Annotated in this window: 55 protein-coding genes and 4 pseudogenes (1 of these 59 running past the window's edge); 23 read left to right on the forward strand and 36 right to left on the reverse strand. The window is 47.0% G+C overall.

Translation table 11 applies throughout. The annotated features are described in order from the left end of the window. A partial coding sequence (locus ACIQZ3_RS05115) for a hypothetical protein (protein WP_397390970.1) occupies positions 1-230 on the forward strand: 230 nt, incomplete at its 5' end. Positions 231-237: 7 nt separating this feature from the next. Here the strand turns inward: ACIQZ3_RS05115 and arsB are convergent. The 14 genes from arsB to scpB form a co-directional block, all read right to left on the reverse strand. Next, complete coding sequence (gene arsB, locus ACIQZ3_RS05120) at positions 238-1,281, reverse strand: ACR3 family arsenite efflux transporter (protein WP_397390972.1); 1,044 nt, start codon at positions 1,279-1,281, stop codon at positions 238-240. 8 nt (positions 1,282-1,289) lie between these two features. Then, positions 1,290-1,769 carry an arsenate reductase ArsC gene (locus ACIQZ3_RS05125; protein WP_397390974.1) on the reverse strand — a complete coding sequence of 160 codons (480 nt, stop codon included), beginning with the start codon at positions 1,767-1,769 and terminating at the stop codon, positions 1,290-1,292. Beyond that, positions 1,766-2,095, reverse strand: a complete 330-nt coding sequence (locus tag ACIQZ3_RS05130; protein WP_397390976.1) for an ArsR/SmtB family transcription factor — start codon at positions 2,093-2,095, stop codon at positions 1,766-1,768. The genes ACIQZ3_RS05125 and ACIQZ3_RS05130 overlap by 4 nt, the downstream gene beginning before the upstream one ends. Before the next feature lie 61 nt (positions 2,096-2,156). Continuing rightward, positions 2,157-2,573, reverse strand: a complete 417-nt coding sequence (locus tag ACIQZ3_RS05135; RefSeq protein WP_397390978.1) for a type II toxin-antitoxin system VapC family toxin — start codon at positions 2,571-2,573, stop codon at positions 2,157-2,159. Continuing rightward, complete coding sequence (locus ACIQZ3_RS05140; RefSeq protein ID WP_397390980.1) at positions 2,573-2,827, reverse strand: type II toxin-antitoxin system Phd/YefM family antitoxin; 255 nt, start codon at positions 2,825-2,827, stop codon at positions 2,573-2,575. Before ACIQZ3_RS05140 ends, ACIQZ3_RS05135 begins: the two co-directional genes overlap by 1 nt. Before the next feature lie 82 nt (positions 2,828-2,909). Beyond that, on the reverse strand, positions 2,910-5,273 hold the full coding sequence (locus tag ACIQZ3_RS05145) for a Tex family protein (RefSeq protein ID WP_397390982.1): 2,364 nt from the start codon (positions 5,271-5,273) through the stop codon (positions 2,910-2,912). Between the two features lie 99 nt (positions 5,274-5,372). Further along, entirely contained in the window at positions 5,373-7,190 is a 1,818-nt protein-coding gene (gene typA / locus ACIQZ3_RS05150) for a translational GTPase TypA (protein WP_397390984.1), read from the reverse strand. A 53-nt stretch (positions 7,191-7,243) separates the two neighbouring features. Next, positions 7,244-8,155 (reverse strand): tRNA pseudouridine(55) synthase TruB, encoded by a 912-nt coding sequence (truB, locus tag ACIQZ3_RS05155; RefSeq protein ID WP_397390986.1) that lies wholly within the window; start codon positions 8,153-8,155, stop codon positions 7,244-7,246. A gap of 6 nt (positions 8,156-8,161) precedes the next feature. Beyond that, on the reverse strand, positions 8,162-8,530 hold the full coding sequence (rbfA, locus tag ACIQZ3_RS05160) for a 30S ribosome-binding factor RbfA (protein WP_015420788.1): 369 nt from the start codon (positions 8,528-8,530) through the stop codon (positions 8,162-8,164). Between the two features lie 14 nt (positions 8,531-8,544). Next, entirely contained in the window at positions 8,545-11,337 is a 2,793-nt protein-coding gene (gene infB, locus ACIQZ3_RS05165; protein ID WP_397390988.1) for a translation initiation factor IF-2, read from the reverse strand. A gap of 13 nt (positions 11,338-11,350) precedes the next feature. Continuing rightward, positions 11,351-12,832 (reverse strand): transcription termination factor NusA, encoded by a 1,482-nt coding sequence (gene nusA / locus ACIQZ3_RS05170; RefSeq protein WP_397390990.1) that lies wholly within the window; start codon positions 12,830-12,832, stop codon positions 11,351-11,353. Beyond that, positions 12,829-13,320: a ribosome maturation factor RimP gene (rimP, locus tag ACIQZ3_RS05175; protein WP_216226224.1), complete on the reverse strand. Its 492-nt coding sequence runs from the start codon at positions 13,318-13,320 to the stop codon at positions 12,829-12,831. Before rimP ends, nusA begins: the two co-directional genes overlap by 4 nt. Positions 13,321-13,493: 173 nt before the next feature. Further along, complete coding sequence (gene rluB / locus ACIQZ3_RS05180) at positions 13,494-15,224, reverse strand: 23S rRNA pseudouridine(2605) synthase RluB (RefSeq protein ID WP_397390992.1); 1,731 nt, start codon at positions 15,222-15,224, stop codon at positions 13,494-13,496. A gap of 6 nt (positions 15,225-15,230) precedes the next feature. Further along, positions 15,231-15,986 carry an SMC-Scp complex subunit ScpB gene (gene scpB, locus ACIQZ3_RS05185; RefSeq protein ID WP_397390994.1) on the reverse strand — a complete coding sequence of 252 codons (756 nt, stop codon included), beginning with the start codon at positions 15,984-15,986 and terminating at the stop codon, positions 15,231-15,233. Between the two features lie 203 nt (positions 15,987-16,189). Between scpB and ACIQZ3_RS05190 the strand changes: the two genes are divergently transcribed. Both ACIQZ3_RS05190 and ACIQZ3_RS05195 read left to right on the forward strand, forming a co-directional pair. After that, entirely contained in the window at positions 16,190-17,104 is a 915-nt protein-coding gene (locus tag ACIQZ3_RS05190; RefSeq protein ID WP_397390996.1) for a patatin-like phospholipase family protein, read from the forward strand. 57 nt (positions 17,105-17,161) lie between these two features. Beyond that, positions 17,162-18,118 carry a hypothetical protein gene (locus tag ACIQZ3_RS05195; protein WP_397390998.1) on the forward strand — a complete coding sequence of 319 codons (957 nt, stop codon included), beginning with the start codon at positions 17,162-17,164 and terminating at the stop codon, positions 18,116-18,118. A 1-nt stretch (position 18,119) separates the two neighbouring features. Here the strand turns inward: ACIQZ3_RS05195 and ACIQZ3_RS05200 are convergent, their stop codons facing one another. The 5 genes from ACIQZ3_RS05200 to ACIQZ3_RS05220 form a co-directional block, all read right to left on the reverse strand. After that, on the reverse strand, positions 18,120-18,803 hold the full coding sequence (locus ACIQZ3_RS05200; protein WP_397391000.1) for a C40 family peptidase: 684 nt from the start codon (positions 18,801-18,803) through the stop codon (positions 18,120-18,122). 136 nt (positions 18,804-18,939) lie between these two features. Further along, positions 18,940-20,619, reverse strand: a complete 1,680-nt coding sequence (locus ACIQZ3_RS05205; RefSeq protein ID WP_397391002.1) for an ABC transporter ATP-binding protein — start codon at positions 20,617-20,619, stop codon at positions 18,940-18,942. Next, positions 20,616-21,641 carry an ABC transporter permease gene (locus ACIQZ3_RS05210; RefSeq protein ID WP_397391004.1) on the reverse strand — a complete coding sequence of 342 codons (1,026 nt, stop codon included), beginning with the start codon at positions 21,639-21,641 and terminating at the stop codon, positions 20,616-20,618. The genes ACIQZ3_RS05205 and ACIQZ3_RS05210 overlap by 4 nt, the downstream gene beginning before the upstream one ends. Then, on the reverse strand, positions 21,638-22,702 hold the full coding sequence (locus tag ACIQZ3_RS05215; protein WP_397391006.1) for a microcin C ABC transporter permease YejB: 1,065 nt from the start codon (positions 22,700-22,702) through the stop codon (positions 21,638-21,640). The genes ACIQZ3_RS05210 and ACIQZ3_RS05215 overlap by 4 nt, the downstream gene beginning before the upstream one ends. Positions 22,703-22,713: 11 nt before the next feature. Continuing rightward, a complete protein-coding gene (locus tag ACIQZ3_RS05220) occupies positions 22,714-24,585 on the reverse strand; it encodes an extracellular solute-binding protein (protein WP_397391008.1) in 1,872 nt (623 codons plus the stop codon). Positions 24,586-24,635: 50 nt separating this feature from the next. Between ACIQZ3_RS05220 and fabI the strand changes: the two genes are divergently transcribed. The 6 genes and pseudogenes from fabI (at position 24,636) to ACIQZ3_RS05250 (ending at position 30,994) form a co-directional block, all read left to right on the forward strand. Continuing rightward, positions 24,636-25,421, forward strand: coding sequence for an enoyl-ACP reductase FabI (gene fabI / locus ACIQZ3_RS05225; RefSeq protein ID WP_215334701.1), 786 nt, complete (start codon positions 24,636-24,638; stop codon positions 25,419-25,421). Continuing rightward, complete coding sequence (chrA, locus tag ACIQZ3_RS05230; protein ID WP_397391010.1) at positions 25,418-26,743, forward strand: chromate efflux transporter; 1,326 nt, start codon at positions 25,418-25,420, stop codon at positions 26,741-26,743. Before fabI ends, chrA begins: the two co-directional genes overlap by 4 nt. Before the next feature lie 31 nt (positions 26,744-26,774). Continuing rightward, positions 26,775-27,659, forward strand: coding sequence for a MaoC family dehydratase N-terminal domain-containing protein (locus ACIQZ3_RS05235; RefSeq protein ID WP_397391012.1), 885 nt, complete (start codon positions 26,775-26,777; stop codon positions 27,657-27,659). A 14-nt stretch (positions 27,660-27,673) separates the two neighbouring features. Beyond that, positions 27,674-29,044, forward strand: a pseudogene (locus tag ACIQZ3_RS05240) (MmgE/PrpD family protein). Positions 29,045-29,096: 52 nt separating this feature from the next. Continuing rightward, entirely contained in the window at positions 29,097-29,942 is an 846-nt protein-coding gene (locus tag ACIQZ3_RS05245) for an HpcH/HpaI aldolase/citrate lyase family protein (RefSeq protein ID WP_397391014.1), read from the forward strand. Positions 29,943-30,001: 59 nt separating this feature from the next. After that, positions 30,002-30,994: a Bug family tripartite tricarboxylate transporter substrate binding protein gene (locus tag ACIQZ3_RS05250; RefSeq protein WP_397391016.1), complete on the forward strand. Its 993-nt coding sequence runs from the start codon at positions 30,002-30,004 to the stop codon at positions 30,992-30,994. Between the two features lie 87 nt (positions 30,995-31,081). On the opposite strand, the gene ACIQZ3_RS05255 is transcribed toward ACIQZ3_RS05250, so the two are convergent. Genes ACIQZ3_RS05255 through ACIQZ3_RS05265 form a run of 3 tightly spaced genes read right to left on the reverse strand, consistent with a single transcriptional unit; the run spans position 31,082 to position 34,667 of the window. Continuing rightward, positions 31,082-31,705, reverse strand: coding sequence for a hypothetical protein (locus tag ACIQZ3_RS05255; protein WP_397391018.1), 624 nt, complete (start codon positions 31,703-31,705; stop codon positions 31,082-31,084). Next, on the reverse strand, positions 31,702-32,949 hold the full coding sequence (locus ACIQZ3_RS05260; RefSeq protein WP_397391020.1) for an exo-alpha-sialidase: 1,248 nt from the start codon (positions 32,947-32,949) through the stop codon (positions 31,702-31,704). Before ACIQZ3_RS05260 ends, ACIQZ3_RS05255 begins: the two co-directional genes overlap by 4 nt. Next, positions 32,946-34,667 (reverse strand): ArnT family glycosyltransferase, encoded by a 1,722-nt coding sequence (locus ACIQZ3_RS05265; protein ID WP_397391022.1) that lies wholly within the window; start codon positions 34,665-34,667, stop codon positions 32,946-32,948. The genes ACIQZ3_RS05260 and ACIQZ3_RS05265 overlap by 4 nt, the downstream gene beginning before the upstream one ends. 166 nt (positions 34,668-34,833) lie before the next feature. On the opposite strand from ACIQZ3_RS05265, the gene ACIQZ3_RS05270 reads away from it, so the two are divergent. Continuing rightward, a complete protein-coding gene (locus tag ACIQZ3_RS05270; RefSeq protein WP_397391024.1) occupies positions 34,834-35,181 on the forward strand; it encodes a c-type cytochrome in 348 nt (115 codons plus the stop codon). Positions 35,182-35,190: 9 nt separating this feature from the next. Then, positions 35,191-36,468, forward strand: coding sequence for an FCSD flavin-binding domain-containing protein (locus ACIQZ3_RS05275; protein WP_397391026.1), 1,278 nt, complete (start codon positions 35,191-35,193; stop codon positions 36,466-36,468). Positions 36,469-36,518: 50 nt separating this feature from the next. On the opposite strand, the gene ACIQZ3_RS05280 is transcribed toward ACIQZ3_RS05275, so the two are convergent. Continuing rightward, positions 36,519-37,175, reverse strand: a complete 657-nt coding sequence (locus ACIQZ3_RS05280; protein ID WP_397391028.1) for a DUF3422 family protein — start codon at positions 37,173-37,175, stop codon at positions 36,519-36,521. Here ACIQZ3_RS05280 and ACIQZ3_RS05285 point away from each other — a divergent pair. From ACIQZ3_RS05285 to ACIQZ3_RS05300, 4 genes and pseudogenes are all read left to right on the forward strand, one after another. Next, a pseudogene (locus tag ACIQZ3_RS05285) lies at positions 37,171-38,190 on the forward strand (UxaA family hydrolase); the annotation flags it as partial. The gene ACIQZ3_RS05280 and the pseudogene ACIQZ3_RS05285 overlap by 5 nt on opposite strands. A 132-nt stretch (positions 38,191-38,322) precedes the next feature. Beyond that, positions 38,323-39,282 (forward strand): DnaJ C-terminal domain-containing protein, encoded by a 960-nt coding sequence (locus ACIQZ3_RS05290; protein ID WP_397391030.1) that lies wholly within the window; start codon positions 38,323-38,325, stop codon positions 39,280-39,282. A 5-nt stretch (positions 39,283-39,287) separates the two neighbouring features. Beyond that, the gene (locus ACIQZ3_RS05295; RefSeq protein ID WP_397391032.1) at positions 39,288-39,605 is read left to right on the forward strand and encodes a chaperone modulator CbpM; all 318 of its coding nucleotides are present in this window, start codon (positions 39,288-39,290) and stop codon (positions 39,603-39,605) included. A gap of 67 nt (positions 39,606-39,672) precedes the next feature. Beyond that, positions 39,673-40,920: pseudogene (locus ACIQZ3_RS05300) on the forward strand (APC family permease); the annotation flags it as partial. Here the strand turns inward: ACIQZ3_RS05300 and ACIQZ3_RS05305 are convergent. Then, positions 40,917-42,836 carry an ATP-binding cassette domain-containing protein gene (locus ACIQZ3_RS05305; RefSeq protein WP_397391034.1) on the reverse strand — a complete coding sequence of 640 codons (1,920 nt, stop codon included), beginning with the start codon at positions 42,834-42,836 and terminating at the stop codon, positions 40,917-40,919. The pseudogene ACIQZ3_RS05300 and the gene ACIQZ3_RS05305 overlap by 4 nt on opposite strands. 101 nt (positions 42,837-42,937) lie before the next feature. On the opposite strand from ACIQZ3_RS05305, the gene ACIQZ3_RS05310 reads away from it, so the two are divergent. Beyond that, positions 42,938-43,534, forward strand: a complete 597-nt coding sequence (locus ACIQZ3_RS05310) for an AAA family ATPase (protein WP_397391036.1) — start codon at positions 42,938-42,940, stop codon at positions 43,532-43,534. Between the two features lie 62 nt (positions 43,535-43,596). On the opposite strand, the gene ACIQZ3_RS05315 is transcribed toward ACIQZ3_RS05310, so the two are convergent. The 3 genes from ACIQZ3_RS05315 to ACIQZ3_RS05325 form a co-directional block, all read right to left on the reverse strand. Further along, on the reverse strand, positions 43,597-44,226 hold the full coding sequence (locus ACIQZ3_RS05315) for an OmpW family protein (RefSeq protein ID WP_397391038.1): 630 nt from the start codon (positions 44,224-44,226) through the stop codon (positions 43,597-43,599). 176 nt (positions 44,227-44,402) lie between these two features. Then, positions 44,403-45,818 (reverse strand): oxygen-independent coproporphyrinogen III oxidase, encoded by a 1,416-nt coding sequence (hemN, locus tag ACIQZ3_RS05320; RefSeq protein ID WP_397391040.1) that lies wholly within the window; start codon positions 45,816-45,818, stop codon positions 44,403-44,405. 19 nt (positions 45,819-45,837) lie between these two features. Further along, entirely contained in the window at positions 45,838-47,448 is a 1,611-nt protein-coding gene (locus ACIQZ3_RS05325) for an NAD(P)/FAD-dependent oxidoreductase (protein ID WP_397391042.1), read from the reverse strand. Between the two features lie 89 nt (positions 47,449-47,537). Here ACIQZ3_RS05325 and ACIQZ3_RS05330 point away from each other — a divergent pair, with 89 nt between their 5' ends. Both ACIQZ3_RS05330 and ACIQZ3_RS05335 read left to right on the forward strand, forming a co-directional pair. Further along, positions 47,538-48,086, forward strand: coding sequence for a YaeQ family protein (locus ACIQZ3_RS05330; protein WP_397391044.1), 549 nt, complete (start codon positions 47,538-47,540; stop codon positions 48,084-48,086). Continuing rightward, on the forward strand, positions 48,083-48,499 hold the full coding sequence (locus ACIQZ3_RS05335; protein ID WP_397391046.1) for a putative toxin-antitoxin system toxin component, PIN family: 417 nt from the start codon (positions 48,083-48,085) through the stop codon (positions 48,497-48,499). The genes ACIQZ3_RS05330 and ACIQZ3_RS05335 overlap by 4 nt, the downstream gene beginning before the upstream one ends. Here ACIQZ3_RS05335 and ACIQZ3_RS05340 read toward each other — a convergent pair. Next, entirely contained in the window at positions 48,489-49,505 is a 1,017-nt protein-coding gene (locus ACIQZ3_RS05340) for an LLM class flavin-dependent oxidoreductase (RefSeq protein ID WP_397391048.1), read from the reverse strand. The genes ACIQZ3_RS05335 and ACIQZ3_RS05340 overlap by 11 nt on opposite strands. A 33-nt stretch (positions 49,506-49,538) precedes the next feature. Between ACIQZ3_RS05340 and ACIQZ3_RS05345 the strand changes: the two genes are divergently transcribed. The 3 genes from ACIQZ3_RS05345 to ACIQZ3_RS05355 are packed head-to-tail and all read left to right on the forward strand — an operon-like array spanning position 49,539 to position 50,389. After that, positions 49,539-49,760 (forward strand): hypothetical protein, encoded by a 222-nt coding sequence (locus ACIQZ3_RS05345; protein WP_397391050.1) that lies wholly within the window; start codon positions 49,539-49,541, stop codon positions 49,758-49,760. A 21-nt stretch (positions 49,761-49,781) separates the two neighbouring features. Beyond that, positions 49,782-49,985, forward strand: a complete 204-nt coding sequence (locus ACIQZ3_RS05350) for a SlyX family protein (RefSeq protein ID WP_216274213.1) — start codon at positions 49,782-49,784, stop codon at positions 49,983-49,985. Positions 49,986-50,041: 56 nt separating this feature from the next. Then, positions 50,042-50,389 carry a phage holin family protein gene (locus ACIQZ3_RS05355; protein ID WP_397391052.1) on the forward strand — a complete coding sequence of 116 codons (348 nt, stop codon included), beginning with the start codon at positions 50,042-50,044 and terminating at the stop codon, positions 50,387-50,389. Between the two features lie 3 nt (positions 50,390-50,392). Here the strand turns inward: ACIQZ3_RS05355 and ACIQZ3_RS05360 are convergent, their stop codons facing one another. After that, entirely contained in the window at positions 50,393-52,189 is a 1,797-nt protein-coding gene (locus tag ACIQZ3_RS05360; protein ID WP_397391054.1) for an AsmA family protein, read from the reverse strand. A 77-nt stretch (positions 52,190-52,266) separates the two neighbouring features. On the opposite strand from ACIQZ3_RS05360, the gene ACIQZ3_RS05365 reads away from it, so the two are divergent. Then, positions 52,267-52,614: a zinc ribbon domain-containing protein YjdM gene (locus ACIQZ3_RS05365; protein WP_397391056.1), complete on the forward strand. Its 348-nt coding sequence runs from the start codon at positions 52,267-52,269 to the stop codon at positions 52,612-52,614. A gap of 53 nt (positions 52,615-52,667) precedes the next feature. On the opposite strand, the gene ACIQZ3_RS05370 is transcribed toward ACIQZ3_RS05365, so the two are convergent. Next, entirely contained in the window at positions 52,668-52,886 is a 219-nt protein-coding gene (locus tag ACIQZ3_RS05370) for a YdcH family protein (RefSeq protein ID WP_397391058.1), read from the reverse strand. A gap of 231 nt (positions 52,887-53,117) precedes the next feature. Here ACIQZ3_RS05370 and ACIQZ3_RS05375 point away from each other — a divergent pair, with 231 nt between their 5' ends. Further along, positions 53,118-54,008 carry a hypothetical protein gene (locus tag ACIQZ3_RS05375; RefSeq protein WP_397391060.1) on the forward strand — a complete coding sequence of 297 codons (891 nt, stop codon included), beginning with the start codon at positions 53,118-53,120 and terminating at the stop codon, positions 54,006-54,008. A gap of 11 nt (positions 54,009-54,019) precedes the next feature. On the opposite strand, the gene ACIQZ3_RS05380 is transcribed toward ACIQZ3_RS05375, so the two are convergent. The 6 genes and pseudogenes from ACIQZ3_RS05380 to ACIQZ3_RS05405 form a co-directional block, all read right to left on the reverse strand. Next, on the reverse strand, positions 54,020-54,289 hold the full coding sequence (locus tag ACIQZ3_RS05380; protein WP_397391062.1) for a hypothetical protein: 270 nt from the start codon (positions 54,287-54,289) through the stop codon (positions 54,020-54,022). A 282-nt stretch (positions 54,290-54,571) separates the two neighbouring features. Next, on the reverse strand, positions 54,572-54,832 hold the full coding sequence (locus ACIQZ3_RS05385; RefSeq protein ID WP_397391064.1) for an IS30 family transposase: 261 nt from the start codon (positions 54,830-54,832) through the stop codon (positions 54,572-54,574). Continuing rightward, positions 54,813-55,082 carry a hypothetical protein gene (locus ACIQZ3_RS05390; RefSeq protein WP_397391087.1) on the reverse strand — a complete coding sequence of 90 codons (270 nt, stop codon included), beginning with the start codon at positions 55,080-55,082 and terminating at the stop codon, positions 54,813-54,815. The genes ACIQZ3_RS05385 and ACIQZ3_RS05390 overlap by 20 nt, the downstream gene beginning before the upstream one ends. Before the next feature lie 15 nt (positions 55,083-55,097). Then, positions 55,098-55,172: pseudogene (locus tag ACIQZ3_RS05395) on the reverse strand (hypothetical protein); the annotation flags it as partial. 314 nt (positions 55,173-55,486) lie between these two features. Then, entirely contained in the window at positions 55,487-56,482 is a 996-nt protein-coding gene (locus ACIQZ3_RS05400) for an extracellular solute-binding protein (protein WP_397391083.1), read from the reverse strand. A gap of 122 nt (positions 56,483-56,604) precedes the next feature. Next, on the reverse strand, positions 56,605-57,242 hold the final stretch of the coding sequence (locus tag ACIQZ3_RS05405; protein WP_397391066.1) for an ABC transporter permease. Its footprint extends 919 nt past the window's final position; only the last 638 of its 1,557 coding nucleotides appear in the window; the start codon falls outside the window, past its right edge; its stop codon occupies positions 56,605-56,607.

The following is a 57,242-nucleotide window of genomic DNA, read 5'->3' on the forward strand; positions in this document are numbered from 1 at the left end:
TTTTGCTTCTCTTATTTGCCCCTGGAATTTTTGCCGTGTACTGGCTGATTCGTCTGCAGATATGCCTATCTAGAGCTCGTTATCTAGTGGATACCTATGGCATGGATCGCAAAAAATTACGCAAGTTATCTTGCGGGGAGCTCAAGAAGCTGAGAACATCCATTGATGAACTCAGGCATACGAGTGACGCCTTTGGCTTAGAGGCACTGGTTAGACCTTATAGGGCGTAAGCAAGGCTTATTTTGTGTAATAACGCTCTTTAAACCAGAGCGCCACAGTTACCAAGCCAATCATGATAGGCACCTCTACTAGAGGACCTATAACTGCAGCAAAGGCAGCGCCTGAATTGATCCCAAATACCGCAATAGCGACAGCAATAGCTAGCTCAAAGTTATTGCTAGAGGCTGTAAATGAGAGTGTGCAGCAGCGCTTGTAGTCAATACCCACTCTGCCTGTCACAAAGAATGTCAGCAAGAACATGATGAGGAAAAATACTAGCAGTGGAATGGCAATAGTGAGCACATCCATTGGCAAACTCAGAATGAATTTTCCCTTTAAGCTAAACATCACCACGATAGTGAATAGCAAAGCAATCAAAGTGAGCTTACCAATACGCGGTACAAACTGCTCGTGATACCGATCTTTGGAGATGAATTTCAACATCACCACCCGAGTCAAGATACCTGCAATGCAAGGTACACCTAGGTAGATAAAAACACTCTCCGCAATCTGCCCCATGCTCACATTGACATTAGAGGCAGCTAGGCCAAAGTAAGGTGGCAGAACAGTGAGAAAGAAATACGCATAGACACTAAAGAACAGAACCTGAAAGATGGCATTAAATGCCACTATGCCAGCCGCATACTCTGTTGAGCCTTTTGCTAAATCATTCCAAACAATTACCATCGCGATACAAGGCGCTATACCAATCAGAATCAAACCTGCCATATATTCAGGTTGATCTGGGACAAAGGTAATCGCCAAAAAGAACATTAATGTTGGGGCAACAATCCAGTTCATCAACAAAGAAATAAGGAAAATACGCTTGTCCTTAAAAACATCTGGCAAATCCTCGTAACGCACTTTGGCAAACGGCGGGTACATCATTAAGATTAGGCCAATAGCGATTGGAATATTTGTTGTTCCTACCTGAAAGGAGTTAATAAACCCCTCAATGCCAGGCATGAAGTGGCCCAGTCCAATGCCAAAGGCCATTGCAGCAAAGATCCATACCGTGAGATAACGATCTAGAAAGGAGAGTTTTTTAGTTAAGGTGTTCATGCTTTGACCTAGATTGATGTATGGATTGCTTTAAGGGTCATTGAGTCTAATTTCTCTAGAGGCATGCTAGCCAAGATATCGATCCGCTTCTTGAGACCATTCATCACGGTATTAAAGGCTGCTCGTTTTTCTAGATTATTGCCCTGCACTTGAGAGGGATCAGGAAAGCCCCAATGTGCCGTAGCCGGTTGACCTGGCCAGAATGGGCAAACCTCACCAGCGGCATTGTCACAAACCGTGATGATGAAATCCATTTTCGGCGCATTAGATTCGCCAAATACGTCCCAACTTTTTGACTTCAGTAGAGTGCGATCCATTCCTAACTCCACTGCAATGTCTGCAGCGATCGGATTGACACTCGCACCTGGAGTAGATCCAGCTGAATAACCTACAAACTTGCCACTCGGGTGAGTGGATGCCAAAGCCTCACCCAAGATAGAACGTGCGGAATTATGAGTACACAGAAAAAGGATGTTGTAGGTTTTCATAGGGCTTTGGATTTCTTGGGAGATTTGGTAGGGGTGCAGGGTCGACCACCGCAACAGTTATCCAACAGAAATGCGCTTAAGTCTTGTACTAAAGATGCATTGGGACGGTAGATTAGATTACGACTTTGGCGCTCGACAAGCAGCAGATTAGCTAGAACCAACTCCTTTAAGTGGAAGCTCAGAGTCGCATTAGGAATGCCTAGCTTTTCAATGATGTCGCCCGGAGTTAAACCAAGCTCACCGCGCTGAACGATTAACCGAAAGATATTGAGACGGGACTCCTGCCCCAAGGCTAAAAAGGCGGAAATAGCATTAGCATTTTTCATATTTCCAATTATATGGAAATATATGACAAATTAATGACAAAGCAAACATCAAATTAAGGGCTTACCGCCAAGGATTAAACATCTTCACACCAGAGTGACTGAAATCAGAAATATTTCTCGTCACAATTGTCATGCGATGCTCAATTGCAGTGGCAGCAATCATGGCATCCCTTTCGGATTTAGGGTTTGGGACGTGAAGGCTTGCACATCGTTGTGCAACTGGCAAATCAACGGGCAATATCCTTTCTGAGAAAGCTGGCAGAACATGTTTACTCAGCCACTTTCTTAGGACTTGCCCCTGTTTTTTATCCCTTCTTTCGACTTGCAAGACTCCAATCTCTAACTCTAGGATTGATATAGCCGAAAGAAACATGAGCTCAGGGTCAGTTTCCTCAGCCCACTCTTGAACATTTGAATTAATTTGACCGCTTCCCAGTTTTCTAAATTCTGAAACTACGTTTGTATCAAGCAAATACATTAAAGAAGATCCGAAATTGGCCTTGTCAGGCTAGATATTTTCGCAGGTTCAAAATCAATTTCTCCAGCGCCCTTCATACCCACAAGATCTAAGATGTTTTTCTTTTTTCCAGTCACGCGTTGATACTCTGTGAATGTCATCAAGACATGCGCAGGCCTACCCCGATCGGTGATAAAAACAGGGCCCGCTTCTGTAGCTTTTTTTACCCGACCAGTATCCTGATTAAATTCTCGGCTCGAAAAGGTAGTAATCATCTAACCCTCCAATAAAATATTGCTAATGTATAAATGTTACTACATTATTGATGGGAGGCCAAATAACCACCCTAGGTATGAGTTAACCCTTTAATTTACGCAAAGCTTCAGCCATCGCATTGTTCATTGGGGGTACAGATCTTCTATCTTCCTGAGGCTTTCTGGCTTCTGGATTTCTTGGAGCGCCTGGGCGATTTGCCCTTTGTTCTGGCTTTGCGCCTGGAGTTGATTTAGGCGCCTCATCTGATAGTCGCATGGTCAACGCAATACGCTTGCGCTTCTCATCCACCTCTAGCACTTTGACCTTAACAACCTGCCCTGCTTTGACTACAGTGTGCGGATCTTTAACAAAGGTATTGGCTAGCGCGGAAATATGAACCAGGCCATCTTGATGGACGCCAATATCTACGAATGCGCCGAAGGCTGCAACGTTAGTCACAACACCTTCCAAAATCATATCGGCCTTAAGGTCGCTGATTTTTTCTACACCATCTTTAAAGGTTGCCGTTGTGAACTCAGGACGTGGATCACGGCCTGGCTTTTCTAATTCTTTGATGATGTCGGTAACCGTAGGAACGCCAAACTTCGCATCGGCATACTTTTCTGGGATGAGGCCTTTCAAAATAGTTACATCACCAATAACTTCTTTGACGCCCTTCTTAATGTCTTTCAGAATCTTCTCTACCAAAGGATAGGATTCTGGATGGACTGCTGATGCATCTAAAGGATCTTTGCCGTTCATGATGCGCAAGAATCCAGCGGCCTGCTCAAAGGTCTTATCGCCTAAGCGTGGCACGCTACGTAAATCCGCCCGCGTCTGAAAGGCACCATTGCTATCTCGGTAAGTCACAATGCCTTCTGCAACGGTGCTGCTCAGACCTGAAACCCTTGCCAGCAAAGGCGCTGAAGCCGTGTTGACGTCTACACCAACCGCATTAACGCAATCTTCAACGACTGCCACCAATGATTTAGCAAGCTGGGTCTGCATCACATCATGCTGATACTGACCGACACCAATCGACTTCGGGTCAATCTTCACCAATTCCGCTAAAGGATCTTGCAATCTTCTGGCAATCGATACTGCTCCGCGTAAAGATACATCCATGCCGGGTAATTCTTTTGAGGCGTACTCAGAAGCTGAATAAACCGATGCGCCTGCTTCTGAGACTACGATCTTGGTGAGCTTGAGCTCAGGCTTGGCTTTAATTAAATCTTGCGCCAACTTATCCGTCTCACGTGAGGCTGTACCGTTACCGATTGAAATTAAGGTCGCCTGGTGTTTCTCGGCCAATTTCGCAAGGGTATGCAATGAACCGTCCCAATCATTCTTTGGCTGGTGGGGGTAAATCACATCCGTATCTACTACCTTGCCAGTAGCATCCACAACAGCAACCTTCACACCTGTTCTCATGCCAGGGTCTAGGCCAATGGTGACCTTTGGTCCTGCTGGTGCGGCTAGTAAAAGGGCCTTTAAATTACGAGCGAAGACATTAATTGCCTCAGTCTCAGAACGCTCACGCAAAGCGCTCATCAACTCTGACTCCAAATGCATGGAGCACTTAATGCGCCAAGTCCAACGCACTGTCTCTGCTAACCATTGGTCTGCAGGGCGACCTTCATTCTTAATCTTGAATTGGTTAGCAATGCGGGATTCACAGGGATTGTGGGGTGCATCCCATTTCGGCTTTTCTGCTTCAGTATCGAGACGTAAATTAACCATCAACATTTGTTCACGGCGACCTCTAAATAATGCCAAGGCACGATGTGACGGAATTGCGGAGACGGGCTCCGAGTAGTCAAAGTAGTCGGCGAACTTCTCGCCCTCTTGCTCTTTACCAGCGATAACCTTGGATTCCACAACGCCATGCTCTTGCAAATAGGTTCTCAGTGATTGCACTAAACCAGCGTCTTCTGCAAAGCGCTCCATCAAAATCTGACGGGCGCCTTCAAGAGCAGCTTTGGTATCAACCACGCCAGGGTTCTCACCCTGGTCGGATGTAAATGCTTCTTTAAGATATTTGACAGCCTCCACTTCTGGATCGAGTGTGGGATTTGCCAATAAATCATTTGCCAGGGGCTCTAATCCAGCCTCTAAGGCTATTTGGGCTTTAGTCCGACGCTTGAGCTTATAAGGGAGATAGAGATCTTCTAGGCGCGTCTTATCCTCAGCCAACATAATGGCTTTAAGTAACTCAGGGGTCATCTTGCCCTGCTCTTCAATGGAAGAAACAATCGCCTTGCGTCGCTCTTCCAGCTCACGCAAATACCCTAGACGGTCTTCTAGTAAACGCAGCTGCGTATCATCCAAGCCGCCTGTCGCCTCTTTACGATAACGCGCAATAAAAGGAACTGTTGCGCCCTCATCCATTAGCGCTATAGCGGCAGCTACTTGAGCGGGTTTAGCGGATAACTCTTGGGCAAGGCGTTGTTCAATTGATGGCAGCATGAAATAAATAATTTACTAAGGTTTTAAAAGAATTGGCATGAAGGAAAAATAAGAGCCACCCAAAGGTGACCCTTATTTACCAACTGAAGAGCTCCGCAATTACTCGCGGGAAGCTTTCTTACGGTCATGCTCTTTCAAATGACGCTTACGGATACGGACGCTTTTCGGCGTGACTTCAACCAACTCATCATCACTAATGAATTCAACGGCATACTCCAAAGTCAAATCAATTGGTGTCACCAAACGAACTGCTTCGTCAGTACCTGAAGAACGCACGTTGGTTAATTGCTTACCCTTAATCGGATTCACAACTAAGTCGTTATCACGACTATGAATACCAATCACCATACCTTCGTAAACAGGGTCACCATGTTTTACGAACATACGACCGCGATCTTGTAGTTTCCAAATAGCGTAAGCAACTGCTTCGCCATCGTCTTGGCTAATCAATACGCCGTTATGGCGCTCACCCAAGATGCCATCTTTTGCAGGCGCATAAGAATCAAACGTATGGCTCATCAAACCGTTACCGCGAGTCATAGTCATGAAATCGCCTTGGAAGCCGATCAGGCCACGTGCAGGAATACGGTACTCAAGACGTGTGCGACCCTTACCGTCACTCACCATATCCTGCAATTCACCCTTACGCTTACCCAAGTCTTCCATCACAGAACCTTGAGTAGCATCTTCTACGTCAACCGTTAAGTTCTCGTATGGCTCCATCTTGACGCCATTCTCTTCGTGGAACACTACGCGTGGACGGGAAACCGCCATCTCATAGCCTTCACGACGCATGGTTTCAACCAAAATCGTCAAATGCAACTCGCCGCGGCCGGATACTTCAAATACAGTATCGTCATCAGTCTCACGAACACGCAAGGCCATATTGGCCTTCAATTCACGATCTAAACGCTCACGAATTTGGCGGCTAGTAACAAACTTACCTTCACGGCCGGCCAATGGGCTAGTGTTCACCATGAAGTTCATGGTTAAAGTAGGCTCATCGATCTTGAGCATTGGCAATGCATCTGGTTTATCTACTGCGCAAACCGTTGTACCAATTGCCAACTCTTCAATACCGTTAATTAGAGCGATATCACCAGCAACTGCCTCGTCAACGATTTCGCGTTCGAGACCTTTAAATTTCAATACTTGGTTGATGCGACCTTTAAATGGCACGCCATCAGGACCGTTCATACAAACCACTTCCATGCCTGACTTCACGCGACCACGGCTAATACGGCCAACACCAATTTTACCGACATAGCTGTTGTAATCGATTGAAGAAATCTGGAATTGCAAAGGACCATCTGGATCGTCATCACGCACAGGTACGTATTTCAATACAGCGTCAAACAATGGGCGCATATCGCCTTCACGAACATCTTCTGATGTTCCTGCATAGCCATTCAAACCTGAGGCGTAAATGATTGGGAAGTCGAGCTGCTCTTCTGTAGCGCCAAGCTTGTCAAACAATTCAAAAGTAGCATTGATCACGTAGTCGCAACGTGCGCCTGGACGATCAACTTTGTTAATCACTACGATTGGCTTCAAACCAAGAGCCAAGGCTTTCTTAGTCACAAAGCGTGTTTGTGGCATTGGGCCTTCAACCGCATCAACCAAGAGCAAAACACCGTCAACCATGGAGAGCACACGCTCTACTTCACCACCGAAGTCGGCGTGTCCTGGTGTGTCTACGATGTTGATATGTGTGCCGTCATATTCAACCGCACAGTTTTTGGACAAAATAGTAATGCCACGCTCTTTTTCCAAGTCGTTTGAGTCCATGACGCGTTCGGTCATTTTTTCATTGGAACGGAATGTGCCTGATTGGCGTAAGAGTTGGTCAACCAAAGTAGTTTTACCGTGGTCAACGTGGGCGATGATGGCGATATTACGAAGTGCGCGTTTAGTCATGTGAAGCTTCTGAAGTTAAGAATAAGGTTAATAAATAAAGGGATTGAATGTATTTAATGTGCTGAAGAAATCAAACGCTTGGGATGCAATACCCCGGAGCGCCAATCACCGGTACCAATAAAGTTATGAGGTGCAGCAGTTGCGCGATAGATGCGTACTAGCGCTTCTATCGAAGGTAAATTTAGTGGGACTCGTTGACCCATCTCCAAGCGTTTTGCTTGTTGCTCATCCACAGTTAAGTGTGGCAATGTTTGCAAGAGTGCGTCGACAGGCAAGATGTAGCTTGAGCTATCTTGCAAGCCCTTCTGAATAGATTCAATTGTGAAAGACTGTTCGAGATTGAGGTGACCCACCTCTGTGCGGCGCAAACCAACCAAATGGGCGCCACAACCTAATGATTTGCCAATATCTTCCGCCAACACGCGGATATAGGTGCCTTTACTACAGCTCACCTCTAAAGTGGCTTCTGGCCAATTGATATTGGTCCAACGAATTGCATGAATCGTAATATCTCGTGGAGCACGCTCTAACTCAACACCTGCACGAGCGTACTCGTACAAAGGTTTGCCATCGCGTTTGAGGGCGGAATACATTGGCGGAACCTGACTAATCGGACCAGTAAAGACTGGTAATAAAGCATCTAATGCGGCTTTGATAGCAGCTTCATCAGCAAATGCAGGTACTGATAGCTCTTCAATAACTAAACCTTCAGCATCACCAGTATCAGTACGCTGACCGAATTTCACTTGAGCGATATAGGTTTTATCGGCCTCCAATAAATCCTGAGAGTACTTAGTCGCTTCACCCAAGCAAATCGGGAGTAGGCCAGTAGCCATTGGATCTAGCGTGCCGGTGTGCCCTGCTTTTTCCGCATTGAACGCACGCTTCACGGCAGTGACTGCACCTTGCGAGCTCATGCCCGCAGGTTTATCAAGCAAGACAACACCGTCGATACGTACAGGCATAGCTATTTACGCGTTCTCGTCTTTGCGATCACTATCCACCGCTTGATCAATTAAGCGAGACATTTCTATGCCGTGCTCAACAGAACTGTCGTAGTGGAAATGCAGGGTTGGTACAGTGTGAATATGCAAACGCTTAAACAATAAAGAATGCAAATAGCCCGCCTTATCCTGTAAGGCTTTCAATGCAACCTCAGGCTCAGCGCCTAAGACAGTAAAGAAGACTTTTGCATGCGCCAAATCTGGTGTGAGCTCAATGCTTTGCAAGGTAATCAAACCTAGGCTTGGGCTACGCAATTCACGAGGAATCAGTTCGGCCAGGTCTCGCTGAATTTGATCGGCGAGACGCTGGTTACGATGTGGACTAGTTTTATGCATTAGCTAAGTAACTCTTAGAGTGTTCTGGCAACTTCAGTAACTTCAAATGCTTCCAGTTGGTCGCCCTCTTTGATGTCGTTGTAGCCTTTTAATGACAGACCACACTCAACACCAGCACGAACTTCTTTTGCATCATCTTTGAAGCGCTTTAGAGAATCCAACTCACCAGTCCAGATCACCACGTTTTCACGCAAGAGACGAACGCTTGAGGCGCGCTTAACAACACCATCAAGTACCAAGCAGCCAGCAATTGCGCCAACTTTAGATACCAAGAAGACTTGACGAATCTCCACCATGCCGGTGATTTCTTCTTTCTTGTCTGGTGTTAGCATGCCGCTTAAGGCCGCTTTCACTTCATCAACCGCGTCATAAATAATGTTGTGATATCGAATATCTACACCATTGTTCTCAGCCAACTTACGTGCCGCACCATCTGCACGAGAGTTAAAGCCAATAATGACCGCCTTAGAAGCAACTGCTAAGTTCACGTCAGTCTCAGTAATGCCACCCACAGCTGCGTGAACAATCTGAACCTTCACCTCCGCAGTAGAAAGCTTTTGCAATGACTGTGACAAAGCTTCTTGAGAGCCTTGAACGTCGGCCTTAATAATGAGAGGCAACAACTTGACTTCAACCGCACCCTCTTCCATATTTTCCATCATGGTTTCGAGCTTGAATGCCTGCTGTTTAGCCAACTTCACATCGCGGAACTTACCTTGACGGAAGAGTGCGATCTCACGAGCTTTACGCTCATCAGGAACCACTTGCACTGACTCACCAGCTGCAGGAACTTCGGATAAACCTTGGATCTCCACGGGAATAGAAGGGCCGGCTTCGTTGCATGGCTTGCCGTTTTCATCCAACATCGCACGAACGCGACCGTAGGTTGAGCCCGCCAACAACATATCGCCACGCTTAAGCGTGCCAGACTGAACCAAAATAGTAGCAACAGGACCGCGACCTTTATCCAAACGCGCCTCAATAACGAGACCTTGCGCAGGAGCATCTTTCGCTGCCTTGAGTTCCAAAATTTCTGCTTGCAAGAGTACGTTCTCAAGCAAGGCATCAATGCCGTCACCTGTTTTAGCAGAGACGCCAATAAATGGCACATCACCACCATACTCTTCTGGAACTACTTGCTCAGCAACCAACTCAGTTTTAACGCGCTCTAAGTTCGCTTCAGGTTTATCAATCTTATTAATTGCTACAACAATTGGAACGCCACCCGCTACTGCGTGAGCAATCGCTTCTTTCGTTTGTGGCATCACACCGTCATCGGCTGCAACAACCAAGATCACGATATCCGTTGCCTTGGCACCGCGAGCACGCATGGCCGTAAAGGCTTCGTGTCCCGGAGTATCGAGAAAGGTAATCATGCCGCGTGGCGTTTCAACGTGATAAGCGCCAATATGCTGAGTAATACCACCGGCTTCGCCAGTAGCAACCTTAGCAGCACGAATCTTATCGAGCAAAGATGTTTTACCGTGGTCAACGTGACCCATCACCGTAACCACTGGTGGACGCGGTAACAGCTCTGCATCATGGCCAACAATACCAAGATCTAAATCTGGATCATCTAACTTAGCAGCATGAGCGGTATGACCCATTTCTTCTACGATGATCATTGCAGTATCTTGATCCAAGATCTGGTTAATCGTTACCATCTGGCCCATACCCATCAAGAGCTTAATTACTTCTGCGCTCTTAACTGCCATTGCATGAGCTAACTCAGCAACAGTGATGGTTTCTGGAACATGAACATCACGAACAACGGGTTCTGTTGGAACCTGGAAGTTAGTGTCGACGTTGGCTTCAGCAATTTGACGCTGCTTTCTTCTACCGCCACCAGAACGCCAACCATTTACGCCACCAGAGCTATCGCCGCGAGTCTTGATACCACCAGGCTTCTTGGCACCTTCTTCTTGCCAAGTAGATGAAGTCTCAGCAGACTTAATTGTTTTGCCGCCAACCTTAGCAACTACTTTTTTCTTATCATCGGCACCCTCAACCTTCGCAGGCTTATGCAGGGTACCTTTTTTAGCCTCTTCAGCAGCAATTTCACTTGGTGCCTTGAGAACACGTGCGGGCGCACTCATCATGTCACGAATCGCTAAAGCCTCAGCTTCAGCAGCGGCACGACGTTTTGTAATATCAGCTAACTGCGCCTTATTGGCATCAGCAATATCTTTGGCGGCTTTATCAGCTTGCGCTTTACTGTCAGCAGCTTTTGCAGCGGCTGCCAAAGCAAGAGCGGCATCGTCTTCCGACGCAACAGCTTTCTCGGCAACAGGCTTAGCAACATTTGCAGCAGCCAAAGCTTCAACTTCTTTTTGACGGGCATCTTCTGCCGCCTTCATTTCCGCTTCTTGACGAGCCAATAACTCGGCTTGACGAGTTGCTTCAGCTGCGCGTTTTTCTAACTCTTCAGCAGAAAGGATTGGTTTAGCAAGCTCTACAGGAGCAACTTCTTGAGCCACTGGAGCTGGAGTATCTTCAGGAGCTTTATCTCCCGCTTTAACTAGGACGCGCTTTTTACGAACCTCAACCTGAACGGTACGAGTGCGTCCGGCAGAGTCTGCCTGACGAATCTCGGAGTTTTCGCGCTTGATCAAGGTAATCTTTTTACGACTGCCCGTATCGGCACTACCATGCTCTTTTTGCAAATGCCCAAGCAGGACAGTCTTGTCCTTTTCGGTAATGCTGTCGTCCTCAGAACCTTTTTCGATACCGGCCGCCTTCAATTGCTCCAGAAGGTCTGGCGCGGTACGTTTTAATTCTTTAGCGAGTACTTTTACTGTTGTTGCCATGCACTACTTCCTCTCATGAAGTAAACCAATGTTCGCGCGCTTTCATGATGAGCGTTTTCGCGGTTTCTTCGTCAATTTGTGTCGCCTCAACTAGCTCATCAACAGCCAGTTCAGCTAAGTCGTCACGTGTGTGAACTTGATTGTCAGCAAGCTTGGCAACCAACTCAGTAGTCATTCCCTCGAGGGAGCGTAAATCTTGTGAGACTTCGCCAACGCGCTCTTCTTTAGCCAATTCCATGGTCAAGAGGGAGTCACGCGCACGAGTACGCAATTCATTTACCGTGTCTTCGTCGAAAGAATCGATTTCCAACATTTCAGAGAGAGGTACATAAGCAACCTCTTCCAATGTGTTGAAACCTTCTTCAATCAAAATGTCAGCAACTTCTTGGTCAACGTCCAATTTATCCATGAACAATTGACGTACAGAAGCGGCTTCTTTTTCTGTTTTCTCAGCAGACTCTTCTGGAGTCATGATGTTGATTTGCCAACCAGTCAATTCACTAGCTAGGCGAACATTCTGTCCGCTACGGCCAATCGCGATTGCCAAGTTTTCTTCATCAACCACCACATCCATGGCGTGACGCTCTTCGTCAACCACGATAGAGGAGACTTGAGCTGGAGCCAAAGCGCCAATTACAAACTGCGCTGGATCTTCAGACCACAACACAATGTCCACCGCTTCGCCAGCCACTTCGTTACGCACTGCAGTAACGCGTGTGCCACGAACGCCAACGCAAGTACCGATTGGGTCAATGCGCTTGTCATAAGTAATCACGGCAATTTTTGCGCGGATACCAGGGTCACGAGCTGCGCCCTTAATTTCTAACAAACCTTGCTCCATCTCTGGAACTTCGTTCTCAAACAACTTGATCAAGAAATCAGGGCAAGTACGTGAGAGTTCGATCTGTGGGCCACGCGCTTCACGATCTACTTTCAGAATGTAAGCGCGAACACGGTCACCAGAACGGAGGTTCTCTTTTGGAATCATTTGGTCGCGGCGCAACAATGCTTCGACACGGCCAGACTCAATAATCAAACCATTCTTATCGGCACGCTTCACGGTACCGGTCATGACTTTTTCGCCACGCTCAAGGTAGTCATTCAAAATCTGCTCGCGCTCAGCATCACGAATACGCTGCAAGATCACTTGCTTAGCGGCTTGTGCGCCGATACGGCCAAAGGCTAAAGATTCGATTTGCTCTTCGATGAACTCACCAACTTCCATATCAGGAAATTGCTCGAGTGCTTCGAAATGGAGGATTTCTTTATCCGGCTCTTGGAGACCCGCTTCATCAGGAACAACCAACCAGCGACGGAAGGTTTCGTATTCACCAGACTCGCGATCAATCGATACACGAATATCCACATCTTCTGTTGGGTAACGTTTCTTAGTGGCTGATGCCAACGCCACTTCCAGCGCTTCAAACACAATCGCTTGATCTACGTTCTTTTCACGCGCTAAGGCGTCTGCCAACATGAGAACTTCTCGGCTCATGACTTTCTTCCTTTGAAATCAATAACAGGGACCAACCGAGTCTTGTCGACCTCGGCTAAAGAAAACTCCAATTGAGATTCAGTGCCGTCAGCACCTTCAAACAACAAACCAAATTTCGCATCAGGCGAATCCAACTCGCCGCTCAGCAAACCTTGCAACACACCACGAAACTTCTTGCGATCGCCAGCAGCAACACGCAACTTCAAATCCACCTCCATTCCGGAAAAGCGCTCGTAATCAGCCGCTGACTTCACAGGGCGATCCAGCCCAGGAGAGGAAATCTCTAGACGCTCAAAGGGAATGTTTTCCACTGGCAAGGTGTAGCTCAGTTGGTGACTTACCTTTTCGCAATCCTGGACATTAATCAAGCGCTCGTAATCCGGGTTTTCAATCGTGACGCGCAGCAAACCTCCGGCTTCACGCTCGATATCGACTAGCGTGTACCCTAGGTTTTCTACTTCTGCAGAAATAATCCGCTGATCTTTCACGAACACCCTTCAATCCAAAACGGCAAAAAAAAATGGGCTTCAAAGCCCATATTCTCGAAATTCAGAACAGGCCGACTTACGTTGATCGCAACATCAGTCGGTAACAACTCAAAACAGCAGCGAAATGCTGTAAGACCGAAATTATAGCCGATTTAGAGGAAAACTCATCAAAATCAGAAGCTTTCGCTTGGATTTCGGGGTTTTCTAGCGCCTTTATTGAAAGGTTTGCGCCCTTTCGGTGCTGCCCGTTTAGGGCCATTTCCTGGACTTTGAGGACTTGCCGTCACAAAAGCAGACTGTCCATGATGGACTTTCTTGCCTTTATTGCGGTTTTGGCCTTGGCCACCTGCACCTGGACGACCGCCCTGGGTGCGACCCCGGAAAGGACCTCGACCTTCGCCAGAACCACCGCCACCAGGCTTGCCAACCCTACCCTGATGGGTTAGAGCGCCATGGCCACTGGCCTGGGTTAAAGCATCCCGTGAGCCCCAGTAAGAAACCGAGGTTTGCATTGGATCTGGCTGAAAGTCCTCACTAGCAGGGGAATGGCGATCGCGACCTTGCGCATTCGGATTGCGACCCTTATCTTGTGGCTGCGGCATTTTTAAGCCTGCAAACTTCATTAAGTTATAGATACCGCCAGCCTCAATCTCTTCCCACTTACCCCGTCTCAAACGGGGAGGCAACAAGAAAATGCCGTAACGCGTACGAATCAAGCGAGAGACAACATGCCCGACTGCTTCAAACATGCGGCGCACCTCACGGTTACGGCCTTCAGTCAAGGCAACGTGGTACCAACGGTTTGCACCTTCCCCACCGCCCATGGAAAGACGTAAGAATTTGGCTTGGCCGTCATCTAAGGTAATACCACTCTTTAATTGAGTCATATTTTCTTGACTCAAATCGCCCAGAATACGGACAGCATATTCACGCTCAACACCGTAACGAGGATGCATCAAGCGATTGGCTAACTCGCCAGAAGTGGTGAACAACAAAAGACCTTCAGTATTAAAGTCCAAACGCCCTACCGCAATCCAGCGTCCTTGGCGTGGCTTTGGTAGGCGATCAAATACGGTTGGACGACCTTCAGGATCGGACTGGCTGACGATTTCGCCAGAAGGCTTGTGATACATGATCACGCGTGGTGGCTTAGTCTGAATCTTGCGATGCACTGGCTTGCCGTTAATACGCACCTGATCAGTCGGCCCAATACGTTGACCAATATGGGCTGGCAATCCATTCACGGATACCCGGCCTTGAATAATCAGGTCTTCCATATCGCGGCGCGAACCCATACCGACATCAGCCAACACCTTATGCAACTTCACAGTATCTTCGTCGTCAGCGTCGTCGTCTAAACCATCTAAGTCTGACCAAACCTCATCACGCAAGCTAAGCGGCAAATCATCGATGTTTGCAAATTGCAAACTACTCATCTCATCGTCGCTAGGCGTATCCGCATCCTCATCATGACGCACACGTTGTGCACGACGCTCAGCACCAGTCTGATGAGAAATCTCATTCTCATTTAAGCCATCAGGATTTTTAACTTCAACGACTTCAGGCGCATCTAATGCCGCATCAAACTCACCAGAAACTACTGACGCAAACAAAGCTTCGCTCTCAGCCGGATTGGGTGCGAGCTTAGCGGATGCATTATTACCACCCTCACGCTGACCACCGGACTCACCACCCTCGCGACGAGGCCGGTCTTTATTAAATGGACCCTTCTTATTGAAGGGGTGCTTGCTAGCGCCTGCGCCTTGGCGGCGTGGACGACGTTGACCGCCCTCGCGCCCTTCACCCTTCGCACCTTCTGCAGGATTAGATGCAGACTCAGAACCAGGGGAATTATCCGATTTAGGTTTAATCGGAGATGAATCGTTTTCGTTATGACTTGTCATTAATAATTATTTTTGTTCGCCTGGTTTATCTTCAGACTCTGGAGAAACTTCTTCTTCAGCTTCTTCACTTATCTCTTCGCCGATTACATCATCAGCAATCTCTTCGCTGATAGATTCTTCATTTGTTAGCTCTTCGTCTACTGATTGAATGATCGGCTGGCCGCTTTCATCTAACTCAATGACTGTTTCAACCGTCGCGCTTGGATCAAACTCCATTACCGCTTGACCTAAATGCTCTGCCGCAGCCATTGGTGCAGCATCTTCCAACATTGGCAAGCTTTGCAAATTCGTGAGGCTCAAGTCATCTAGAAATTGTTTGGTAGTTGCGTATAAACCTGGTCGACCAACAGTCTCTTTGTGGCCAATGACCTCAACCCAACCGCGATCCTCTAACTGTTTCATCACATTACTACTCACTGCAACACCACGAATCTCTTCGATTTCACCGCGAGTCACTGGTTGACGGTAAGCAATAATCGCCAAGGTCTCCATCACTGCACGAGAATACTTTGGCGGCTTTTCTGGAGTCAAACGATCAAGATACTCGCGCATCGCTAAACGGCTTTGGAAACGCCAGCCAGTTGCAATGTGCACCAACTCCATGCCTTTGTCTTCCCAGGCTTTTTGAAGCTCTAATAGAACATCATCAATTTCGCCAGCGGCAATGTCTTCGGCAAATAAGCGCGTCAGATCAGCAACGGTGAGTGGTTCTTGCGCGCACAAGAGGGCTGTTTCAATTACGCGTTTATTGTGATCATCCATAAAATTCCGGCTATCAGGCTATGGCCTGATGAGGCTATAAAAAATGTATTTCAGTAATCGGTTGGCGGTGTTCTGGTGGCGCTATTTAGCTACTACGGGCAATTCATCTCCGAAAATCTACTTGGGAGAGCTGCCCATGCTGAAACGAAGTCTTTTTCGCTCACCGTTTGGCCATTATAAGGGAGGCTCAATACAATAGCCACATGCACGAAAATACAGCCCTACCCCTAGACTTATCCCCTAAAACAGACTCAAGACGCCGATTTCTGGGCTTAGGTCTTGGTTTGGGGGCTCTGATTGGAGGCTCAAACCTCGCCGGATGCAGCGTAATGGGCAGTCGCAAGCCAATTGTCGGCTTAGTCTTGGGAGCGGGAGCAGCTAGGGGCTTTGCCCACATAGGGATCATCAAGGTATTAGAGGCTCAAGGCATTCAACCCGATATCGTGGTGGGAAGTAGTGCCGGCAGTGTTATTGCTGCATTACTCGCATCCGGCGCTACTGGCAATGAACTAAACCGACTTGCCTTAAATCTTGATGAAGCAACTATTGCCGACTGGGGACTTCCTTTTGTAGGGAGATTTGGCGGTCTCCTCAAAGGAGATGCTCTGCAAAACATGGTCAATCGTGAAGTGCGAAATAAATCGATCGAGCAAATGCGCATTCCCTTGGGAATTGTGGCAACTGAATTGCAATCCGGCAAAGGCGCTCTATTCCGCTCCGGCAACACTGGTCTAGCGGTACGAGCCTCCTGCAGTGTTCCAGGCGTATTTCAGCCGGCCGTTATTAGCGGCAAAGAATATATTGATGGTGGCCTGGTAGCGCCAGTTCCCGTCAGCTATGCAAGGCAAATGGGCGCGACACTTGTAATTGCCGTCAATATCTCTTCAGAGCCAGCCCATCAAGATGCGAGCGGCACATTTGGCGTTATACAACAGACAATATCCATCATGCAGCGAAGTATTAATCAGTACGAACTCAAAAGTGCCGATATTGTGATTACCCCCTATCTCAAGCAAATGAGTAGTGGTGACTTCAAATCCAGAAATGCGGCAATCCTCGCTGGCGAAGTGGCAGCCCAAGAGCAGATGGCTGCCTTGAAAGAAAAACTTCGAGGCTAGCTCTCAGGCTAACTTCCCAAGTGGAAGCGATTGATTTAGGATTCAGTGCAATTGTTTATGAAATCCATCCCCACTCTACTTAAAATTTTGCTCGTGCTGATACTCGGCACGCAAGCACATCATGTTTATGCGCAGAGTGGCCAATTCTCTGCGGGGGCAAACAACTACCTCAAGAAGCGCACTGATGCTTTCATGACCATCACGGGTTACTCACTCACCCCGGATGTCACTACGGGATCACTATCGATCACCGACAAAGGTGGAAATAACCCAAACCTACAAATGATTTCTCTTGGGGGAGGCGATCGCATTAGCGCCAACTTCCCACTCTATCTTGAAGGGACAATTGCCGTTAATCGCTATAACCCAACGTTTACCGATGGTATTGGCAGCACTAGCGTTACAGTACCCGTTCATTGGAATGGCATTACAGGAACAGGCGGCATTGGCTGGGGCTTCCCGCTAACGGATAACTTACGGATTCGTCCAATTGCCAACATCATGCTTGGTCACGTTGAGAGCGATCTCTCAATTGCAGGTCGCTATATTCAAAATAATACCGGCGCAGATTTGCAGTTTTTAAACAAAGGGCGCATGAACGCCTATGGCGCTGGTGGCTCACTGATGCTGGACTATGAGGACTACAAACCCGAACGTGAATACGATGTCGAAATGCGCTATACCAATATCTCCATCAATACCTTTGATAGCTCCGCCGCAGTTCAGGGTTCCGCAGATTCACAAAGCTTAGGCCTGTGGGCTCGTGCCAGATACCCTACTCCTCTAACGGTATTGGAGAAACCTTTACGAGCTGTCTTTGAGGTGGCACATACTGAGTTTTTGGGTCAGCTCCGCGGCGCACTTGGGTTTGACTCACTTTCCTCTGTAGGCACGGGAGTAGAAATTGATCGGAGCGCCTCAGACCCCATGTTTAGCAGGGTGCGCTTGGTATTTCGGTATCAGTTTGGACAGAGCGTCCGAGGCACTTCTATTGGTCTAGCGGCAAGCTTCTAAATTAGAGACTGCGAGATTTGCGCTTGAGTTTATTCACTTCATTTAACAACTCTTGACGCTCTGTATCGCCCAAGTTGTCGCTGCCGTCCAATCGGCGAGCACCATCGAAACGTTTATCCCAATAGAGGCTACCAAGATCATCAACGCGCACGCTAGTGCCTTTAGATGGGGAGTGAATAAATTTATTGTCGCCAACATAAATGCCGACATGAGAAAACGTTAAGCGCATGGTGTTGAAAAATACTAAGTCACCAGGTTGTAATTCTTCGCGAGTAATAGGCTTGCCGACACGACTCATTTGAGTGGATTTACGTGGCAATAAAAAACCCAACTTGTCTTTGAAGACATAGCCAACAAAACTGCTACCGTCTAGACCGGATTGAGGCAACTCCGCATCCCAGCGATAACGCACGCCAATTACTTCCATAGCGCGGTTAATCAATTCATCCGATTTACCAGTAACTGAATCTGCGAAGCGATCTGATACGCGAGCAAAGTATGACTTACCCGCTTGGAACATACTTTCTTTAGGCGTTTCTTTAACCAACTCAACAGGGGCATCTTTTGCAGCCTCAGGAGTAGCGTCGACTGCCATTGCCGGACTCATGGCAAGAATCAATGCAGTCAGCGCAGCCAATGGCATGTGCTTCGCCATGCGTGGCAGGAGGTCTTTTTGAAAGGACATTCCTCTATTCTAACAAATAAGGCCTATTTCACCAACTGCTAGCCCAAGGGCTAACTCGTTGTTTTGAATGGAGTATTTCATATTGCGGTGCATAAATGCACCAATTTAGCGCCTTGGTTAGCCCACTTCAAGGGCTTTAGGTCAGCTCAGCAGCTGCAAAAAGCTCTTTTGTATAGATCTGGCGAGGATGCTTAATCAGAGTTTCAGTATCACCAAACTCCACTACCCTACCCGCTTTGAGCACCATGACCTCATGGGACATTGCCCGAATAACCGCCAAATCATGACTAATCATCAGGTAAGCCAAGTTATATTTCTTCTGGAGCTCAGTCAGTAAGGCGAGCACTTGTTTCTGAATCGATACATCCAAAGCTGAAGTGGGCTCATCCAAGACCAAGATCTGCGGCTTCAGAATTAAAGCACGCGCAATCGCAATGCGCTGTCTTTGGCCACCAGAAAATTCATGGGGATAACGTGTAAGAGAAGATCGATCAATTCCGACCTCTCGCAAAATATCTAAGACACGTGACTCACGCTCTGTAGCAGACAAGTTCGGGAAATGCACATCCAAACCTTCTGAAACAATTTGCATCACATTCATGCGCGGAGAGAGTGAGCCAAATGGATCTTGAAAAATGACCTGCAAACTAGATCGCATAGCTCGGCGCTCTACTGGCTTTAACTTTTGCCAATCATTTCCAAGCACATCTACATTGCCAGTAATTTCTGCAGCAGAGTCACCCAATAACCCTAAGACTGCCATACCTAAAGTAGTCTTACCTGAGCCAGACTCTCCAATGATACCAATGGTTTGCCCCTGCTTGAGCTCAAAACCAACCTTACACAAGACCTGATGACGCGGAGATTTTTTAAACCAGGCTGTAGTTTCAGTGCCCGGATAAGAGACAGATAAGCTCTCCGTCTTTAATAGCACTGGTGCCAATGGCATTACTGGAGCCAGATCACGAACAGGCGCGCTATTGACCAAAGCCTTTGTGTAAGGATTATCTGGGCGCTCAAATACTTGCTGGGTTGGTCCGACTTCCATCAAATTGCCTTGATTTAATACAGCAACGCGATGCGCAAAATGTTTTACCAAATTGAGGTCATGGGTAATCAATAGAATCGCCATACCGCCATGATCCTTCGACTCTTCCTGCAACTCTTTTAGCAAATCCAGAATTTGTAAACGCAAACTAACGTCTAAAGCAGTGGTTGGCTCGTCTGCAATTAATAATCTAGGTTTACACGCAAGTGCCATTGCAATCATGGCGCGTTGACGCTGTCCACCCGATAGCTGATGAGGATAAGAATGGAAGCGCTTATCTGGTTCTGGGATGCCCGTCTTCTTAAGTAGATCAATTGCTACCGACATGCAATCGGCCTTGGAGATTAAAGGCTGATATATCTGCACTGCCTCAACAATTTGATTGCCGATGGTAAATAAGGGATTGAGCGCAGTCATGGGCTCTTGGAAGACCATCGCAATCTCACGACCCCGAATCTCACGAATATCTTGTATTGGCAAATCTAGCAAATTGACTGGTGATTTGCTGGCACGAGCATTCTTGCCGCTCCACAGAATTTGCCCAGATGTTTTTGCACCCTCAGGCTCAAGGCGTAATGGGGCTAAAGCAGTCAGCGTCTTGCCTGAGCCAGACTCCCCAACCAAAGCAACTCGCTCCCCCACCCCAATCTCGAGATCCAGATGACTAACGGCAAATTTCTCACGCCGACCCGAACCAAACGAGATTGAGAAATCTTCATAACGAAGTAAAGGGTCCGCTGGTTTACTGGAGTTATTGACTTCACTCATGAGCGCCCTCCAGTCATCGTGCCCGACTTACGAGAATCAAACGCATCGCGCAAGGCCTCACCCATAAAGGTTAGTAGAAGCAAGGTGGCAACCAATACAACAAAGGTAGGTAGTGAAATCCACCACGCATCCAAATTACTCTTACCTTGAGAGAGCAACTCCCCAAGACTCGGCGTTCCCGGAGGGGCACCCAAGCCCAAGAAATCCAAACTCGTGAGCGACAAAATAGCTGCACTCATTCTGAAGGGGAGAAAGGTAATCACTGGGGTCAAGCTATTCGGCAAGATATGACGCCGCATGATTTGCAAATTGGTTAAGCCCAGCGCTCTAGCAGCGCGAACGTACTCGAGGGCGCGATTGCGGAAAAACTCTGCACGCACATAGTCAGATAAACCCATCCATCCAAAAGCAGCCAACAAAATAATCAGGAGCCAAATGCTTGGATTAAAAATAGAGGCAAAGATGATCAGTAGATATAACTCCGGCATCGCTGACCAAATCTCAATCAAGCGCTGAGAAACCAAATCAAACTTACCGCCAAAGAAACCCATTAAAGAGCCGGTGATGATGCCTACGCTAACCCCAACAATAGTGAGCGCCAAACCAAACAAAATCGATAGGCGAAATCCATAAATTAAACGTGATAAGACATCGCGCCCACGATCATCTGTGCCTAACCAGTTATCAAATGACGGTGGTGCAGGATTGGGTACTTTTGAGAAGTAGTTCAGCGTCTCATAGCTATACGGTATCGGCGGGTAAATCGCCCAATTACCATTGCTTGTAATGTTGTGGCGAATATCGGGATCTAAAAAATCGGTTGGCGTCGCAAAGTCGCCACCGAATACTTTTTCAGGTTGAGATTTCACAATCGGGAAATAAAACTTACCTTGATAGTGCACTATCAAGGGTTTGTCATTCGCTATCAACTCAGCGCACATTGACAAGCCAAACAGAATCATAAAAATCCAGAGGCTTGCATAACCCATGCGGCTGTTTTTAAATCGATGCCAGCGACTCATGATCCACCCCCTGCACCAAATTGAATGCGCGGATCAATATAGACATAACAAAGATCAGAAATCAATTTAGTAAACAAGCCAATCAGCGTGAACAGATAGAGCGTTCCGAAAACCACTGGGTAGTCACGCCGCATAACGGACTCGTAGGAAAGCAAACCCAATCCATCTAATGAGAACAGGGTTTCAATCAGCAGTGAACCAGTAAAGAAAGCGCCGATGAATGCCGCTGGGAAGCCGGTTACCAATGGCAAGAGCGCATTGCGAAACACATGTTTCCAAAGTACTTGTTTCTCTGAAAGGCCTTTAGCTCTCGCAGTCAATACATACTGCTTGCGAACCTCTTCTAAGAAGGAATTTTTCGTCAACATCGTGATGACTGCAAAACTTCCTAGGACTGAAGCGGTGATTGGTAAAACTAAATGCCACAAATAATCCATCACCTTACCCATCATGCTCAACTCACTCCAGTTATCCGAAGTGAGTCCACGCAGTGGGAAAATTTGCAAGAAACTGCCGCCGCCAAAGATAACCAGCAACAGAACACCCAATACAAATCCTGGAATGGCATAACCCACCAGAATCATCGTGCTGGTGATGGCATCAAAACGAGAGCCGTCTCTAACCGCTTTGGCAATCCCCAAGGGTATCGATACCAAGTAGGTCAAGAAGAAGGTCCATAAACCGATGCTGATGGAGACTGGTAATTTAGAAACTACCAATTGCCAAACACTTTGATGTTGATAGTAGCTCTCACCCAAATCAAATTGCGCAAAACGCTTCAGCATCATGAAATAACGCTCTACTGGAGGTTTATCAAAGCCATATAAAGTTTTGATCTCGGCCAAGCGCTCAGCATCTACGCCTTGGCGGCCACGATAGTTGCTTCCACCACCAGAAGACTCCGCCCCACTCACTGCAGCATCGCCCTTACCTTTGAGCTCCAGCATCAACTGCTCGACCGGGCCGCCAGGCACGAATTGCACCACTGCAAACGTGAGAGTTAATACACCCAACAAAGTAGGAATCATCAAGAGCACACGCTTGAAAATATAAGACCACATTTGCCCCTGCATTAGCGCGCTCCCTCTTTCCACCAATTGAGCAGAATCCAAGATTCAGCGGTGTAATACAAAGGAGGTTCTGGATAGCGCATCTCCTTACGATACGCGATTCGGTGCGTCGGGTTGTACCACTGCGGAATCACGTAATAACTATTCCATAGAACCCGGTCTAAAGCTCTGGTGGCTGCACGCAATTCTTCACGAGTCTGGGCTTTGACAACTGCATCTACCAAGGCATCGACGGCTGGAGACTGAACCCCGATCACATTATCCGAACCTTTTTCTTTTGCTGCCTGACTACCAAAGCGATCCCACAATTCATTACCAGGGCTTTGTGAGTCAGGGAAACGAATAGTCGTCATATCGAAGTCGTATTCATCCATGCGCTTCTGATGCAAAGCAAAATCGCTCGTCCGAACATCTACCTGAATACCCAGCTTCTCTAAATTGCGTACATAGGATGAAATCACCCTTAGGAAAAATGGGCCGTCTTCGACCATCTCAAAACGGAAAGGCTCGCCCTGCATATTGCGTAAGGCACCGTCACGGTATTGCCATCCAGCCTGAGCCAATAAGTCACGCGCCTTGCGCAAGTTCTGACGCAAGCTATCGGGCGAGACAGTTGAAGGAGCTGCAGGCATTGGACCAAAGACCGCATCAGGCACCCACTTAGGATATTGCGCTTTCAGGGGCTTTAGTAACTTCAATTCCGCTTCAGTAGGTTTACGAGGGCCATCGAAATTGGCACTGAGATCGCTGTTCGTAAAGTAACTATTAATGCGACTGTATTGCTCAAAGAAGAGTTGACGGTTCAGCCACTCAAAGTCGAGTGCATAACCCAAGGCTTGTCGTACACGGGGATCTTGAAAAATCGGCCTACGCACGTTCATTGCAAAACCTTGCATGCCTGCGCCGTTGTGATTGAGAAAAGCTTTCTTTTCTAAAGTGCCGTCATTAAATCGTGGTCCAACATAACTCTTTGCCCAATTCTTTGCGCGGTATTCCACTAGAGCATCAAACTCACCAGCCTTAAAGGCTTCTAGACGAACGGCATCATCGCTATAGAGCTTGTAGTTCACGCGATCAAAGTTGTAAAAACCGACTCGGACATTGAGCGTCTTACCGCCTTGATCAGCCCAGTAATTTGGGTTGCGCTTAAAGATCATGGTCTTGCCAGCTTTATAAGACTCGATCACATAAGGGCCACTTGCTATTGGCAACTCAAAGGTCAACTGATCAAATGGCGTAATCGTGCCATCGGGCTTCTTACCCCAGTTACGAGAGAACACCGGCAAGGTACCCACCATGACTGGTAATTCAGGATTGCGATTCTTAAAATCAAAACGGATGACGCGATCAGAAAGGACTACCGCCTGCTTCACATCGGCATATACCGTTTTAAATTGCGGATTAGCGAGTGAACTCATCAAGGTATCAAAGCTATGCTTCACATCGCCAGCCAAGATTGCGCTGCCATCTGAAAACTTCGCCTCAGGACGAATCCGAAACACGACCGACATCTTGTCTGGCGCTACTTGGATGTCCTCTGCAATCAAACCATAGGCGCTAGAGACTTCATCCGCACTACCTACCGCCAAAGATTCAAACATCAACTGGGCAACACCAGGGGCAGCTACACCGCGTAACGTGAATGGATTGAACTTATCAAAACTTGTCCGGCGATCCGGGTTCGGCAAAGTGAGCGTGCCGCCCCTAGGAGCATTCGGGTTCACATAGTCAAAATGGCTAAATCCATCGGCGTATTTGGGTTTGCCGTACTGAGCAATTCCCTGGGCACCCTGAGCCGAATTGACTGCCAGCCCAGCCAGAAGGGCTAAGAGCAGCAAAGCGGGGATTTGGCGGATGGCGGGGAGCATGGGCATATATGCAACAATTGTAGATAGCAAACCACATTTGAAGCAAAGGACACGATATGGGCTTTCTCGCTGGCAAAAAAATTCTGATTACAGGCCTTCTTTCTAACCGCTCTATTGCCTATGGCATAGCCAAGGCATGTCACCGCGAAGGGGCTGAACTGGCCTTTACCTACGTTGGTGAGCGCTTTAAGGACCGGATTGTCGATTTCGCTAAAGAGTTCAATACTGACTTGATTTTTGACTGCGATGTTGGCAGCGATGAGCAGATTTCTGCCCTGTTTAAGGATTTGGCAAAAACTTGGCCTCAGTTTGATGGCTTTGTTCACGCAATTGGCTTTGCACCGCGCGAAGCGATTGCTGGCGACTTTTTAGAAGGCCTTTCTCGTGAAGGCTTCAAAATCGCTCATGACATCTCTGCTTACAGCTTCCCAGCGATGGCAAAAGAAGCGTTGCCTATGTTGCGCGATAAGTCCTCTTTGTTGACTCTGACTTATCTCGGTAGCCTGCGCAATGTACCCAACTACAACACCATGGGTCTTGCTAAAGCCTCACTAGAAGCCTCGGTACGCTATATCGCTGGCTCAGTTGGACCTAAGGGCATTCGCGCTAACGGCATCTCTGCTGGCCCAATCAAAACTTTGGCCGCTGCTGGCATTAAAGGCTTCGGTAAGATTTTGGAAGCTGTCGAACAAACTGCACCAATGCGTCGCAATGTGACTATTGATGATGTTGGCAATACCGCTGCATTCTTGTTATCTGATTTAGCAAACGGTATCACCGCTGAAATCATTTATGTAGATAACGGCTTTAGCCAAGTTGTTGGTGGAATGGAAGAAGTTTGAGCGTTCCACTGCGCGAGGCCCTGAAGTTTTGGGCTAAGCTAGGCTTTATTAGCTTTGGTGGACCTGCAGGACAAATCGCAGTCCTCCACCAAGAGCTTGTTGAGAAGCGTCGCTGGATTTCCGAGCGGCGCTTTTTACATGCGCTCAACTATTGCATGCTTTTGCCCGGCCCCGAAGCCCAGCAACTAGTGACTTATATTGGCTGGCTCATGCACCGCACCTGGGGTGGCATCTTAGCGGGCACCCTCTTTGTTCTCCCCTCTCTCTTGATTTTGATTGGCCTATCTTGGGTCTACCTCACCTTTGGCCAAGTGCCTTGGATTGCCGCGATTTTCTTTGGCATCAAACCCGCGGTGACTGCCATCGTCCTGCATGCCGCAGTCCGCATTGGTAAGCGCACGATTCACAATCAAGCACTGCGTTGGATTGCGCTCGGATCCTTTCTAGCGATCTTTATTTTTAATCTAGCCTTCCCAATTATTGTTATCTTTGCAGCCTTAATTGGTATTTGGGGTGGCAAACGCTACCCAGAATATTTCCAACAAATCGCTAGCCACAATAATTCGAGCGGGGAACACGCTGCCGCACTGATTGATGATCACACTCCAACGCCAGACCACGCCAAATTTTCCAAAAAGAAACTGGCGATACAGAGTTCAACCGTTCTAGCGCTCTGGTTGATTCCGTTTTTTGCTCTAACGCTAGCGTTTGGTTGGAAAACACTTTATCCGCAAATTGCCTGGTTCTTTACTAAAGCCGCCTTCCTTACCTTTGGTGGTGCTTATGCAGTTCTGCCCTACGTCTATCAGGGTGCAGTGGATCAATTTCATTGGCTTAGCGCCGGTCAAATGATGGATGGTTTGGCGCTTGGGGAAACCACTCCGGGACCACTCATCATGGTGGTGGCATTTGTTGGCTATCTGGCTGGCCATATCCAACATCCGATTGGTAATGGCAATCCATTTTGGTTTGGCGTGCTTGGGGCCTGTGTTGCCACCTGGTTTACTTTTTTACCTTCTTTCTTCCTGGTGCTGGTCGGCGGCCCTTTGATTGAGTCCACACATGGCAAGTTAAGCTTTACTGCGCCGCTCACAGCAATCTCTGCTGCTGTAGTTGGCGTCATCGCTAACCTGGGTCTGTTCTTTGCATATCACGTCTTTTTTCCACATGGTCTTGGTGGCTCAATCTCTTGGATTTCAATTGCAATCACTCTGCTTGCAGGTTTAGCGCTCTTTAAATTTCAAAAAGGCGTGATAAGCGTATTAACTGGTTCAGCGCTGGCCGGCTTGCTCAGTTATTTACTGGCGAGTTTATTGATCTAGCTCCACTGCATTTGAGGCTGAAATTGGCATAATGGAACTTATGCGAATCGAACCTCAAACCATCGCCCATCTCCAAGAATGGCTCGGCAAAACCGAGACTCTTCAAGACATCGTCACTGCAGCACCCGTTAGAGCCCTGTCAGCAACACTCGATCGGCATGACCCTGCTCCGAATGATGGAACCTTGCTTCCGGAGTTGTGGCATTGGCTTTATTTCTTACCGTGCGCCCTTCAATCGGAAATTGGTCCCGATGGTCACCCTAAGCGTGGCGGATTTTTACCGCCCGTTCCATTGCCACGTCGGATGTGGGCCGGTAGTCGAGTTCAATGGCTAGCACCTCTCTCAGTAGGCGATGAAATCGAACGCGTTTCCAAAATTGAATCTGTTACCCATAAAGCAGGCCGTACTGGCGACCTCATCTTCGTGCTGGTGAAGCATGCCATTTCTAATCAAAATGGTTTGGCTTTAATTGAAGAGCATGACATCGTGTATCGTGATGCACCAGGCCCGGACGATAAGCCAGTTACACCAACTCCAGTACCTACTGGAGCTATATGGTCTAAAACAATTACCCCCGATGATGTTTTATTGTTTCGCTACTCAGCTCTGACATTCAACGGTCATCGCATTCATTACGATCGCAAATACGTTACTGAAGTAGAGGGTTACCCAGGCTTAATTGTTCACGGCCCTTTAATCGCAACCCTATTGGTGGATCTTGTACGCCAAAGCATTCCAGAATGCAAACTCAAGAGCTTTGAGTTCCGCGCCATACGCCCTACTTTTGATATCAACGTATTTAAGGTGAGCGCCAAGCCAAATCTAGAAAAAGATCTTTCTGGAAAAACAATTTCCATTTGGGCTGAAGATCATGAAGGCTGGCTCACCATGCAAGCTACTGCAGTTTTGGCTTAGAAATAAATTACTCTATGACTACCCCACATTTATCCAGAGCCTTAGCAACATTTGCTGCTGAATTAAAGATTGGCGATATTCCTGAAGAGGTAATTGCGCGCACCGAAGATTTATTGGTCGATTGGTTTGGCTCAGCAATTGCGGGTAAAGGATCGCGCCCAGTAGAAACGATTACCCAGTTTGCGCAAAACATGGGCGGCTTTAAATGCTGTCAATCCTGGCTCTGCGGAAATTCTGATTAGCCGAACTAACTCAAGTCCCTTTTTGGCTGCACTTGCTAATGCGGCGGCTTCACATGTCGCCGAACAAGATGATGTTCACAATGGCTCTGTATTTCATCCAGCTACCGTGATATTTCCTGCGGCACTAGCAACTGCACAAACGATTGGCGCCTCAGGTGAAGAACTGTTGGTTGCTGCCGTTGCTGGCTATGAAGTTGGTATTCGAGTTGGTGAATTTCTAGGTCGCTCGCACTACAAAATATTTCACACTACGGGTACCGCTGGAACTCTGGCATCGGCTGCGGCCGTAGGACATTTACTTAAACTGAATCCCACCCAAATGCTGCATGCCTTTGGCTCTGCGGGAACGCAATCCGCTGGTCTTTGGGAGTTTCTGCGCGATGCTGCCGACTCCAAGCAATTACATACTGCGCATGCCGCCTCTACTGGCTTGATGTCTGCTTACTTGGCGCAATCGGGTTTTACTGGTGCAGAACATATCTTAGAAGGCAAGCAAGGTTTGGCTGCCGGTATGTCGAGTGATGCAGATCCCAGCAAGTTGATTGATCGATTAGGCGGTCGCTGGACCATCGCCGAGACGAGCTTTAAATATCATGCCTCATGTCGTCATACTCACCCAGCTGCAGACGCCTTATTACAAGTCATGCTGGCCCATCACCTCAAGCCCAGCGATATCGCCAAAGTAGAAACCTTGGTTCACCAAGGTGCGATCGATGTACTTGGTCCAGTGACGGATCCGGCAACCGTGCATCAATCCAAATTCTCAATGGGAACCGTGCTTGCGCTGATTGCCCATTATAATTTGCTGGTCTGCAAGAATTTGATCAGCACTTTCATGACCAGGAGATTTGCGCCTTCCGTGATTGCGTCACTATGACTCTGGATCCCGAAGTGGATGGCGCCTATCCGCAACGCTGGATTGGTAAAGTCAAAGTTCATTTAAATAATGGCGAAGTTTTAGAAGGACGTGTTGATGAACCTAAGGGCGACCCTGGCAATACCCTCAGTCGTGCTGAAATTACGGATAAGGCTATGCGTCTTGCTGCATTTAGCAGCGGTGCAACACCCAGTGAGATGAGTGCCGCCATTGAACGCTTGTGGAATATTCGCAAGCAGTCCAAGATTGGTCTATTAATCTCATAACTTCTGAGTTATTTATTTTATTTTTTGCTTCACATTCAATAAAGCCACACACATGAACCCACTTGATACACCTATCGGCTTTAGTAGCACCTTCTTGTTTGTTCCAGGTACGCGTCCTGAGCGCTTTATAAAAGCATTGGATAGTGGTGCAGATGGCGTCATCATCGATTTAGAGGATGCGGTAGCTGAGGAAGATAAAGAATCCGCCCGAGCAGCTATACGTGCTGCCTGGCCTACATTTACCGCAGAACAAAAAAAGCGTCTGGTCATTCGCTCGAATTCTCCAGGCACTAAGTTTTACGCGGCCGACCTCATCTTGGTTCAAGAGTTGAATGCAGCCTGCTTACTCATTCCGAAAAGTGAATCTCTTGACCAAATTAATGGTGCTGCACAAATTCTGCCAAACACTGCAATCATTCCGATGATTGAAACCGCTATTGGCCTTCACCATCTCAATGAGATTGCAAACTCTGATCAGGTATTGCGCTTGGCATTAGGCAATATTGATCTACAAGCCGACTTGGGAATGGTGTGTGACGCACAAGAAACCGAGCTGCAAATTGCGCGTTTTCAGATTGTCTTGGCCTCACGCTTGGCCCAGATTGCCCCTCCAATTGATGGGGTTACTCCTTCTACAGACAATATCGAACGAATTACGGATGATGCTGAGCGCGCCAAAAGAATGGGGTTCGGTGGCAAGCTCTGCATTCACCCAAAACAGGTTGCCTTAGTTAAGGAATCCTTTATGCCTACGGCTGCGGAGGTCTCTTGGGCGCAGCGCGTAATTGAAGCAGATAAGGCATCTAAAGGTGGCGCCGTGAAATTAGATGGCCGCATGATTGATCGACCAGTCGTCTTATTGGCCCAAAGGACACTGGCCATTGCTGGTAAACCCTAAAGCCGATAGCATCTAAAGGTGGCAAAATTAGCACGCATTACACATTAACGGAGACTTAAATGAAATTACATAAAACCCTATTTGCTGGCATTGCTGCACTTGTCAGCGCTGGCGCTTTATTGGGTAGCAACATTGCATCAGCCCAAAAGGATTGGCCTACTAAATCTATTCAATTGGTAGTTCCATTTGCAGCTGGTGGCCCAACAGATACAATCGCACGTTTAATTGCAGTGCCAATGGGTCAGGCTTTGGGTCAAACCGTTGTGGTTGAGAACGTTCCCGGCGCTGGTGGCACGATTGCCTCTACCAAGGTAGCTCGCGCGGCTCCAGATGGATACACTATTTATATTCACCATATGGGTATGGCTTCAGCAAATGCGCTGTATGACAAACTTCCATATGACCCAATGTCTAGCTTTGAATACATCGGACAAGTAGCGGATGTACCAATGGTATTGCTAGGTAAAAAAGATTTGCCAGCCAATAACTTTAAAGAGCTCGAAGCCTACATCAAGGCCAATGGCTCAAAAGTGACTATGGCTAATGCTGGTCCTGGCGCTGTATCCCAACTATGCGGCTTGTTATTCCAGAGCCGCTTAGGTGTTAGGTTGACCAATATTCCTTACAAAGGCACTGGCCCTGCTTTGACTGACCTCTTGGGTGGTCAAGTTGACCTCTTGTGCGACCAAACTACACAAACTATTCCTTACATCAAGGATGGCCGTGTAAAAGCATTCGGCACAACAACGATGAAGCGTTTGCCAGCAATTCCTAACGTACCAACTTTGAACGAACAGGGCCTCAAAGGCTTTGAAGTTAAAGTTTGGCATGGCGTGTATGCTCCAAAAGGTGTTCCACAGCCAATCCAGGACAAAATCAATGCTGCCTTGAAGAAGGCATTGAATACACCTGATGTGAAGAAGCGCTTGGAAGATGCCAACATTGATATCGTGCCAGTAGAGAAGATTTCTTCAAAAGGCCTCAAGGATCACCTTGAGAAAGAAATCAATGTCTGGGGTCCAGTCATTCGTAAAGCGAATATTCCAGATTAATTCCGGAATAGCAGCAAACAAAAAAGCCAGCGATCTGCTGGCTTTTTTATTACCTAGAAATTTGCTATCTCAGTAATCTGACGTGAATCAGCCCGCCCTAAAGAGGTAGCCCGACTGCGCCTTCTCACGACGCTTGAGATAGATCGCGTTGGGAATAGCAAGCAAAGCCCATATAGCCAAGAAAGGATCCAAGAGATAGTCCCAAAGATTTGCTGATTCGTGCCAATGCGCTGCCCAGGCAATGATCGCAAAAGAAATAATCCAAACACCCTTAGTCCAACCAACAAGACCGCAAACAATGGCGAAGAGAACGATAGCAATCAAAAAGCCAATGGAACCATAGCCCCATGCATAAGGATCCATCATTCCAAAACCAAGTGCCAAGGGATAAAACGCAATGGCAATTAGCGCCAGAGGAACTTTAAATCCAAGCGGCGTGTTTTTAGCAGCAGGAAGCATGGAACTCCACAACAAGAGCATTGTCACAATGCTGAGATCACCGGTAACGCCGCGAACATAGGCAGATAAAGGCAATTCAAGCGACATTCCTAGTGGCCAAAAAAACAAGTTAACCCATAAGAGCGCCAAGACAATGCGCACAGCAAATGGAATCTCTTTTGAGCTCAGTTTTTGCAAAAGAATAATAAACACTACTGCGCAAGTAAGCGACATCTCCAGCAAGGCAATGGGCTGTAAATATGAAGTCATCATTGCGCTTCCCTTTCTTTAAGACTGCTTACAGCATGCTTAAAGAAAGCGGCCGGAAAATAAACATGCCTAATCTTTTTCCTATCCCAGGTATAGGCAAGATGCGCATCCTCACCATTGGCAGAAATTAAGTATGGATAAGAAAATTCTCGACGCTGATCATTAGCTAAAGACTCATCATCTTCGAGAACTTGTATTACCTGCCATTGAGCAGAATTGGATTCACGCATTACCATCACCAAACGATAGCGACCTGCCTCAATATTATTGAGAACCATCAATCTCGTACCATTAGCCAAAGTCAGCGCAGCAAGAGCAGAATTCGGATTTGGAATCTCGAGGTCTTTTGTTACCACCCAAGACTGCCCAGCGTCTTTGGTTTCGCTTACGGGAATTTGCTTTGGCTGAGAACTAGACCGAGTTTGGCGGAAAAAAGCGCTTGCCTCTTGCGGCCCATCACTAAAGACTACAGGCTGGATCGCACCTCTGCCAGAACTCATCCGTCGCTTATCAATCACCTGACTTGCATCAATTCTGAGGAACTCTCCAAAGCGACCAATCCACTCGTGATAAGCAGGCAAACCTAGTCGCCCATCCGCAAACAACATAGCCGGCGACTTTACCAAAGTGCTGAGGTTAATCAATGGTGAGCTAATAAGTCGCTGTGGTCGGCTCCAAGTTAAACCTTCATCATCTGAAATCACCGATGAAATTGAGCTGCCTGCCCAACCGCCAATAGAAACAGTGACAAAAAATAACTGCATGCGACCATCGGCCATTCTTGCTGGAACGGGATTACCTAATTTGGCAATGTAGCGGGATAAACCTTTTTCCGCGCTGACTCGATCCATTACAACAGTTGGAGCGCTCCACCTAGACGCCTGCGGGTCAAAGACAGCAGTATTAATAACTACATCAGGCGCACCTTCTCGACTCCCCGCAAACCAGAAGGCTCTCACCCCACCATCCTTTAGCGCGATTAAAGATGCTGCATGCACTGATGGAGCTCCAGTATCGGGCAGCCAGTCCATCCGCAAACTGGGTTGAGCCAGTTTTACTGGAGCAGCATTTTTTAAAGTCTTTGCTGGTTTATTGCTTTCAGGTAGCTCAGGAGAATCTTCTGATTGATTTGCGCTATCGACTGGGTAAGCGAGAGCAAAAGGCGCCCATGCTGAACGACTATCAATATGGAGGTAGCCCAATACCGAGGCAAGTAATAAAAAACAGAGGGCAATTACACGGCTCATCGACAAGCATCCTTACCCACCACTGGCAACGCAATTGCTGCAGGTGTAGAAACTAAATATTCATTCACAAATAGGTGCTCTCCAATATGACCTCTGAGTATTGCCCGAATCTCCGCATCAGAATGACGGGCTCGCATCTCCATGCGTTTGCCTACAACCTTGCAAGAGTCACAAAGCTCGGGCTCTACACCGATCGGCGATTGCAGCGCCACTAATGGATGGGTGCTGCTCAATACATCGATTTGGTTGGCATCTTTTGCTAAATAGCCGTGTAACTTTGCACCCGGCAATAAGAGCCGATACTCCTCATCCTTAGCGCGATAGTCGCAAGGCACCCAAACATCTTGTCCGACAATTCCCTGAATGGTGGATTGAGAATATCGACCCAATGCACCTTCCAGCGGAGCCAGGCTACTGGTAAGCGCACAGTAGCAAAAAAAGCAGGCTGCCAAAGCAATGGTCTTGCTGCGCTCTCGGCTGAATAGGCCTAACAACACTAAAGCGATTGCAACTCCCATAAAGGCCCAGTGCCACGGTGAGTAATTCCAGATGCCCGGCTGACCCAAGAAATTCGATAGCTGTAAATTTCCGCCTACCCAAGCAAGAACAGAAAGCAATATCAACTGCAGTAGTAACGCAATTCGGAATCCCCATAAAGGAAGTCGATCCCAGTACATCGCAATCAAGGCGGCAAATGCTGGCATCACCGGCAATAGATAGCGGCCAGAGCGCTGACTTGGCAAACTAAATATGATAAAGAATGCCAAAACTAAAAGTAGCAATAAGCCTTCTTCAAGAGACATAAAGCGCCGCTGTCTCCAACATTGAATCAATGCGGATATCAATACAAAGGTAAATAGCCCAGCATTAGCTAAGGTGGTTAAAGCCAACATCCAAATACTATCGCCGCCACGCACCAGATCTAAAAGATAGTTAGAGCTACGCGCCTCGAACTTGCCGGCATTCTCACCCAAAACAAATTCTTTCCAGACCGCTTCCGGAAATGGATCTAGCAAAAACCAGAGTGCAAATACACCTAAGGCTAAAACGGCAATCAAGATTACTTTGTACAAGTCCTGCAAAAAGACCTTCGGAATGTTCCACTCACGCCAGCGCCAGTAAAACAAGCCCAAGGCAAATGTGGCAGGAACAATATAGGCAAAAGACTTTGACAATAAGGCCAAACCAAAGCAGGCGCCCGCCAATACCGGGAACAATAGTTTGGATTCAAATGCGGTCCTACCCCAATAGAGCAGTGCAAAGAATGGCAGGCTCAACCAAAACACTTCAGGGGGATCCGTCAAAAATGGTCGGCCATAGCGATAGGTCGCAAAAAAGGAAAGCCATACCAAAGCTGCCAATAAACCAGTCTGTTTTTTGCCGCTATAGCGAGCCACCGCTAGAAATAAGAGCAATGCCGTTAGGCCGGTATACAAAACACTAGGCCAACGCAACGCCAGGAGCGTCCAATCGCTTCCCCAACTCGTGCTAGCAATGCCTTCCCAAAACACCAAAGGTGGCTTGGTATTTTTAATGCCATCCATCTCAGATTGGAGGGGTAACCAGGCCCCAGCATCAGCAGTCATCCGGACGATGTGCATATAGGGATACTCATCCCCATTCTTTGGGGCAAAGCGACTATCCAAACCATACAGATAGGTGAATACACCTAGAACTAGGATGAAAATGGCATTTCGGTAAGTAAAAGAGCCTCGCATAACCATAGTTTATAGGTCTTGGGGTGAAATACTAAAAACTATCAGCATCCAGACCCTCGTTTTTAAATCTAAGCATATTGAAAATCCATCTAAGTAAAACCACCAATCCCACCGCTATCTGATTAAGATAGGATCTATTAGCATCATCCTTAGAACAGTTGTATGTATGACGGAGACTATTCCTATGCAAGTGAAGTTTTTAAAACCCATTTTGGTGGCCAGCACCCTCATTGGCCTGAGCCAATGGAGCGGACTCAGCTTCGCACAAACTGCTGACCAACTATACAAACGCAGCCTAGCTGCAACCTGCGCTAATTGTCACGGTACCGATGGCAAAGGTGTGGTTGATGGCGGTATGCCGCTGATCAACAACCTCACTAGTCAAGAGATGCTGGCTAAGCTCAAGGCATACAAGAGCGGCGCGCTAGAAGGCACCATCATGCCCCAGCTCACAAAAGGCTACACAGAAGAACAACTCACCACTATTGCCAATCAACTTGGCAAGAAACAATAAGGAGGCGCCATGGATCGTCGACATTTTATAGGTCAGAGCGCTGCAGCAGTAGGTCTACTTGCAGGGCTGTCTAGCCAAACAAAAGCAGCTACTTTACAAAAAGCAGAAATTCTAGTCATCGGCGGCGGATATGGTGGCGCTACTGCTGCCAAATATTTACGTCTGTTCTCCAATAACACCGCGCGAGTAACTCTCATTGAGCCAAATACTTCATTTATCTCGTGCCCAATGTCCAATTTAGTTATTGGCGGCTCACGCACTTTAGCTGAAATTACCTCTCCATATGACACCCTCAGCAAACGTCATGGCATCAAGATTATTCAAGACAGTGTCAGCAGCATCGATCCAGATAAGAAAACAGTTACGCTCGCTTCTGGCAAAACATTGCGTTACGACAAAGCGATCGTATCTCCTGGTGTCTCACTGAATTTCAAGAGCATTGAAGGTCTTGCTCAAGCCAACAAGGATGGCGTAACGCTCCAGGCCTGGAAAGCAGGCCCAGAAACTGTTGCCCTGCATAAGCAAATTGCCGCTATGCGCGAAGGTGGCACTTTTGCCATTACTATCCCAGAAGCCCCATATCGCTGCCCTCCTGGGCCTTATGAGCGCGCCTGCCAGGTTGCCAACTATCTCAAGACCCACAACCCCAAAGGCAAGGTCGTCATTTTGGACGCCAACCAAGATGTCACATCCAAAGGGGCTTTGTTTAAGAAGGTATGGGCTGAACAGTACGCCGGGATCATTGAATACCGACCAAAGAGCAATGTAGTTGGCGTTGATGCAAAAACCAAAACGCTCAAGCTCGAAGTTGAGGATGACGTGAAGGCTGATGTACTGAACGTTCTCCCACAAATGTCTGCTGGTGAAATCGCCATTAAAACTGACCTAGCCAATTCCAATGGTCGCTGGGTGAACGTCAACTTCCTGAACTTTGAGTCAACTGCACGCAAAGATATCCACGTATTGGGTGACTCTATTCAGATTGCGCCAGCAATGCCGAAATCCGGTCATATGGCTAACCAACATGCCAAGGTGGCAGCTGCAGCTATCGTTGCAGAGTTGAGTGGCTGGGAAGTCAATCCAGCACCAGTTCTCACCAATACTTGCTACAGCTTTGTAAATGATCGTGAAGTGGTTCACGTTGCTAGCGTTCATCAATACAACGCTGCCGAGAAAACCTTTAAGGCCGTTCCGGGATCTGGCGGCTTGTCACCAGCACCATCAACCCTTGAAGGTGTTTATGCTTGGGGTTGGGCGCACAACATCTGGGCCGATAGTCTAGGTTAAGCAGTATTTGCGTTAATTAAAAAAGAGGCCTCGGCCTCTTTTTTTAATATCTACAGAGATTTACCCATCTCAGAAATTCTCTTACGTCTTCGCTTACTAATGAACAAGAAGATGATCGCCACCACTGGAGCAGCAATTGCTGCAACAATTTCTGGATGGATAGCAAAGCCGGCCTCTTTGCCACCCTTGGCGACATAGGCCAACAAGCTCACGGCATAGCAAGTCAAAACTAGAACGGATAAGCTCTCAACAGTCTCCTGCAGACGCAATTGCAGACGTGCGCGCCGGTCCATGCTAGCAAGCAATTTTTGCGTCTGCTCTTCATTTACAAACTCAATACGAGTTCGTAGAGTTTGCGTTGTTCTCGAGATGCGGTCGGATAATTCTTTTAGCCTACGCTGAGTCCAAATACAGGTACCCATAGCAGGCTGAAAACATCGATCCATAAATTCAGAGGGGGACTGCACACCCGGAATTGGAGACTCTACTAGCTCATATAAGTTTTTACTCAGCAATTGGCTGTAGGCCTCAGCAGCAGTGAAGCGTAATCCATACCCCGATATCCACTGCTCCGCTCTTGAAGCCAAATTAGAAAGCTCTCCTAAAAACTGCCCATCTTTTTCAGTATGTACGCCTGATTCAGTTTGGAGTTGAGAGATATTTTTAGATAAATCAGCTAGTTCCGACTCAGCAGTTCTAAGCGGCATGGAAATGAGTGGCGAACCAATGCAACTACTGCGTAGAACGATGGCGGGCTATGCTCAGCATCCCAACCTCGCTGCCGCCCTCATCATTGGCCTAGGCTGCGAACGCAATCAACTCAAAGGATTGATGGAGCAAGAAGCCTTACAAGAAAACTCGACCTTGCACACCTTCATCATGCAAGAAACTGGTGGCACCCGCAAAACTATTGAAGCAGGTATTGAGGCTGTCAAAGCACTCCTTCCAGCAGCCAATAAAGTGAAACGGCAGACCGTATCTGCAAGTCACCTCTGCGTTGGTTTACAGTGCGGCGGATCGGATGGATTCTCTTCGATTACTGCAAACCCAGCCTTAGGCGCTGCGATTGATATTCTGTCGCGCCATGGCGGTACGGGTATTTTTTCTGAAACACCGGAGATTTATGGTGTTGAACATACCCTCACTCGTCGCGCAGTGAGCAAAGCCATTGATGAGAAATTAATCCAACGCATTCGTTGGTGGAAAGATGAATACTCTGTTGGCCGCGATGTCCAAATTAACGGGCAAGTTAGTCCCGGGAATCAAATTGGTGGTCTAGCTAATATTTTTGAGAAGTCACTCGGATCCTCTATGAAAGGCGGCACCGGACCCTTAATGGAAGTCTATCGATATGCAGAGCCAGTAACAGCTAAGGGTTTTGTGTTTATGGATACACCCGGTTTTGATCCTGTCTCCGCAACCGGTCAAATTGCTGGTGGCGCAAACCTGATTGCCTTCACCACGGGACGTGGTTCCATGTTTGGATCAAAGCCAGCCCCTTGCATCAAGCTTGCCACCAATACACCGATGTATGAGCGACTTACCGAAGACATGGATATCAATTGCGGTGAGATCTTAGATGGCACGGTTTCAGTTCAGGAAATGGGGCAACGTATATTTGAACTCTTCCTCAGAACAGCCTCCGGAGAGGCCTCTAAAAGCGAATTATTAGGCTTAGGGGACTATGAGTTTGTACCTTGGCAAATTGGGGTAATGGGTTAAGCTCAGAAGTAGCTGCAAATCTCTAGCTAGCGGGCAAACAGCCCGCTTTTTCTTTGCCCAAAAGAAGCCAGAAATTACCGCCGGGGACTGTAGAATTGGGCTTATTGATTTAATCAGGAATTCATTGGAATTATGAAATTCAGGGACTACTACGAAACGCTCGGTGTAGCACGAGGCGCTACGGAAGCAGAGATTAAAGCGGCTTACCGCAAGCTAGCCCGCAAATATCACCCAGACGTGAATAAAGAAGTTGGCGCTGAAGAACAATTCAAGGCAGTTGGCGAAGCCTATTCCGTTCTCAAAGATACAGAAAAGCGCGCTGCTTACGATCGTATGGGCGCTAATTGGAAAAATGGTCAAGACTTCACTCCACCACCAAACTGGAATGAAGGATTTGAATATTCTGATGGCAACTTTGGTGGCGGCTATGAAGGCGATCAAAGTGAATTCTTTGAATCGCTCTTTGGCAGAGGTCGACATCGCCAAGGTGGTCGTGGTGGCAACCCACGCCAAGGCATGGATTTCAAAGGCCAAGATCATCACGCCAAAATATTGATTGATCTAGCCGATGCCTACAATGGCGCAAAACGCACCATTGCCCTGCATATGCCAACTCAAGATGCCAATGGGCATGTCAGCACTCAAGAGCGCAAACTCGATGTCAGCATTCCAAAGGGCATTAAGGCTGGACAAAATTTACGTCTAGCTGGTCAAGGCGCTCCAGGCATGGGCTCTGGTGCGGCGGGTGATTTGTACCTCGAGATTGATTTCCATCCAAACCCGATTTACCGTGTAGATGGCAAAGATGTTTATCTTGATCTGCCCTTAGCCCCATGGGAAGCCGCTCTAGGCACTACTGTAAATATTCCTACGCCCGCTGGATCCACTCTGGAACTGAAGATTCCCGCTGGGACAGCAACCGGCCGCAAGATGAGGCTAAAAGGCAAAGGTATTCCTAGCAAAGAAGCTGGCGATCTTTATGTCATACCAAGTATCGTTTTACCAAGCGCTGAAACTGATGCACAGAAAGAAGCTTATCAATCACTAGAGAAGGCTTTTGATTTCAACCCCAGAACCCACTTGAAGGGATGATGAATATGACGCAAACACAAATCACCTGGATTGAAGGTAGCCTTGTTGAAGAAGAGGTGCATATGAGCATTGTGGAAATTTCACAAGCCACACGCGCACCAGAGGATCTCATCATGTCTTGGGTCACAGAAGGTGTTCTTAGCCCCACTGGTTCATCACCAGAAGACTGGCGCTTTGGTGGAGATTCACTTCAGCGAGCAAAAACTGCAGCACATCTTGCTCATGACTTGGAGCTGAATACTCCTGGGGTCGCATTAGCGCTCGATCTCTTAGATGAAATCACCCGCTTACGTAGCCAACTGCTTCGCACAAATGTAGGTTAAACACCATTGAACTCAGGCTTACTTAAACGCAACCCCCAAACAAGCAAAGCACGTTAGTCTTTTTTCTGCAACCGCGTTAGGCATCGGCGGAATGATGGGTGCAGGCCTCTATTCCCTACTTGGCTTGGCAAGCTCGCATGCGGGCACCCACGTGCCTTTAGCCTTTCTGATTGGCGCTATTGCAGCTTCTTTCTCAGTCTACTCTTATGCAAAACTCGGTGCCGCCTATCCAAGCAGCTGTGGAGCAGCCACTTTTACAGTAATGAGTTTTGGCCCTGGGTTTATTTCTGGCGGCATCAATCTATTTCAATACATTGCCTACTTAATTGCAGCCGCCCTATACGCAGCCGGTTTTGTTGAATACACCAATACACTTTTTGGCGGCGATCTCTCGCCCACTCTTCTGAAATGCATTACCGCAGCAATCATTTTGATTTGTACATTTCTGAATCTTCTCGGGCCGAGCCTGGTTGGCAAGGCTGAAACATTTGCTATTGGTCTAGTTGTAATTAGCCTTCTAGTATTTTCAGCGATGGGGTTTAATCATGCGGACTTCAAGAGTTACCACATGGCAGGAGGCTCCATAGAGGGTATTGCGGTAGCTGCAGGCATTCTCTATATTAATTTCCAAGGCTTTGGTGTGGTGACCAATTCTTCATCAGCCATGAAGAGTCCCCAGAAAGAATTGTCTCTAGCAATGTTTTCTGCGCTGATCTTAGTGACGATTGCCTATTTAGCCGTGAGCATGGCTGTTGTGATGCTCCTGCCCTTGAACGTCATGCAATTAGATAATGGACACGTACTAGCTGATGCAGCAAAATTGGTAGCAGGCCAGCTTGGATTTATTCTCATTAGTATTTCTGCATTACTAGCCTGTGCTGCAGCGGTCAACGCTACTATTTTTGCAGCTTCTAATATTGCGGCCGACCTTGCAGAAAAGCATGAAGTCTCTAGCGTCTTGGGAAATACCGTTCTGAAAAATAACCTTCACGCACTGACCGTCTCATCGCTTGGCGTAATTATCCTAGCCCTAATCTTCCCTTTGAGTGAAGTGGGTCAAATGGCTAGCCTAGCTTTTCTATTGGTTTATGCGGTGATTACCTATGGACATCTTCGGGTACACAAACATACTAGAGCGAATCCAAAAATTCTGTGGTGTGCGATTGCAATCAACCTGAGTTTATTTACTGCACTGCTGATAAATACGATTAAGACAGCGCCATCCAGCGCTATTGCCCTTCTCATCGCCCTTGTGACCTCATTTGGACTCGAGGCATTTTCACGACTCAAATCCAAACGCCTCAAGTCACATTAAGATTCTGAGCGACTTAAAAGCAGTTCCCAGCGTTGTAGTTTGATATCGAGATCGGCAGTGATTTCAGATAGGCGCGCTTGCATACTGGCAGCCAAGTCAGGTTCATTTTTATAGAGATCGGGGTTGCTCATCGCAATCCCAATATCCGCCTGCTCCGTCTCCAAAGTTTCGATCTGCAAAGGCAATACCTCTAACTCCTGGCGCTCCTTGCCATTGAGTTTTTGTACTCCACTCTTTGCTACTACAGGCTTGGATTCAACCTTAGGCTCAATCTTGATATCTTGCTTTGGTTCGACCTTAGCGCCACCGTTGGCTGCGCGAATCTTATCTGAGCGAGCCTTCTGAATCTTCCAATCCTCGTAACCACCCTCATACTCGCGCCAAAAGCCATCGCCCTCATTGGCAATAATGCTAGTAACGACGTTATCCAAGAAGTAACGATCGTGACTGACTAAGAATACGGTGCCCTTGTAATCCTGCAGTAACTGCTCGAGCAAATCCAAGGTATCGATATCCAAGTCATTAGTTGGCTCATCTAAGACCAAGACGTTGGCAGGACGCGCAAATAAGCGCGCCAACAATAAGCGATTGCGCTCTCCACCAGACAAAGTACTTACTGGTGAATTGGTGCGCTCTGGTGCAAATAAGAAATCACTTAAATAGCTCTTAACGTGTTTCTTATTGCCATTAATTTCAATCCACTCGCTACCTGGGCTGATGTAATCCTCAAGTGAGGCATTGAGATCAAGACCTTCTCGCATCTGATCAAAATAAGCTACCTCAATACGGGTTCCCATCGTTGCCGTACCCGAATCTGGCGCAATCGTTCCGAGAATCAATTTAAGAAGCGTCGTCTTACCGGCGCCGTTAGGCCCTAGTAAGCCAACTTTATCGCCACGCAAAATCGTAGCTGTGAAATCCTTCACAATTGGGCGATCGTAAGACTTAGAGACATTCTGAAGATCGGCAACAATCTTGCCACTTCTATCGCCCGCTGAAACTGCGAGCTTCACTTGCCCAACCGCATCACGTCTCTGCGAGCGTGTTGTACGAAGTGCTTCGAGACGCGCTATACGGGCAACGCTTCGAGTACGTCTTGCCTCAACCCCTTTGCGAATCCAGACCTCCTCTTGGGCGAGCAACTTATCTGCGCGTGCATTAGCCAGGGATTCAGAATTCATTTCCTGATCTTTTAATACTTCGTATGCTGAGAAGTTACCTGGATAGGTCCGCAAGATACCGCGATCGAGCTCAACAATCTGCGTACAGACGTTATCCAAGAATGCGCGATCATGGGTAATCAGAATTACAGAGCCGTTGTACTCTTTTAGCAAATCTTCCAACCAAGAAATTGAATCTAAATCCAAATGGTTGGTAGGCTCATCTAATAGCAAGACATCTGGCATCTCTACTAAAGTGCGAGCTAAAGCAACACGCTTCTTAGTTCCGCCCGATAAAGTATTAATCTTCACTTCGGCATCTAAATGCAGACGATCTAATGTTTCATGAACGCGCTGCTCCCAATTCCAGCCACTTAAGGCCTCTAACTGGGACTGCACTTCGTCTAAGCGATGATGGGCTGCATCATCCCACTCCCCAACGCTCAGAGCCTCATATTCTTCACGCAGAGCCTTGGCTTGAGCTACGCCTTTAGATACAGCATCAAACACTGTCTCCTCAGCCTCAAATATGGGCTCTTGCGGAACATAGGCAATTCGGAGGCCTTGCTGATATTGCAGCAAACCATCATCCATTTTTTCTATGCCGGCCAAGATCTTCAATAAAGAAGATTTGCCTGTGCCATTGCGGCCAATTAAGCCAACCCGTTCCCCAGATTCCAATGAGAAAGCAGTATTTGCGAGGAGGTCAACGTGGCCAAAAGCCAGTTTTGCATCAGTGAGTACGATTAAAGCCATGGCGACATTATCGTCACTTCACCCAAAGTGGGGATATTTCCAATAAACATGGGATTGAGAAGTAGAATTTACTCAAGCAATACCTCCAAATAAAGAGATAAATGACCTGCAAGCTCAGCCCAAGCGCTCCCCGACTTATCCTCTTTGCTGGCCATGCAGGCACAGGTAAAACTACTTTGGCTAAAAAGGCGCTACCCCTCATTATTGAAAAGACTGGGGAGGACTTTTTCTTTTTGGATAAAGATACGGTGTATGGGGCCTATAGCGCCCACGTCATGGAGCTCACCACTAATAATCCCAATGATCGTGATAGCCCCTTCTATCTCGAAAACCTGAGAAATTGGGAATATGCAGGCCTGATCGCCATCGCCAAAGAAAATCTCCAGCTGGGAGTAAACGTCATCTTAGTAGGTCCGTTTTCCAGTGAGATTCAAAGTGGTCGGATGTTCAATCCCGAAGAGCTTGGAGTTCCCAGCGTATCTAGCATCAAAATCGCCTGGATAGATCTCGATGAAGATGAAGCACGGAGTCGCATGGAGAAGCGCGCAGACCCTCGAGACGAATACAAACTTAAACATTGGGAGCAATACGCCAAGCGTAGAGTGGAGCCGCCAGAACATATCGCCATACAGCGCTTCGACAATTTAAATTTCGATGAAGCCAAGTTTGAGAAATTAATCGATCATCTCATTCAATAAATAGAAGACAAAAAAAATAGAGCCCCTCAGGGGCTCTATCTCAAGAACTAAGAACTGAATTCTTAGAACTTGTATGTAACACCCACAGCTGGCATCCATGGGTTCAAAGTCAATTTACCGAGGTTTGCACCGCCATCCACCGCCTGAACATTAGTAGCCATGGTTGCGTATTTGACATCAATGTTAAGGCCCCAGTTTTTATCCAACATGTAGTCCATACCAATTTGGCCAACAAATCCAACGCTTGATGGCTGAACCTGAACGGTATTTTCAAGAGCTGGAAAGTTCTGACGGTTACCGAAAATAGTGTAGTTAATACCAGCACCAACGTAAGGCTTAAATGCGCCTAACTCAGTAAAGTGGTATTGAGCCAATAAAGATGGTGGCAAGGCAGAAACTTTACCAACATTGGCACCACCAGCGGTAATGTTGACTTGTTGCGGCCAAGTCAATACCAACTCAGCAGCGATATTTTTAGTAAAGAAGTATGAAACGTCAAACTCAGGAATCCACTGGTCTTTAGCCTTGATATCGGCAGTCTGAGCAATTCCGGTCTGACCATTATTCCAAAGCAAATCAACAGCGCGAACACGAATCATCCAAGGATTTTCTTCTGCTGCTTGTGCTTGAGCGGCGATTGGAGCTAATGAAGCTACTGCTGCCATTGCGGCTACTAGAGTTTTAATACGCATGATGTACCCTTTTTTGTTATCAATTTGATGAATTCATTTTCAAATTGATATGAGGGTAACGATTTGATGCACATCAAATGCAATGGGTACCAAAATTTTTTATTGGTTTTAAAGCAACACTGTTTTGATGAGTTTTTGATCTATATCAAATCGATCAATTTTTGGCACTTATTTGATCAAAGAACTTTGGAATAAGTGCCCTTAGCCTGAGACTCCCTCAGATGGCGATCAAAGGTCATGGCCACTCTTCTAGCCAAGAGCCTGCCCTTGATGGGTACTACCATCTTGGCACCTTGCCATTCGAGAAGGCCGGCCACCTCTAGATGCTTTAGCTCCTCAATTTCTGTCTTGAAGTAGGTTGGGAAGTCGATTTGATGGGCACTAGCAAACTGTTCTGTATCGAGAGCAAATTGGCACATCAACTCGCCAATGAGTTCGCGGCGTAGTAAGTCATCTTTATCTAGCTGTAGGCCTCGGAGGGTTGGCAAATGGCCATCATCAATGGCTGCATAGTACTCATCTAGAGTGCGGACATTTTGCGAGTAGCTGTCGTCAACCTTGCCAATAGAAGAAATCCCAAAAGCCAAGAGATCGCACTCAGCTTGCGTGGAATAACCCTGGAAATTGCGATGAAGCTTACCTTCTTTTTGCGCAATCGCTAATTCATCGTCTGGTTTAGCGAAATGGTCCATACCAATAAACACATAACCTGCATCGCTAAGTGTTTTTATGGTGTTCGACAGAATATCTAACTTATCTGCAGCCCCCGGCAAATCTTCTTCAGCAATTCTGCGCTGTGGTTTGAAAATATGGGGCAAGTGCGCATAGTTATAAACCGACAATCGATCTGGATTCATCTTGAGAACCGCATCAACAGTTTCTTTAAAGGTCTCCGGGGTCTGCTTAGGTAGGCCATAGATCAAATCCACACTTCTGGATTTAAATCCATACTTCCTAGACCAATCCATTACCGCCTGAGTTTCCTCAATGGTCTGCACGCGATGCACTGCTTGCTGCACTTCGAGGTTGAAGTCTTGTACCCCAAGACTGACACGGTTAAAGCCCAATTCAGCCAATAAGGCAATATCGGCCTCAGTCACTCGTCGTGGATCAATCTCAATCGAGTATTCACCGCCAGGAAGAAGGTCGAAATGCTCACGCGTGTGGTGCATTAACTCCGTCATCTCTTCATGGGATAAAAATGTAGGGGTACCACCACCCCAATGAAGTTGGGTCACCGGTATTTTTTTCTGAGCACCCATGGCAGCACAATCCATCGCCATCTCTTTGGCTAAATACTTAATGTATTTAGCGCTTCTACCGTGGTCTTTAGTGATGATTTTGTTACAACCACAGTAGTAACAAATATTGGGGCAAAACGGTAAATGAAAATACAGTGATAGTGGCTCGTTGACCTTAGCTACGCGCTGCAATGCTCCCAAATAGTCAGCTTCACAAAACCCATTATGAAAGCGATCAGCGCTAGGGTAAGACGTATAGCGCGGGCCATTGATATCAAACTTCTGCAATAGCTCTGGATGAAAAAGTACTTCTTTTTCATTTGATGTAGAGGCAGGCACTACAGAATTCATCAGAAATTAGCTTATTGGATTATTGAGATAGATAGTCGAGCGCTACCGCTTCTGCTACTTTAATCCCATCAACCCCAGCAGACAAGATTCCACCGGCATAACCAGCGCCCTCACCTGCGGGATAAAGACCTTTGACATTTAAACTCTGAAAGTTAGCTCCTCGCGTAATGCGTAATGGGGAGGACGTACGCGTCTCAATACCAGTCAATACCGCATCCTTCATTGAAAAGCCTTTAATCTGCTTCTCAAAAGCGGGGATCGCCTCTCGGATTGCCTCAATTGCATAAGCAGGCAATGCATCAGCGAGGTCCGTTAGATGAACACCGGGCTTATAGGATGGCATGACAGAACCAAAGTCTGTAGAAGCCTTGCCAGCCAAGAAATCCCCCACCAATTGACCCGGAGCTTCATAGGTTGATCCGCCTAATTCGTACGCCTTGGACTCTAGAGCTCTTTGAAACTCGATACCCGCCAAAGGTCCACCGGGATAGTCCTCAGGAGTAATGCCAACCACAATACCGGCATTTGCATTACGCTCATTACGAGAGTATTGACTCATCCCGTTAGTCACTACACGGTTGGGCTCAGAGGTAGCGGCAACTACCGTTCCGCCTGGGCACATACAGAAGCTATAGACTGCGCGACCATTCTTGGCGTGGTGCACTAACTTGTAATCGGCTGCACCGATGAGCTCATTGCCAGCGTGTGGCCCTAAGCGTGCTTTATCAATCAAAGACTGAGGGTGTTCAATTCGGAAACCTACTGAAAACGGTTTTGCCTCCATATAAACACCTGCCGCATGTAAAACCTCAAAGGTATCCCGAGCGCTGTGGCCAAGAGCCAGCACTACATGATTGGCAGGTAAGTCCGGATGCCCCTCAATCTTGACTCCAGCAATTTGATCATTCTGAATATCAAATCCAATGACCTTTTGTGAAAAGCGAATCTCTCCACCGAGCTCAATAATTTCTTGGCGCATTCTTTCGACAACACCTACTAGTCGAAAGGTCCCGATATGTGGCTTAGCTACATAACGAATTTCTTCTGGGGCGCCTGCTTTGATAAATTCAGCAATAACTTTGCGACCATAAAACTTCGGATCTTTAATTTGACTCCAGAGCTTGCCATCAGAAAACGTACCTGCACCACCCTCACCAAACTGCACATTCGATTCTGGATTAAGGATATTTTTACGCCACAAGCCCCAAGTATCTTGGGTACGTTCTCGGACTGGTTTGCCGCGCTCTAATACGATGGGTTTAAAACCCATCTGCGCCAACACTAAGGCAGCAAAAATTCCACAAGGACCAAATCCAATAATGACAGGACGCTCAAAGCTTGCGCTCTTAACTTGTGATGCATTTACCACAAAGTGGTAACTCGTATCCGGGGATGGTCTTACGTGAATGTCGCTCGCAAACTGCTTGAGCAATTTTTCCTCATCTTTTACCGATAAATCAACGGTATAGATAAAAGCAAGAGCGACATTTTTTCTGGCATCGTAGCTACGCTTAAAAACATCAACCCGAATCAAGTCTTGAGCCTGAATATTCAAGCGCTTCAAGATTGCCTCATCCAATGCCTCAGGGGCATGGCTAATAGGCAGACGAAGTTCTGTAATGCGGATCATGGGACTCTACGATACATAGTAAATCAAGGTAATTTTCTAAATAATACTGGGAGATCCGGTTAACCCCCTTTTAAAGGCGATAATGCGCCATGGCTCTACGCGCAACTATCCACAAAGCCGACCTTCACGTCGCAGACTCTGACCGCCACTATTACGGCAGTCACTCCCTCACCATCGCTAAACACCCCTCAGAGACTGAGGAGCGGATGATGATCCGTATCATCGCCCTTGCTCTCCAAGCCCAGGAAGATTTGGCTTTTACTAAAGGTTTGAGTGATACCGATGAGCCAGACCTTTGGGTCAAGGATCTTACGGATGCCATCAAGCTTTGGATTGAAGTAGGGCAACCCGATGAACGACGCATCCTGAAAGCCTGTGGGCGATCCGATCAAGTCATCGTCTATTGCTATGGTGGACACACTAGCAAACTATGGTGGGACGGTATTGCGAACAAGCTGACTCGTGCTCGCAACCTTCAGGTAATTTCTATTCCAGCAGAGCAAGCTAAAGAGCTCAATAAGCTGGTCGAGCGCAGCATGGTTCTGCATGTCAATATTCAAGATGGAGAAGCATACGTTTCTTCAGACATGGGTCAAGTCACCATCACCCCAGAAATCTGGCGCAATCAACAACAATGAAGCCGGTAGTTTTAGACACCAATATCTTGCTAGATATTTTTGTCTTCAATGACGAGCGGGCTATCAATCTGAAACAAGCAATTGTGGACGGCAGCATTCCTGCGGTTGCTAGCCAAAAGACTGTATTGGAGTTTGCCGACGTCATCTCGCGCCCCCTCTTTAAACTCGATGAAGTGACTCAAGCAGCCATTCTGGCTCAATGGCAGTCCATCGCAGAGCTGCATGATGATTCAAGCCTAGCTACCGCCCCTTGGAAATGCCAAGACCCTGATGATCAGATCTTCTTGGATCTAGCCTATCAATTCAGGCCAGCGATACTCATCAGCAAAGACAATGCTCTGCTCCACATTGCCAGTAGAGCCGCTCAAGAAGATATTCTGATTACGAGCGACTACAACGCCTTCAGACTTTAGAGCTAAAACGCAATCCCTTAGCTGCTTCAGCGGCAATTTCAAATGACCTTAAGCGCGCTTGATGATCATAAACTTGGCCCGTGATGATAATTTCGTTGGCGCCAGTTTGGTCGAGCCAATACTGCATCTCTTTTCTGACCGTTTCTAAAGACCCAACAGCAGAGCAACGCAAAGCGTGTGCGGCAGTGGCTTTTTCATGTGGCTCACAGAAATCATCTAAATCATCAATTGGTGGTGGCAATTGCCCACGAGTATTCCGGCGCATACGAATAACGTTCTGCTGCAAAGTGGTAAAGAGATGTGCCGCCTCCTCATCTGTATCCACAGCAACTACATTCATCACAAATGCAGAATAAGGCTTGCTTAACTTATCGGATGGTTTAAATAATTCACGATAGGTCGACATCGCATCCAGCAACTGCTCGGGGGCAAAGTGTGAGGCAAAAGCATAAGGCAATCCAAAGTGAGCCGCCAATTGAGCACCATACAAGCTGGAGCCTAAGATCCAAATCGGCACTTCTGTGTCAGCCCCTGGAATAGCCTTTACCACTTGCCCCTCCTGAATAGGGCCAAAGTAATGTTGTAGCTCTCGTACGTCCTGCGGAAAGCGGTCATCACTCCCTAATAAATCCCGCCTTAAGGCTCTAGCGGTTATTTGATCAGTGCCAGGTGCACGTCCTAAGCCCAACTCAATCCTACCGGGATAGATGGACGCCAAAGTACCGAATTGCTCTGCAATGACTAACGGGGCATGGTTTGGCAACATCACACCACCAGAGCCAACAAGGATTGTTTTGGTGCCTCCAGCTATATACCCAACCAAGACTGCAGTAGCAGAGCTGGCATTACCGGTCATATTGTGATGCTCCGCCACCCAATAGCGGGTATAGCCCAAAGCCTCCGCGTGCTGAGCAACATCTAGTGAGTTACGCAAGGCATCCCCAGCAGTAAATCCCTGTGGGATGGGAGATATATCTAGAATGGAGTATGGGACAGAATTTGTCATACGTAGATCATACTGAGAAAGCACTTTTTTAACATGAGCAAACCAAAAATGGCAGATGCCGATGACGGCCTCTTTAAGCCAGGCAGCAAGCTAAGGCACATTAAGACGGGCGGCTTTTATAAAGTGGTGATGCTTGCCAATGTTGAAGCTAACCTAGAGCCAGCCTACGTATATGAATCACTCCAGTCACACGACTTTTGGATTAGACCAAAAGCAGAAATGGAAGATGGTCGATTTGAACTAGTCGACGCCTAAGATAAAGATGAGGGAATTGAAATGACGGAAGATCGCATCACTAACCTTGAAATCAAACTCAGCTTTACTGAGGATTTGATTGACCAACTGAATCAGACCATTTACAAGCAACAACAGCAGATTGAATTTCTATATCGCGAGCTTAAATCTATTAAGGAGCAAGCCAGCAGTAGCGATGGCGCAGGCAATAGTAGTCCAAAAGATGAAATTCCTCCTCACTATTAAAGCGCCGATAACATTTAGCATAAATATCGCAGCTTTTTAAATAAAGGACATTTGTCATGGGTAACTTAGTACCGTTTTTAGTTCAATGGGGTTTAACTTCTTTATCCCTCTGGGTCGCCAGCTACCTTTTTAGCGGCTTACGCTTTGCAGATGGTGGCTCACTGTTAATCGCCGCCCTACTACTGGGTTTTGCCAACGCGGTTGTGAAACCTTTATTGATTCTCTTTACCCTGCCACTAACCGTTCTTACCATGGGGCTGTTTCTGCTGGTAGTTAATGCCTTAGTGCTAATGCTTGTGTCTGCAGTGGTAGGTGGCTTTACGATCTCCAGCTTCTGGACCGCTTTCTTTGCCAGCATCTTTATTTCTTTATTCAGCCTCTTTATCAGCGGAATATTGTTTTAAGAATCACTCCGCCCCAGGGTAGATATCTGTCCAGGGGTGGAGAGCATCACGACAAGGGTGACCTTTGGAAGTCATTGACTTAGCATTCTCTGCCAAAATACTTGCGCCGCCAGTCAAGAACCCAAGCCCAATGGAAACCGCGCTATTGACAACTCCGGCCTGATTTAACACCGCCTTAGGATTACTCAAAGTCCCACCTATTTTCACTAAACCAGCCAAACCTAAGCCGGTAGTAATTCCCGACTTTTCCTGGGGATCGATAGTGAGATTAACCGCCTCTGACTTAAGATTCAGCGAGCCAGCTACCACCACATTCAAGCGATCGGTTTCCATGCCGACAGAATTAGCGATATTAATCTGCCCATTACTAATTGGCAGGTAAGCTACTGCGCATTCCAAGGTTGTGTTGGTGGTTTTTTTGCGCAGGGGATTCATAGAATCAAGCACTGTCACAACAAAATCGCCAGCATCATTCAAAAAGTTTGCCCCCATCTGGGCATGGTCAATACTCATTTGAATTTTTCCGCTGGAATTTCCAGCTAGCTGATGAAGACTCGTTCCGGTCGAATTTAAATCAAACGCTAGCTTCATATTTCCGCCACTCACCTTCGATTGGGGATCAACGCTACCCATAAGCTGCTCTAGGGTGAAATTTTTAGTTACACCCTTCAGTGCAAGAGCGGGAGACCGGCCAGTGAATTGAGAAAGTCTTCCCTGAATATCGGCAAGTCCACTACCCAACTGAAATGTAGCCTGAGAAAGTTCAATCACATCGCCATTCAACTGAATTTGCGCAGTCAAGTTCTGCAAGGGCTTGCGTTTAGGCAGGGAAAGTTCGGCGATATTCACAGAGATTGTTCCGGTAGCCTGAGGCAATGAATTGAGTGACAAGCTGTCATCACTAAACAAATATTGAGAGCCTGAGGCTGGTCGCTGGGAGCTGGACTGTGCCCACCCTGGGGAATTGGTAACTGGAGTTGTCAAGTTAGGCCATTCAAATGCCTTGGAGGTCAACGCCATATTGACCACGGCCATAGATTGCGCATTTTTAGCCAGGCTGCCTTTTATCTGAAGCGCTTTCCCATTCATAGTGAGATTAAGATCAACCGGAAACTCCAGCGCTGAACTTCCCCAGTCCTTATAAACCTTAGACAGATAGCCGACTGAACCAGTTAACCCAACATTGACCGAGTTATATTTCATGTTGAGCGTGATATCCGACTTATCCCCGCGACCCAATACGGAAAGGCGCTGCATCTGGTAGCTAGATTTCACAGCATTCGCATCTTCATAGTAAATGTTTGCGTTTTGCATGGAAATATTTGTCAAGCTCATCAGGTTATCGTTAGCCGTGCCACTATCTGAGGTGTTGGATGCTGATGATGCGGTCGGGCTTGAGTCGACACTCAGATCCCAATTTGCTTTGCCAGCAGAATTCTTTCGCAAATAGAGCTCCAAGCCACTTAAGTTAATACTATTAATCTCAACCTGTTTACTCAAAAGAGGAAGGGTTTTGATGTCCAACTCAATCCGCTGGAGCTCCAACATGTCCGACTCTGTTGCCCACGGGGCGTTACTGAGACTCACCTGCTCAGCGGAAACAATAATCGATGGAAAGAGACTTAAAGTTACCGGCCCTGAAATTTTGAGATCCCTACCTGTGGCACTTTTCACAGAAGTTGCTAGCAGCTTGACCAGTTGAGCTGGATCTATCGCTGTGGAGGCATACCAAACCCCCGCCACTGCTAGCAGCAATAGGCTTGCAACAGAAATTAGAACAATCTTAATTTTTTTATTCATCGTCAGTCGATTCTAACTTTATGCCTGCTACCGCACACTAAAATCGAGGCTTAAATTACTTCCATCGGTCACACATCATGAATACTTCAGCCAATCTACCAAAATGCCCAGCCTGCCAAGAGGATATGACCTACCCTGACAGTGAAAATTTTGTTTGCGCGCAATGTGGCCATGAGTGGCCGATGACAGCTGCCGCAGAAGAAGATGAAGGCGCTCTGATTGTGAAAGATGCTAACGGTAACCTGCTGACCGATGGCGACACCGTCACCCTCATTAAGGATCTAAAGGTTAAAGGATCATCCACAACCCTCAAGGTTGGGACAAAGATTAAGGGAATCCGCCTAGTTTCCGGTGATCATGAGGTGGACTGCAAAACCGAAGCAGGCAATATGTTGCTCAAAGCCTGCTTTTTGAAGAAGGCCTAAGCCTCAATTAAAGACCATCAGATCCATATATGAGCTCTGATGGCCTGCCGCCATTAAGTAGCGCTGGCTTTTTTCAATACCGCGTATAGCTGATCCTTCAATAAGAGTTTTTCTTTTTTCAAAATCTCAATCTCCTCAGGAGTACTAGGCTCAGAATGGGCCTCCATTCTTTGAATCTTTTGATCCAGATTGTTGTGCTTATCAAATAAATGAGAAAAGTGACGATCTGATGTTTTCAGCTTAGTAATTAACTCACGATATTCAGGGAACATAGATTCTCTTTAGGTTGAGGTTATTCATAACTGCACAGTTCCAGTGTAGCAAGTTAGCGCTCAAATTCAAGCACCGCGCCCTTCTTTAATGCAGCTAAAAAACAATTGGGGATTGACTCTTGATATTGCAAGGTAAATCCCCATATAAATATCAGCAAAAGTAGATAGAGCTGAAGTAATATCGACTAGTGCGCTAAGCACATTAACTACCAATAGGAAGGGTAATAGACCATGGCTACAAAGAAGTCTCCAGCAAAAAAGAAAGTAGCTACTAAGGTGGTAAAAAAAGCCCCTGCAAAGAAAGCCGTTAAAAAAGTTGCCGCTAAGAAAGTGGTAGCCAAAAAGGCCGTAAAGAAGGTAGTGAAAAAACCAGCAACCAAAAAGCCGGTCGCTAAAAAGGCGACTGCGAAAAAACCCGTAGCGAAGAAGGCAGTTAAAAAGGTAGCGGCAAAGAAGCCAGCGGCCAAAAAACCTGCCCCAAAGAAAGTTGCCAAGAAGTCTCCTAAGGCAGCTGCGCCAAAGAAACTGAAAGTCGATCAGTACGGACTCGAGGAAGATGATGAGTTCTACGGTTTGTACTTTGCCAAATCAACCGATAAGGGCTTAGTTGAAGTTAAGCCTTGCACCTTCTCACTGATGTACTGGTGGAAAGGCTTGCTTGGTTACCCTGACATGATCGAAATCTCCAAAGACAGCAATACAGCAATGTTGCAATTTGAGTCTACCTTTGGTGGCGGCGATTCTGGCGAAACTGAGTTGACAGAAAAAGATGTGTTCGATGTTGACCACATCATTGAAGTCGATGAGCAAGAGCAGTTGGTATCCCTCTACTCCTACGTTCCAATTCCTGTTCCAGAAAAGCTGATTGGTGCGTTAGGCCTCTCTATTCTGAATATCAACCCAGAAACTCGCTATGGCAGCCTAGAAATTTGCTCTACGGATAACGAGGAAGGTGTGAATGAGCATTTCCTACGCTATCGTGCCGCAACTTATTTGCGTGGCGTGAAATCTGGCAAGGTTGAAGCTATTGAGAGCATGGTTACCAATGGTTCAGAGTTCTTTGGATTGGCTTTAGATGCAATGTGCGTAAACAAATCTATTAAGAAATGGTTGCTTAGCTAAGCAGCTATAAATTAATAGGTATTACACACAAAAATGTAAGTCATAGGAAAGCGGTCGTTCACTGTTTTACGAGTTTCAGCAATAGTGGCGCCTCGCTTTCCTAGTTTTTGACACTCCTCCCCCGCAGCTGCCTGAGCTTCAGTATCTTTACCGGATTTTGGGGCATGCACCCCAACAGTTCCATCAGACTGTCGATAGACGCCAAAATCGCTTTTGGGTGTTGAGCAGGCTAGCATTGCCATTGAAATGGCAAAAACTAAAATACTCGAGATGATTTTCATTTAGAAATCCAGGCCTGTAAAAGAATGGATGCATTCTAGCGACCTTTAGCACCTACAAGTCTGATGTACAAATTGCAAGCGAGCAGAGACCCTGCTGTTATTTTGAATTCTTTTTAAATGGCGGATTCAACCACAAAGTGCAACACGGTTTAAAGATTGCATAAAGACTTCGCTTGGTGTTTTAAATCCTAAGCGCTTTCTGGGTCGGTTGTTTAATTGACCTTGGATCATTTTAAGCTCCTTGTCGGTGACAGTGGATAAGGCTCTTTTCTTGGGGATGTATTACCGTAGCAAGCCATTGAAGTTTTCATTCGATCCTCTTTGCCAGCTGGCAAAAGGATCGGCAAAGTACGTGGTGCCGTTTAATGTGGCATCAATTGTGCTGTGTCCTGCAAACTCTTTCCCATTGTCAAAAGTAATGGTTTTGACTAATGGGGTCATGGGACTTAGTTTATTAATGATGGCGGTACTTACTAAATCTGAGGTTTTATTGATGACTTTGGCGATGAGGGCATAAGCACTCTTACGCTCTACTAAGGTCACTACGGCTTGCTTGTGATGGACTCCAATTGGTCTCATGGCTAATACCCACTTGATCTGCAATTTGGCCTGGGCTCCACTTCTCTAAGAGGCAATTAACTGTCTTACCCCAGTCGGCAGCAGTAATCTGGGTAGCGTTGCGAGAGCCTAAGGATCGCTCTTGCGTCAAGAGCCAGGCTTGCCTAGGTCGATAACCCTTACCTCCCGTATTACGAGCAAGCTCTTGGCTAATGGTCGACTTATGTCTATCCATCAGCTTTGCAATCTGAGTTTGGGTTTTTCCGTCTTTTATGAGGATATAAATCTGATATCGTTCATTTTGGCTAAGGTGTTGATAGGTCATGGCTACTTTGACTTGCAGGTCTAGAAGCTTTGGATGCTAAAACATCCTTAGCCACTAGGTATTTATCAAAGTTGCACTTCGTGGTTGAATCCGCCAATATTTTTTGATTTGCCGTAGCTCATTTCTGATTTTCAGATGATCACTGATGCGATCTGGCTACTGCTTTTGAAGATGTTTCTAAGAAGCGCATTGACAGTCTCCACAACTGCGGTAAAACTCTAGTCTGTACGCCTCTTATGCTGAAAGCCGGCTCTCAGCGAATTTATATCTTAAACGAAAACCTCTTAAAAGTCAAGGGTTTTCCCTAATATATTTCACTTATAGCCAACTCGATCAAGCAAGCGTTGTGCAGCAATTTGATTCTTGCCAATCGCCGCAATCGAAATATTTTCAGCTTTGAATGGACCCAACATTTTGAGTCCTTCATTTTCAATCTTGACCGACTTCACCACAGGCCATTCGTTATTACCGTTGGCAAAATATTCTTGTGCCGAATCGCTAGCGAGATATTCAAGAAACTGAATGGCAGCTTGTGAATGCGGTGCATTCTTGGCTACACCACCACCCGCAATGTTGATGTGCGTGCCAGTTGTCTGCTGATTAGGCCAAGTAAACCCAATCTTAGAAACAATTGCCTGGTCTTCTGGCTTAGTTGAACGCAAGAGCCTAACTAGGTAGTAAGAGTTTGTTAAAGCTACTCCGCATTCGCCTGAAGCTACGGCTTTAATTTGGTCGGTATCGCCGCCTCTTGGAGGGCGAGCCATATTTGCCACCATGCCCTTAGCCCACTCTTCAGCAGCTGCCTCACCGCGACGCTCAATCATGGCTCCAATCAATGACAGCATATATGGATGGGCGCCAGAGCGTGTACATACCTTACCCTTGTTCATGGGCTCAGCCAATTTCTCATAAGTGTCGACGTCTTGTGGATTTACTTTTGCTTTGTTATAGACCACGAGTCGAGCTCTAGTCGAAAAACCAAACCAAGTTGATCCCTCTGGCTCAGGCTTAGAGCGTAGGTTTGCAGGAATACGACCCTCTAGATACTTGGAATGAATCGGCTTAAAGAATCCGTCAATTTGCGCTCGCCACAATCGCGCTGCATCGACCATCAAAATCACATCCGCTGGACTATTGGCACCTTCGCTTTTCAGTCTCTCAGCCAGCGCATTGTCATCAGCCTCAATACGATTAATCCTGATGCCTGTCTTCTTAGTGAAATCGCTATAGAGCGCTTCATCTGTTTGGTAATGACGAGCGGAATAGAGATTCAACTCCCTGGCTTCTTGAGCATGTATTGGCAATGCCATAAAGCCGCTCAGTACCAATGAAGTTGCGACTAGGAACTTGTGGATTGCTTGAGTTGCCATTGCTGTATTGACGATCAGAATTAGAGTAAATCTAATTTATCACAAATACGAATGATTATCAATTAAGATTTAGAGATGACTCTGGAAAGCAGCAATACTGGAAAAAGTCCAACCAGAACAATGGTTAAGGACGGGAGGGCAAGCTCGGCTAGACGCTCATCCGCCGCCAGCTGATAGGTGGCAACAGCCAAAGTATCAAAGTTAAATGGGCGCAATAGCAGTGTTGCTGGTAACTCCTTCATCACGTCCACAAAGACAAAGAGGCCAGCAGTCAGCAGACTTCGCTTAAGCAAGGGTACGTGCACTCGCTTCAGAATCTGCGCCTTAGAAAGCCCAAGTAGCGCTGCTGATGCATCCATAGAGGGCGTGATGCGTGCCAGCCCCGCTTCGACGCTTTGCAAACTAGAAGAAAGAAAGCGCACCAAGTAAGCGTAGATCAGCACCAACATGCTGGCAGACATCCACCAAGCAAGCTGAAAAATTTCTAAAAATGAGAGGATGCCAATAGCCAATACTGCGCCGGGTAGCGCATAACCAAAACCTAATAATCGATTGACCCAGGCTAGGCGCGCATTCATTCGGACTGAGTAAGCAAAGAATATGGCGAGAGCAACGGAGATTAGCGCCGTCAGAATCGAAACAGATAAAGAATTACTCAACCAATCAAGATAACGAATATCAATCGTGAGGCCTTGCTTGA

The sequence above is a fragment of the Polynucleobacter sp. genome (assembly GCF_044342855.1).
Taxonomy (GTDB): Bacteria; Pseudomonadota; Gammaproteobacteria; order Burkholderiales; family Burkholderiaceae; genus Polynucleobacter.

Coding starts and splice junctions, on each gene's coding strand:
- arsB (WP_397390972.1), bottom strand. CDS start 1,281: ATGAACACCTTAACTAAAAAACTCTCCTTTCTAGATCGTTATCTCACG.
- ACIQZ3_RS05125 (WP_397390974.1), bottom strand. CDS start 1,769: ATGAAAACCTACAACATCCTTTTTCTGTGTACTCATAATTCCGCACGT.
- ACIQZ3_RS05130 (WP_397390976.1), bottom strand. CDS start 2,095: ATGAAAAATGCTAATGCTATTTCCGCCTTTTTAGCCTTGGGGCAGGAG.
- ACIQZ3_RS05135 (WP_397390978.1), bottom strand. CDS start 2,573: ATGTATTTGCTTGATACAAACGTAGTTTCAGAATTTAGAAAACTGGGA.
- ACIQZ3_RS05140 (WP_397390980.1), bottom strand. CDS start 2,827: ATGATTACTACCTTTTCGAGCCGAGAATTTAATCAGGATACTGGTCGG.
- ACIQZ3_RS05145 (WP_397390982.1), bottom strand. CDS start 5,273: ATGCTGCCATCAATTGAACAACGCCTTGCCCAAGAGTTATCCGCTAAA.
- typA (WP_397390984.1), bottom strand. CDS start 7,190: ATGACTAAACGCGCACTTCGTAATATCGCCATCATCGCCCACGTTGAC.
- truB (WP_397390986.1), bottom strand. CDS start 8,155: ATGCCTGTACGTATCGACGGTGTTGTCTTGCTTGATAAACCTGCGGGC.
- rbfA (WP_015420788.1), bottom strand. CDS start 8,530: ATGCATAAAACTAGTCCACATCGTAACCAGCGTCTCGCCGATCAAATT.
- infB (WP_397390988.1), bottom strand. CDS start 11,337: ATGGCAACAACAGTAAAAGTACTCGCTAAAGAATTAAAACGTACCGCG.
- nusA (WP_397390990.1), bottom strand. CDS start 12,832: ATGAGCCGAGAAGTTCTCATGTTGGCAGACGCCTTAGCGCGTGAAAAG.
- rluB (WP_397390992.1), bottom strand. CDS start 15,224: ATGACAAGTCATAACGAAAACGATTCATCTCCGATTAAACCTAAATCG.
- scpB (WP_397390994.1), bottom strand. CDS start 15,986: ATGGATGATCACAATAAACGCGTAATTGAAACAGCCCTCTTGTGCGCG.
- ACIQZ3_RS05190 (WP_397390996.1), top strand. CDS start 16,190: ATGCACGAAAATACAGCCCTACCCCTAGACTTATCCCCTAAAACAGAC.
- ACIQZ3_RS05195 (WP_397390998.1), top strand. CDS start 17,162: ATGAAATCCATCCCCACTCTACTTAAAATTTTGCTCGTGCTGATACTC.
- ACIQZ3_RS05200 (WP_397391000.1), bottom strand. CDS start 18,803: ATGTCCTTTCAAAAAGACCTCCTGCCACGCATGGCGAAGCACATGCCA.
- ACIQZ3_RS05205 (WP_397391002.1), bottom strand. CDS start 20,619: ATGAGTGAAGTCAATAACTCCAGTAAACCAGCGGACCCTTTACTTCGT.
- ACIQZ3_RS05210 (WP_397391004.1), bottom strand. CDS start 21,641: ATGAGTCGCTGGCATCGATTTAAAAACAGCCGCATGGGTTATGCAAGC.
- ACIQZ3_RS05215 (WP_397391006.1), bottom strand. CDS start 22,702: ATGTGGTCTTATATTTTCAAGCGTGTGCTCTTGATGATTCCTACTTTG.
- ACIQZ3_RS05220 (WP_397391008.1), bottom strand. CDS start 24,585: ATGCCCATGCTCCCCGCCATCCGCCAAATCCCCGCTTTGCTGCTCTTA.
- fabI (WP_215334701.1), top strand. CDS start 24,636: ATGGGCTTTCTCGCTGGCAAAAAAATTCTGATTACAGGCCTTCTTTCT.
- ACIQZ3_RS05235 (WP_397391012.1), top strand. CDS start 26,775: ATGGAACTTATGCGAATCGAACCTCAAACCATCGCCCATCTCCAAGAA.
- ACIQZ3_RS05245 (WP_397391014.1), top strand. CDS start 29,097: ATGAACCCACTTGATACACCTATCGGCTTTAGTAGCACCTTCTTGTTT.
- ACIQZ3_RS05250 (WP_397391016.1), top strand. CDS start 30,002: ATGAAATTACATAAAACCCTATTTGCTGGCATTGCTGCACTTGTCAGC.
- ACIQZ3_RS05255 (WP_397391018.1), bottom strand. CDS start 31,705: ATGATGACTTCATATTTACAGCCCATTGCCTTGCTGGAGATGTCGCTT.
- ACIQZ3_RS05260 (WP_397391020.1), bottom strand. CDS start 32,949: ATGAGCCGTGTAATTGCCCTCTGTTTTTTATTACTTGCCTCGGTATTG.
- ACIQZ3_RS05265 (WP_397391022.1), bottom strand. CDS start 34,667: ATGCGAGGCTCTTTTACTTACCGAAATGCCATTTTCATCCTAGTTCTA.
- ACIQZ3_RS05270 (WP_397391024.1), top strand. CDS start 34,834: ATGACGGAGACTATTCCTATGCAAGTGAAGTTTTTAAAACCCATTTTG.
- ACIQZ3_RS05275 (WP_397391026.1), top strand. CDS start 35,191: ATGGATCGTCGACATTTTATAGGTCAGAGCGCTGCAGCAGTAGGTCTA.
- ACIQZ3_RS05280 (WP_397391028.1), bottom strand. CDS start 37,175: ATGCCGCTTAGAACTGCTGAGTCGGAACTAGCTGATTTATCTAAAAAT.
- ACIQZ3_RS05290 (WP_397391030.1), top strand. CDS start 38,323: ATGAAATTCAGGGACTACTACGAAACGCTCGGTGTAGCACGAGGCGCT.
- ACIQZ3_RS05295 (WP_397391032.1), top strand. CDS start 39,288: ATGACGCAAACACAAATCACCTGGATTGAAGGTAGCCTTGTTGAAGAA.
- ACIQZ3_RS05305 (WP_397391034.1), bottom strand. CDS start 42,836: ATGGCTTTAATCGTACTCACTGATGCAAAACTGGCTTTTGGCCACGTT.
- ACIQZ3_RS05310 (WP_397391036.1), top strand. CDS start 42,938: ATGACCTGCAAGCTCAGCCCAAGCGCTCCCCGACTTATCCTCTTTGCT.
- ACIQZ3_RS05315 (WP_397391038.1), bottom strand. CDS start 44,226: ATGCGTATTAAAACTCTAGTAGCCGCAATGGCAGCAGTAGCTTCATTA.
- hemN (WP_397391040.1), bottom strand. CDS start 45,818: ATGAATTCTGTAGTGCCTGCCTCTACATCAAATGAAAAAGAAGTACTT.
- ACIQZ3_RS05325 (WP_397391042.1), bottom strand. CDS start 47,448: ATGATCCGCATTACAGAACTTCGTCTGCCTATTAGCCATGCCCCTGAG.
- ACIQZ3_RS05330 (WP_397391044.1), top strand. CDS start 47,538: ATGGCTCTACGCGCAACTATCCACAAAGCCGACCTTCACGTCGCAGAC.
- ACIQZ3_RS05335 (WP_397391046.1), top strand. CDS start 48,083: ATGAAGCCGGTAGTTTTAGACACCAATATCTTGCTAGATATTTTTGTC.
- ACIQZ3_RS05340 (WP_397391048.1), bottom strand. CDS start 49,505: ATGACAAATTCTGTCCCATACTCCATTCTAGATATATCTCCCATCCCA.
- ACIQZ3_RS05345 (WP_397391050.1), top strand. CDS start 49,539: ATGAGCAAACCAAAAATGGCAGATGCCGATGACGGCCTCTTTAAGCCA.
- ACIQZ3_RS05350 (WP_216274213.1), top strand. CDS start 49,782: ATGACGGAAGATCGCATCACTAACCTTGAAATCAAACTCAGCTTTACT.
- ACIQZ3_RS05355 (WP_397391052.1), top strand. CDS start 50,042: ATGGGTAACTTAGTACCGTTTTTAGTTCAATGGGGTTTAACTTCTTTA.
- ACIQZ3_RS05360 (WP_397391054.1), bottom strand. CDS start 52,189: ATGAATAAAAAAATTAAGATTGTTCTAATTTCTGTTGCAAGCCTATTG.
- ACIQZ3_RS05365 (WP_397391056.1), top strand. CDS start 52,267: ATGAATACTTCAGCCAATCTACCAAAATGCCCAGCCTGCCAAGAGGAT.
- ACIQZ3_RS05370 (WP_397391058.1), bottom strand. CDS start 52,886: ATGTTCCCTGAATATCGTGAGTTAATTACTAAGCTGAAAACATCAGAT.
- ACIQZ3_RS05375 (WP_397391060.1), top strand. CDS start 53,118: ATGGCTACAAAGAAGTCTCCAGCAAAAAAGAAAGTAGCTACTAAGGTG.
- ACIQZ3_RS05380 (WP_397391062.1), bottom strand. CDS start 54,289: ATGAAAATCATCTCGAGTATTTTAGTTTTTGCCATTTCAATGGCAATG.
- ACIQZ3_RS05390 (WP_397391087.1), bottom strand. CDS start 55,082: ATGGATAGACATAAGTCGACCATTAGCCAAGAGCTTGCTCGTAATACG.
- ACIQZ3_RS05400 (WP_397391083.1), bottom strand. CDS start 56,482: ATGGCATTGCCAATACATGCTCAAGAAGCCAGGGAGTTGAATCTCTAT.